This window comes from Alicyclobacillus contaminans DSM 17975 (assembly GCF_000429525.1).
Lineage (GTDB): Bacteria > Bacillota > Bacilli > Alicyclobacillales > Alicyclobacillaceae > Alicyclobacillus_A > Alicyclobacillus_A contaminans.
In genome coordinates this window covers 1-47,969 of sequence record NZ_AUCA01000029.1, presented here as the reverse complement: position 1 = coordinate 47,969, position 47,969 = coordinate 1, and the positions used below count along the sequence as shown (strand labels likewise).

Sequence of the window (47,969 nt, the reverse complement as noted above, 5' to 3'; positions counted from 1 at the left end):
AGAATCCCTGGGCACAAGACATTGTCTGAGTTCGACTTCGCATTTCAGCCCAGTGTTCCAAAACGCGAGATTCTCGAACTGGAGACCCTGAGGTTCGTTGAGAACCATGAGAACGTCGTGCTGCTTGGTCCACCAGGTCTGGGTAAAACGCACATTGCGATGGCGCTCGCCTACAAGGCCGCGGTACAGGGCAAGGATGTTCTGTTCACGACGGCACAGGATTTGATTGACAACCTCTACGCAGCGATGGCGGACGGTACTGTAAAGCAGAAACTACGAGCTCTGGGAAAGCTCGATCTCATCGTCGTCGACGAACTCGGCTACCTACCGATGGACGACACTGCCGGAAACCACCTCTTCCAGCTGGTTTCGAACGCCTACGAGCGCCAGAGCCTGATTGTGACAAGCAACCGGCCGTTTGAGGAGTGGGGAGCGCTCTTCCCGAACCTCTCACTGGCCAGTGCCACGCTGGACCGCCTATTGCACCACGTGTCCGTATTCACATTCAGCGGTGACAGCTACCGCATGAAAGGGGTGAACGCGAGTCTCTAGCACTTGACCACTTCTGACGGATTTAAGTGGCCATTTGTGTCGAAACGAAACTGGCCATTGACAAGATGATTACCAATCTGCGCCCAATGGCCCAGACAATCCGGCACCCTATCCGGTGTACCTATACCGAAAAGGAGATAAGGCAGTCTACCAATTGTCTCCGGATGGAACCGGCGTTTATTTTCCTTCGCAAAACGCGCGCTTTGTGGCTTGGATAGGTGAAAATTCGGGAGATCCGCAGGTGTACGACTTGAAAACCGGAACGTACTACACGCTGCCGGGTATGAATGCTCAGATCCTCGGCAGCCTGCTTGTCTGGAAGGACCAGGGGCGTTTGGTATGGACATCGTTGCCCGTTTGAAGCATTCGTTGAATCGTATGGGGCGAAGTGAGGCTCCTGTAAGCCCTGGGCAATAAAAAAACAACAGCTCCGCGGGTGCTGGTCCACGGAGCTGTTGGGCAGCGGGCCCCCGAGCATATGCTGGGTACCCGGGGGTGGCATGGAATCACGGCTGAGAGAATCAGCCTTCAATCAACAGAGACTCTGGGTCCTCCACGAGCTCCTTCACCTTGACGAGGAACTGCACAGCTTCGGCGCCGTCAACAATGCGATGGTCATAGGACAGTGCGATGTACATCATCGGCCGAATTTCAACCTGGCCGTTGACGGCCACCGGACGTTCCTTGATGCCGTGCATACCGAGGATACCTACCTGCGGCGCGTTCAGAATCGGCGTGGACATCAAGCTGCCAAACACGCCGCCGTTGGTGATGGTGAACGTACCGCCCTGCAGATCCTGCAGGCTGAGCTTGTTCTCGCGCGCTTTCTTCGCGAGGGTGGCGATTTCCCGTTCAATCTCGGCGAAGCTCAGCCGATCCGCGTTGCGAACCACTGGAACCACGAGCCCACCTTCGGTCGCCACAGCGACGCCGATGTCATAGTACTTCTTGATGATGAGGTCTTCACCTTGAATTTCGGCGTTCAACAGCGGGAATGCCTTCAGCGCTCCGACCACTGCCTTCGTGAAGAATGACATGAAGCCAAGGCCCACACCGTGCTTCTCCTTGAACGCGTCCTTGCGGCGCTTGCGGACTTCCAAGATGGCGGTCATGTCCACTTCGTTGAAGGTGGTGAGCATGGCGGCCGTGTGTTGTGCTTCCACCAACCGCTTCGCGATGGTGGCGCGGCGGCGCGACATGCGTACCCGTTCCTCTTCGCGGAAGGACCCCACGGCCGTTGTCGCAGCAGGTGCCGGTGCTGGCTTCGTCGGCGCTGCGGGTGCTGCCGGCGCGGAAGCCGGAGGCGTCACATGGGCCAGGAGATCCCGCAGTTCAATCCGGCCATTCTCGCCGGTGCCGTGGACCTTGCTCAAATCGACCCCGAATTCGAGCGCAGCCCGACGGATGGCCGGCGTTGCGCGGACGGGCCCGGTTTCGGCCGCCTCTGCAGCGGGTGCGGCTGCTGCTGGCGTCGCTGCCGGTGCGGCAGGCGCCGGCGCAGGTGCTGTCGCCACTGAAGCCGCAGCCGACGATGCGGAGGGTGCCGCCGCAGTGCTGGCCGCTGCTGCCGCCGGAGCCGGGGCAGAACCGGCGGCGCCAATCACAGCCAACGTCTCGCCGATGTTGACCGTTTCCCCGGACTGCTTGACGATGGATTGCAGCACACCCGCCTCTTCCGCCATGACTTCCACATTCACCTTGTCGGTTTCCAGTTCCACGAGGGCTTCGCCGGCTTCGACCGGATCGCCCACTTTCTTCAACCACGTGCCGACCGTGGCTTCAACAATCGATTCTCCAAGTTCCGGTACCTTAACTTCACTCACCGTGAAAGCCTCCCTTACTGTAAGACAGCAGATAGTGTCGGTTGCAGTACTTCGTTCAGGATGCGTGCTTGTTCCGCGTTATGATCCGGCGCGTGTCCCTCCGCCGGGCTGGCTTGTTCAGGGCGGCCCACATAGCGCAACTTCACTCGGCTCGGCAGCAGGGCCTGCAACCGCGGTTGCATGTAGAACCACGCGCCCATGTTCTGGGGTTCTTCCTGCAGCCAGACGATTTCTTTCAGGCTTGGGTAGGCAGCGATGACTTCCTGAATCTGTTCCTCAGGGAACGGATACAGTTGTTCAATCCGCGCGACCGCGATGTCGGTGATGTCCACCTTCGCTTTCTCCATCGCGTTGTCCAGGTCCACCGCGACCTTGCCGCTGCACAGAATCAATCGCTTCACGTCTTTTGGCTTCAGGTTCCGCGCATCCTTCAACACGGGTTGGAATCGTCCGTCGCTGAAGGCCTCCGGGCTCGACATCGCCTTCGGATTCCGCAAGAGGCTCTTCGGAGTCATGATGACCAACGGACGAGCGGTCCTGCCGAGGCTTGCGGCCTGCCGACGCAGCAGGTGGTAGTACTGAGCCGCGGAGGTCACGTTGGCAACCACCCAGTTGTTCTGCGCGGACAATTGCAGATAACGCTCCAGTCGGGCACTGGAGTGCTCCGGTCCCTGCCCCTCATAGCCGTGTGGCAGCAGCATCACCAAACCGGAGGACTGGCCCCACTTGGAGATGCCCGCCGAGATGAACTGGTCAATCAATACCTGTGCGGTGTTGGCAAAATCACCGAACTGTGCTTCCCACAGTACGAGCGCGTTGTCGGCATACACCGAATAGCCGTATTCAAAGCCCAGCACCGCGGCTTCCGACAGTGCACTGTTGTGCACCGTGAAGGACGCCTTGGCGTGCGGCAGCGCCTGCAGCGGCACAAATTCGTGGTTGTCGTTCACATCGTGCAGCACCAGGTGTCGGTGGCCAAACGTGCCGCGTTCCGAATCCTGGCCCGTCAGGCGAATCGGCGTACCCTCGGAGAGGATGGTGGCGAACGCCAGCGATTCCGCCAGAGCCCAGTCCACCTTGCCGCCTTCGTCCAGCGCACCTCGGCGTCGTTCCAGAATGCGCTGCAGCTTCGGATACACGTGCAGGTCGGATGGGAACGAGAGCAACGCTTCGTTGATGGATTTCAGCGTGTCGAGCGGGACCTGCGCCGGTTCCACTTCCGTCTCGACCCAGTCGGCAAACGGATTTTCCTCCGTGATCTCGCCGACCTTGGCATACGCGTCTTTCAATTTCTGCAGTACCGCTTCCTCCATCGTCGCGGCTTCCGCGTCGCTCAGCACGCCGGTCGACACCAGCGCGTTGGCGTACAGGGTACGCACCGTTGGATGTTCGGTGATCTTCTGGTAGAGCAACGGTTGCGTCGGAGCTGGGTCGTCTCCTTCGTTGTGGCCCCAGCGCCGGTAACCCACCAGGTCAATCAGGAAGTCCTTGTGGAACTTCTCGCGATACAAGTGCGCCAACCGGATGGCGGTCAGGCAAGCCTCCGGATTATCCGCAGACACGTGCACCACCGGGATTTCAAAGCCCTTGGCCAAGTCGCTGGCGTAGCGGGTGGACCGTCCTTCGTCCTCCTCCGCCGTGAATCCCAGATGGTTGTTGGCAATGATGTGCACCGTGCCCCCCGTCCGATACGCACGCAACCGAGACAGGTTCAGCGTTTCGGCTACCACGCCTTCTCCTGGGAACGCTGCGTCGCCGTGAATCTGGACCGCCAGCGCCTTTTGAACATCCTGCACCGGAGCGCCGCCCTGGCTTCTATCATCTTGTGCAGCGCGAGTATAGCCTTCAATGACTGGGTTTACGAACTCCAGGTGACTCGGGTTGTTCGCGAGCGTGATGCGGACTTCCACCTGCGTCCCCTCGCCAATCACCTTGTTCGCGCCCAGGTGATACTTCACGTCGCCGGTCCATCCGTGATTGATGCCGGTGGACCCTTCGGACGGAACCAGTTCTTTATTGGGCGATCCGTGGAATTCCGCAAAAATCTTCTCATACGGTTTTCGTAATACGTGCGCCAACACGTTCAAACGCCCGCGATGGGCCATGCCAATCATCACGTTGCGGATGCCGGACTCCGCGCACAGTTCAATCAGCTTGTCGAGCATGGGCACCATGGCGTCGACGCCCTCAATGGAGAATCGCTTTTGCCCGACGAACGTGCGGTGCAAAAATTTCTCAAACGATTCAACCTCAGTTAGTCGGTGCAGCAAGTCGCGCTTTTCCGCAGCCGAATAACCGGCATGCAGTTCATTCGACTCGACCATTTCGTCGAGCCATTTGCGCTCCTCGACGTCGGTGACCTGACTGAATTCGTAGGCCAATCCGTCACAGTAGATTTCCTTCAGCCGCCGAACCGCATCCAAGCCCGTGTGCACGTTTGCAGGCGCGTTCGACCAGATGAGCGACGCCGGCAACGCCGCCAAATCCGCCTCCGTCAGGCCGTAGTAGGAAAGCTCCAGAATCGGGGTGTGTTCCGGTTCGCGGAGCGGATCGATATGCGCGGCCAAGTGTCCGTAGTTCCGGATGTTGCGCACCAAGTCGGTGGCGGCCACCAGCTTGCGTGCGAAATCCGTGCTCAGAACGTTGACGGGCCCTTGGATGGAACCGGTTACTCCAGCCTGTTCCGCAACGGTCCAGTCGGCCGGGCTGCCATACTGTTCAAAGAGTGCCCGTGTTTCCGCGTCCACCGAATTCGGATCACTCACGAACTGTTCGTACAGCTCGAGAATGTAACCGCGGTTGGGGCCGTAAAAGTCTTGCCAGAACTGCGTTCCAGTCTGTGCTGTTGCGTTGTCCTCCACAGTACAACCCCTCTTTGATGAATGGATTGATCTTCTTTAGAATCTCCAGCTACAGTAGATCCTAATATCTTGCGGGAAGACACGCCAATGCCCGATTTCGATGAAATGTATCACTTTCTGAGAACGATTCTTGTCGAAAATTCCGCTGTTTCCAGACTTCACAAAACGGCGCGGTGGACTCACCGTCGTCCATCGATGCGTGGTAATATAGGAGGGAAAGTGGACGTGAAAAGAGGTGCGAGAAATGTACGAGAAGCAGGTCGTTGTGAAACTCAAACAGGGGCTGCACGCCCGCCCAGCTGCGGAATTCGTGAAGCTGGCCAATTCCTTCCGCAGCCAGATCACCGTGGAAAAGGGCGACAAGTCCGTGGATGCGAAGAGCATTCTCGGCCTGATGAGTTTGGCTGTGAGCCCGGGTTTGGAAGTGACCATTCGAGCCAACGGATCGGATGAACAGGAAGCCGTGGAAGCGCTGACGGCACTCGTGAGCAAAGAGGAATAAGCATTCCCATAACCATTGAAGAACACGGCAGCGGGTGCCCTCATCAGACCGGGGGACCCGCTTTCATTGTGTGCGTTGGCAAACTGCGGGCAGTTGGTTGTGAACGGACTGCTCAAGATATCGTAAACAGGCGCGTGCCGAAAGGCGGGCGCGAAGGATTACGGGGTGTTGAAGACAGCGATGGTTCGACTGGATGTGCAAAAACGAATTCTGGAAAAGGCGTTGAAAAAGCAGGCTCATCCCTTCGTGGAGGAGGCGGGATCGTTCCATTGGTCCGGCGCAACCCGAGTGGTGAGCCGGCAGACGGAACGAGCATACGAAGTGACGGTGGAAATTTCGGTGACTCCGAATCGGCGAGTGGCCGCAGAGGTGGCCGCGTGTCTCTGCAAGCCGGAGGGCGTGCGTTTTGAGGACTTATTGATTGTTAGTTTGATTGATCCGAAGGCGCAGGGCACCATTCGCTTGAAAGGGTTGCCCAGGCAGGACGAAACGCATGAGTTCATACGTTTTCTGAAGAAGGTGGAGGAGGCCGTAACGGCTTCCTAACCGCGTTCTGCGACATACCCCCTGGCGATTTCGCCCATACTATCTCCGATAGGACGGCGATGCGCATTGAAGGGGGTGTGTCATCATGGCGAAGGAACCGATTCACCGACGGGAGATGGAACGGGCCTACGAACGCGTCAGTCCGTTTGAGCTGAAAAATCGGTTGATTGAATTGGCGAATTCGGGGGAAGAAAAGAGCGCGCGTGCCATGCTGGACGCGGGGCGGGGGAATCCCAACTGGATTGCGGCCACACCCCGCGAATCGTTTTTTGCGCTGGGCTACTTTGCGCTGCAGGAATGTCGGCGGACGTGGAACGAACGGGATCTGGCCGGCAAACCGGCGGCGGAAGGGATTGCCGAGCGTTTTTTTGCGTTTGCGCGCGGGGCGGGGCGCTCATTGCCCGGCATGGACCTGCTGCTGCGCGTGGTGGAATGGGCCATTGAACGCAAAGGATTCCGGCCCGACGCTTGGGTGCACGAGCTGGTTGACGGCATCGTTGGGGACAATTACCCTATGCCCGACCGGATGTTGACGCATGCGGAGCAGGTGGTTCGCGATTACCTGGTGCAGGAATTGTTCGGGAATGCGCCGGCAGTGCCCCTGCAGTTGTTCGCCGTGGAGGGGGCAACGGCTGCGATGTGTTATTTATTTGAAACGCTGCGGGCCAACCATTTGCTGAATCCGGGAGATCAAGTGGCCATGATGGTCCCCATCTTCCCGCCGTATGTGGAAATTCCACAATTGCCGCAATACGATTTTGATGTGGTGTGGATTCACGCGTCGGGGCGGGCCAAGGACGGATCACACACCTGGCAATACCCGCGTGAAGAGTTGGACAAGCTGAAAGATCCCAGGATTCGAGCGCTGTTTTTGGTGAATCCGAGTAATCCACCGTCCGTCGCGCTGGCGCCGGAGGCATTGGAATACCTGGTGCAGACGGTGCGCATTCACCATCCGGATCTGATGATTGTCACGGACGATGTGTACAGCACGTTTACGGAGCATTTTCGGTCCCTGTTGTCCGCGCTGCCGTACAATACGGTCGGTGTGTATTCGTACTCGAAGTATTTTGGTGTGACAGGCTGGCGGCTCGGCGTAATTGCGGCGGCCGAGGACAATGTGTTTGACGAGCACCTGCGACAGTTGCCGGAGGCGGTCAAACAGCATTTGAACCGCCGATACGCTTCCTTGACGATGGATCCCGAACAGCTGCGCTTCATGGACCGGTTGGTCGCGGACAGCCGACAGGTTGCGCTCAATCATACGGCGGGTCTGTCTACGCCGCAGCAGGTGCAGATGACGCTGTTCTCGGCGTTCGCCCTGCTCGACGAACAGAACCGGTACAAGCAACAGACGCGAGACATTTGCATCCGTCGGTTGAAGCGACTGTATGATGGGCTGGGACTGCCGGTGCCCGAAGTGCCGTACAGCGCTCATTACTATACGGAGTTCGATCTCGGTGAATGGGCCCGGCTACATTACGGCGACGCGTTCACGGCGTATTTGAAGGCCAACTATGAGCCAGTGGATGTGTTGTTTCGGCTGGCTGAACAGGCTTCGATTGTACTGTTGAACGGCGGGGGGTTTTACGGCCCAGCGTGGTCGGTGCGCGTCTCACTGGCGAACCTGGATGACGACGCGTACGGTGAAATCGGGAAAGCGCTGCACCGGACGCTGGAGCGCTATGTGGCGGAATGGAGAAATGCCACAGACGGTTGAGTCCGCTGGTGGACCGGAAGTAAAGGAACAGGGGGCCGTGTTGCCCCCCCTGTTGATGATGCGGGTTTGTCTATGCCGCTTGTTGGTTCGACTTGCCCTGTGCCGTACGCTTGATGGCGTACAGGATGAGCAGAATGACCACACTCACCAGGCTCAGGATTAACTGAGAGCGGTCAGACGCGGTGAACGCCATCGAAATGATGACCGCGGCCATCGCAAGGATGCTCAACCAGGTCAGGAACGGATACGCCCACATGCGGACGCGCAAGGAATCCGGCTCCGTTTTCTCCAACTGCCGCCGCATGCGCAGTTCGGAGACGGCAATCAGCAGGTAGATGAACAGGCCGACCGCGCCGGACGAGTTGAGCAAGAACAGGAACACGGTGTTCGGCGACAGGTAGTCCATCGCCACCGACAGATATCCCACCAGCATGCAGAACAGGATGGCGCGCACCGGTACACCGCGCTCGTTCGTGGCGACCAGGGCTTTCGGCGCATCCCCGGAATCGGCCAGGGCGAACAGCATTCGCGAAGCGGTGTAGAGCCCGGAGTTCAGGCACGACAACACGGCCGTGAGTACCACCAAGTTCATGATCCACGCGGCACCAGGAATGCCAATCACGCGCAAAGCGCTTACATACGGACTGACCATTGCGGCTTTGTCATTCCACGGGAGAATCGTGACAATCAAGAAAATAGATCCGATGTAAAACACCAACACGCGCCAGATCACTGAGTTGGTTGCGCGGGCCACCGCCTGACGCGGTTCCGCAGATTCGGATGCGGCAATGGTCACAATCTCAGAACCGAAGAACGAGAAAATCAGCGTGGTTACGCTGGCGAACAGAGCTACGACACCAAATGGCGCAAATCCGCCGTGCTTTGTCAGATTGCTGAAATCCATATGCGCGTGCGGCCACAGGCCCAGCACATAGAGCGCACCGACAATAATAAACAGGATAATCGCCGCTACTTTAATGGATGCGAACCAGTACTCAAATTCCCCATAAGAGCGAACGGAAATCAGGTTTGTCAGGGTCAACAGGAACAGAAGGATGACCGTCAATACCCACAGGGGAACGCCGGGCAATAGCCAGTTTTCCAGCGTTTTGGCTCCAGCCGTTGCTTCGACGGCAACCACAATGACCCAGAAGTACCAGTACAGCCATCCGACAATAAAACCGGCCCAATCTCCCAGCGCGGTTCGCGCATAAGCGGCGAATGAACCGAGGGTCGGTTTCGCCACGGCCATTTCCCCCAGCATTCGCATGACAAGAATCACCAGCAGTCCGGCCAGGGCGTAGGAGATGACGGACGCAGGACCTGCGGTCTGAATCACAGCGCCGCTGCCGACGAAGAGGCCTGCGCCAATGACTCCGCCCAACGAGATCATGGTCATATGACGCATCTTCAGATCCTTTTTGAGCGTCTGTTGGCTCACAACAAGCTCCTCCTTTCGGGGAAGTGGGTAGATTCATGCATAAACAACGAAAATATTATCAAACTGTAACTCCGAGATAAATCATTATACCATAGTCAAACCTTTCTGCATTCACGCACCTCCAATTCGCGGCGAGAGAAAATTTCAATTAGACTATGACCGATATTTTAACCGCAATCGTAAGCGTTTTCAATTCCATATGTTTGCTAAATTTACACATAGAACTGAATCACAAGAATCCAGCATAATGTTTGTTCTGGAGCACGTCTTCGCTGACGCTGCGTTCGAATACGTGGTTAACATGCCCGTTTTCCCCGTTTCCATACGCGGACGCAGCCAGGGTGCGTATGAAACCTATGCAAGATAGATGGAACACAGGCACTGAACGTCCAGCACGCTGCGCCGACAGACCATTTTACGGGTTGGGCGAGAAGCCTGGGTTTCTCGACAAACAGGGGGAGGCGTACACCATGTGGAACTCGGACGTGTACGCGCCGCACAACCCGGAAACGGACGCGCTGTATGTGTCCGTCCCTTTCTCATCCACACCGGGGGCGAGCAACCGTACGGCCTGTTCGTGGACAATCCAGGGCGCACGCGGTTTGATATGCGCGCGGGAGATGGACGTGGCGATGATCCACCCACAGCGATGTGTCACATCCCAATCACGACCGGTCAGCGTATCCACCCGGCATGGCGCACGGATGCTGGGTGGTGGTGTTTGCCAACGCAAACCCGGTTTCGTTATGCTGGAGGGGAAACAGGGACCACGCAGGTTGGAGGGATGCGAACGATGCAGTATCGTCGGCTGGGACAGAGTGGATTGGAAGTGTCCGTACTGGGGCTTGGAACCAACGCGTTCGGCGGCCGCGCGGACAAGGCGGCTTCCATTCAGGTGATTCACGCCGCCCTCGACGCGGGCGTCAACTTCATTGATACTGCCAACATTTATACAAACACGATGTCGGAACAGATCATCGGCGAAGCGCTCGCTGGGCGTCGCCAAGAAGTGGTGCTGGCCACGAAGGCGGGCATGCCTCGCGGCGAAGGTCCGAATGAACGAGGCGGATCAAGGGTGCACCTGATGCGGGAACTCGAGGGCAGCCTGCGGCGTCTGCAGACGGACTACGTGGACCTGTATCAGATTCACGCGTTCGATCCGCACACGCCGCTGGAGGAAACGCTCCGCGCGCTCGACGACATGGTGCGGCAGGGGAAGGTGCGGTATATCGGCGCCTCCAACTACGCGGCCTGGGAGTTGATGAAGGCGCTCGGTGTGTCGGAACGGCTCGGACTCAACCGGTTCGTCTCCATCCAACCGTGCTATTCCCTGGCCGACAGGACCATTGAACGGGAACTGGTGCCGCTGTGTGTGGATCAGGGCATCGGCATCATTCCGTATTTTCCGCTGGCCGGCGGGATTCTCACCGGCAAGTACGCGGGGGGTGGGAAACCGGCCGGATCGCGCGCGGAAAAGGACCCGAATTTCGCCAAGCGGTTGGATGAACAGCGGGTGTTGCTGGGCGCGAAGGTGGCGCGGCTGGCCGAGGAATTGGACACCACGGCGGGCGCGGTGTCGCTGGCGTGGCTGATGGAGCAGCCGGCGGTCTCCACCATCATCGTGGGCGCAACGCGTCCGGAACAGGTGCAGGAGAACGTGAAGAGCGTGGATCTGGTCCTGACCCCGGAGACGCTGCAAACACTGGACGAGTGGAGCCGGGCGTTTGTGTACCGTGAACCGTTTGCGGAATATCGATTGCGCTGACCTCTACCCAACGTGCGCAATCCGTGATATGGTACAGACAACAACTGAACATGGCACAGGCCACTAGGGGAGCTGCACTGCTGAGACAAGGGAAACCTTGGACCCTTAGCACCTGAACTGGGTAATACCAGCGTAGGAAAGTGGCGTGGAGCAGGTGGGGACGGGTGACTGCACCGACCTGCTCCGTTTTCCCCAAGCGGCCTCCCGATGTTGAAAAGGAGGCTGTTTTTTATGTCGTTTACGAGCGCTTTGCGCAGTGAGGCGGCACCGTTGTTCGACGCGGTCTATCAGCATCCGTTCGTACAGGGGCTTGCCTGCGAGAATGTGCCGCCCGCAGCGCTCCTGCACTATGTGCAACAGGATGTCCGCTATCTGCAAACGTACGCGAAGGTGTACGGATTGGCCCTGGCAAAGTCGCGGGATCTGGCGGAAATGCGATTCTTCCATGAACGGCTGGCGGTGGTGTTGTCCGGCGAATCCACGGCGCACGAGAATCTCTGCCGAGCAGCCGGACAGGACTACGCCAGCCTGCCGTCGGCGGAATGGTCACCGTCCGCCCACCATTACGCGCAGCACCTGCTGGCAACGGCGTACGCGGGTAGCCTAGGGGAAATTTTGGCTGCCGTGCTCCCATGCCACTGGATGTACGTCGATGTGGCGGAGCGTCTCTGCGCATCGGTGCGGCCAACGCCCGCGCACCGCTTTTACGACTGGATGCGATTTTACGCCAGTCCAGCGATGCAAGACAGCCTGCGGGATGTTTTGGCACGATTGGACGAATTGGCGGAACAGGCGGGAGAAAGGGAGCGGATTTCCATGCGCCGCGCGTTTCTCACCAGTTGCCAGTTGGAGTATGAATTTTTTGACATGGCCTGGCGCCAGCAGGCGTGGGCGCTGGCGGAGCAAGCATAGACGGAGTTCAACAGAGATGGGGGGATGACGAGATGCAGATGACGGAGAAGGGGCACGTGGTCCGTGCGCTGACCATTGCCGGGAGTGACAGCGGCGGCGGCGCCGGAATCCAGGCGGATTTGAAAACGATGCACCAATTCGGGGTTTTTGGCATGTCTGTGCTCACGGCGTTGACCGCTCAGAACACCACCGGGGTGCAGGCGGTGCACGAGGTGCCTGTGTCCTTTGTGCTCGAACAATTGACGTCGGTGTTTACGGATCTGCGACCGGACGCCGTCAAGACGGGGATGCTGGCGTCCTCGGCCATTATCCGGGCTGTCGCGGATTTCCTGCAAAGTCAGCCGCGGGTGCCATTGGTGGTGGATCCGGTGATGGTCGCAAAGGGCGGCCATCGGTTGTTGGCCGCCGATGCCACGGAGGCCTTGAGGCAAACCCTGCTGCCGTTGGCGGCGGTGGTCACGCCGAACGTGCCGGAGGCAGAGGTCCTGTACGGCGAGCGGTTGGCCGACTGGGCGGCGTGCCATCAAGCCGCTCGCCGAATTGCCGGCTTTGGCTCGCAGGTCGTGGTGGTGAAGGGGGGCCACGCGCCTTCGGATGGAATGTCGGCCACGGGTCGATGGGACCTGTCCGTGGATGTGGTGTACACCGAGGAGCAGTTCACGTATTTCGCCGCGCCCCGCGTGATCAGCGAGAATACCCATGGCACCGGCTGCACCTTTTCGGCGGCGGTGGCCGCCGCATTGGCCAGCGGCGCGGCACCGCTGGCCGCCATTGCGGCGGGCAAGGCGTTTGTGTCGCGGGCCATCGCCGGCAGCGTCGGCTGGGACGTGGGAACGGGGCACGGGCCGACCAATCACTCCGTGCCCGTCCCGGCTTCGTTCAACCCTGTGGCGGGCGGTTTCTACGTGTGGGATGGCGACAATTGGCACGAAGATGCGGCAGCATCTCGGGAATGGAGGAGATTTGCGTGAATTTGGGATATTGGTTGGAACAGGTGCGTGAACAGCGGCCGCTGGTGCACAACATCACGAATATCGTGGTGACCAATATTGCGGCGAATGTCCTGTTGTCGGCGGGGGCGTCGCCGGTGATGGCGGACGCGCCGGAGGAAGTGGCGGACATGGCGCGGATTGCCAGCGCTTTGGCGCTGAACATGGGAACCATTTCGTCCGCCATCCTCGATGTGATGGTGAAAGCAGGGCAGTCTGCCAACGCGCATCAGGTGCCGATTGTGTTCGATCCGGTCGGCATTGGCGCGACACCGTTCCGCTCCGAGGCGGCGCAGCGACTCGGCGATGCGATGCACTTCACGGTGCTGCGCGGCAACGCCGGCGAAGTCGGTGTGTTTCTCGGCTGCGGGGGTGAAGTGCGCGGGGTGGATTCGGCTGGAGCCAGCGCGGCTCTGCCGGCGGCGATGAAGGCGTACGCCAAAGCGCACCGGACGGTGGTGGTGGCCACCGGGGCGGAGGATCTGGTGACGGACGGCGAGACCGTGTGGCGCCTGGCCAACGGCCATCCGCTGCTGGCTTCCATCACGGGCTCCGGATGCATGCTCACGGCGCTGCTCGGCGGGTTTGTCGGCGTGGTTCCGCGGGGCAGCGATGTCTCCACATATGCCGAAGCGGCGATGGCCGCGGTGACCTGTCTGAATGTGGCCGGAGAGCACGCCGCAGTGGATGCCGCGGGGCCGGGCACCTTCCAGGCGCGCCTGTTTGACGCGCTGTACCATTTGACGTCGGACGAGGTCAATCGGCAGGCGAATATCTCCGTCATGGAGGGGATTTGACGATGACGCGGGAGCGGTGGCGGGAACTCCAGACACGCCTGGCGCTGTACGTGGTCACCGACGAAGGCAATGACACGGAGCGCCTGCTTCGCGCGGTCCGGGAAGCGGTCGCGGGCGGTGCCACCGCGGTGCAGCTGCGCCGCAAACAGGAGGATGGCCGCCGGTTTGTGGAACTGGGGCATGCCGTGCGCGCCATCACGCGGGAGGCGGGGGCACTTTATTTCGTGAACGACCGCGTGGACATCGCCCTGGTCACGGACGCGGACGGCGTCCACATAGGGCAGTCGGACATCCCCTGCCTGGACGCGCGGCGCCTGATGGGGGATCGGTGGATCGGCGTTTCGGCCGGATCGCTCAAGGAAGCTCTGCAAGCCGAGCGGGATGGCGCGGATTACCTGGGTGTGGGCGCGGTGTTTCCGACGACATCGAAAGACGACGCGGAAGTTTGCGGCATGGACGTGCTGCGGGATATCGCGCGGGCGGTGCAGATTCCCGTGGTCGCCATCGGCGGCATCCAGGCCGACAACGCCGCCGATGTGGTGCGTGCGGGTGCGCGCGGCGTGGCCGTGGTGTCCGCGGTGATGCTGGCGGAAGACCCTCGTCGTGCAGCCTCCCATTTGTGTGGTGTTGTGCGAGCCGCAGCTCCGATATACTGAAGCCAAACGGTGGCGGAGGGATGCACACATGGAGCAGCGGCGGTTGGGAAGCACGCAGTTGTGGGTTCATCCGTTGGGGCTTGGCTGCATGTCATTTCCGGATGCGCAGACGGCGGCCGAACTGGTGCATCTGGCGCTGGACGCCGGCGTGAACTTCTTTGATACCGCGGATCTGTACGGCCAGGGGACGAATGAAATGTGGCTCGGCGAAGCGCTCAAGGGGCGCCGTCACGAGGTGATCATTGCCACGAAGGTCGGAAACCGATGGGAGCCAGGGAAGCCGGGCTGGTACTGGGGGCCGTCGAAAGCGTACATCCTGCAGGCGGTGGAGGACAGCCTGAGAAGGCTGAAGACCGATTACATTGATTTATACCAACTGCACGGCGGAACGTTGGATGATGAGATGGACGACATCATCGACGCGTTTGAGCAGTTGAAGACCACAGGGTACATTCGCGCGTACGGCATCTCGTCGATTCGGCCAAACGTGATCCGCGAGTACGCGCAGCGGTCGAGCATCGCGACGCTGATGACGCAGTACGGGATTTTGGACAGACGTCCGGAGGAGGACGTGCTGGACCACGTGCTGGCGGCCGGGATTTCCGTGATTGCGCGGGGATCGCTCGGCAGGGGCTGGCTGACCGCTCGCGGCCGGACCGACGATGCAGGATTCCTCGACTATTCGGCGGCGGAATTGCGAACGCTGCGCGCGCGCCTCGCGGAAGTGGCGGGGGGTGTAGATCACCTGGCATCGCTGGCGCTGCGCTACAGCCTGCACCACGCGGCAGTGGCGGTGGCCATCCCCGGTGCGCGCACACGGGAGCAGTGGACGGAAATTCTGCAAGCTCACTGGGATGGTCCTCTGCACCAGGACGAAGTGGCCGCGTTGACGTCACTGTTGAAGCCTCAGCGATATGAACAGCATCAATGAAGCATACAGCGTATCCACAGGCGGAGCCCGCCCTATGGCGGGACCCGCCTGCTTTTCGTGTTGTGGATAAGTTGTCCACAGGGAGATTGGTTGAGTGGAGCGCTTGGGACGATGTTTTTGCGCACAGAAGGCCGAGGAGTTGGGGATGGAATGTGGGTAAGCCACACAGTTATACACAGAGTTACGCACATATCCACAGTTTTGCACAGGAGATGTGGATGAGTTTGTGAATAAGTCTCCAATCGCAGACCTCCCCTGAAGGGGATAATTGAAACGGGGAACAGGCAAGCTAAGTATGCTTTGGAAAGGAGGGAGCGCAATGCAAGGGCAAACACAGTCGTCGGGGGCAACGCAGGCGGCACAGCCGCTGATGCAAACGCCGCCTCACGTGATCACCGCAAAAGATCTGAGTTATCTGAAGGATGCCATGTCGTGGGAATTGATTGCGATGAAGAAATGCGCTCATTACGCACAGGAGTGTTCCGATCCGGACGTGCGTGCATGTTTGGACAGAATCGGCCGGCTGCACCAACGTCATTACAACCTCCTGCTGCAGCAGTGTCAGCCCACAGCTGTCAACCAACAACCGCAGACGGCGGCGATGCAGTGAGAGGAGGGGCCTTCGTGCAAGCACAAAATGGAAACAACGCCCAGGCACGGGTGATTCAGAATCCGAAACCTGCCAACGAACCCAAGGTCAAGGGACCGCAAATGAACGACCGGGATCGACTGAATGATGTGTTGGCGACCGAAAAGTATCTGACCGACAGCTTTAATACGGCGGCGCGCGAAGCCAGCCACGACGCCCTGCACCGTCAGATCATGACCATTCTCAACGAGAGCCACCAGGCGGCGCGAGACGCTTACAATGTCATGTTTCAAAAAGGCTGGTACAAGCTCGAAGCCGAAACGCCGCAAAAGATTCAGCAGGCTCAGCAACAATTTCAGAAATACGCCACGCAGTTTCCGTTTTCCACAAATGCAACGACGATGTGATGAAGCGACGGATTGTCCACAGAACAGAACCTATCTTTGTCCACAGGGCTGCCCGTATCACCGCGGGCGGCCCTCTTTATGGATCTGCGGCGTTCATGGGTGGGATTGACACGCCGTTTACGTTCTTCACAAACAATTTACAATGCACTCACTGGAACTACACACTCGTCCGCTAGGTTTGAAGTGATCATTGGTTGGGAGGAAGTGCTGTGATCGGAAGGATTGGCTAACATCCCGAAGCCCGACTCAGGAAAATTTCAAAGGAGTGGCGTTGGTGAAGCAGCAAGATCTGGAACACCCGGAGTTGGCGCAGGGGAAACGCATGCGGCGATTCCAGAATTTCAGCATTCAGTACAAGCTCATGATTCCGTTCACGTTCATTGTACTCATCTCCATTCTGATCGTGGGCGTCCTCGGCGTCCACACAGCCCAGGGTGTGATTGTGAAGTCCAGCGAGAACAAACTCGCCTCAGACGCCAAGGTGAGTTTGACCCTCATAGACAACCAATTCAACGGGAATTGGCAAATTATTAACGGAAAGTTATGGAAGGGTTCGTTGGTCTTCAACGACAACGCCTCGGTGATGCAGGAAATCAGCGCGGAAACCGGCGATGCGGTGGGACTGTTCCAGAGCGATGTGCGGGTGGCCACATCTTTGCAGAAAGGTGAAAAATTTGCTGTCGGAGACCGGGCACCTGCAGCCGTGGTGAATACGGTGCTCAAACAGGGCAAAGTGTTCACAGGACAGGAGACCATCCTCGGTGCACGGTACGAGACGGCTTACGTACCGATTCGCGACGAGAAGATGCAGATTATCGGCATGTGGTTCATTGGCATTCCTTTGCAGAGCCTGTTGGCGGAGGAAAACTCCCTGCGCACGGAAGCTGTACTGGTGGGATTGGTGGTCCTCGTGCTGACACTCGCCCTGTCCTGGCTGCTGTCTCATCGCATGAAACGCGCCGTCAGCGATCTCGTGGGCCTGGCTCGCAAAGTGGGAGATGGGAACCTCAGTCAACTGGCGGAAGTGAAGACCGGAGATGAACTGGGACAGTTGGCCATGGGCTTCAATCAAATGGTGACTTCGCTGCGGTCGCTGATTTCTGAAGCGGAACGCACCTCCGCCCTGATGGCCTCGGCCGCCGAAAACATGAGCACCATCGCGGAGGAAGGGAGCCGCGGCGCGGAACACGTGAGTCTCACGATTGAACAGGTAGCCGTGGGTGCGCGTGAGCAGGTGGCCACGGTGGAAGGCGGCACGGCGCGAGTGGCCGGGGTGACGGAGCGCATGGCGCACATCGCGGACAGCGCGCGGATGGTCTCGTCCGTGGCCGTTCATGCGGACGAGGTCACCGAGGGCGGGCATCTGTCCATCGGTCAAGCGGTGCAACAAATGCACTCGATTCAAGGGGCGGTGGGACAACTGGAGCGTGTGGTGAGCGGACTGGAGGAGCAGTCCAACCGCATTGGCCGGATTGTCGACGCGATGGAAAGCATTGCGGGACAGACTCAGTTGTTGGCGCTGAACGCAGCGATTGAAGCGGCCCGCGCGGGGGAACACGGACGCGGTTTCACGGTGGTGGCCAGCGAAGTGAAGAAGTTGGCAGACCAGTCTTCCGATTCCGCCAAACAGGTTGCGGAACTCATCCAGTCCATTCAATCGGGCATCCATCAGGTATTGGCGTACACGCGGCAATGCCATTCCGAAGTGGATGACGGAGTACATACAGTCAGCGCGGCGGGAACGTCCTTCGAGCGGATTCGGGAAGTGGTGGCGACCGTGTCCACGCAAATGGGCGCCGTGACGCAGGCCGTCGACGAGATCACGCAGGAAACCAGTCAATTGAGCGCGGCGATGGACGGCGTTCTGAAGGTCACAACCATGACCGCCACCGCCATGGAAACCCTGTCGGCGACCAGTGAGGAGCAATCGAGCGCCATGCAGGAGGTGTCGTCCTCTGCGACATCGCTCAGTCAGATGGCAGACAGGTTACGGGCGTTGGTCGGCCGGTTTGTGCTCGAGAAGCAGTAATCACTTCCGATGAGCGGAAAGCGGGTAGTTCGGGCGAGGGTTTCTTCGCCTGAACTACCCGCTTTGCCATGGTGAGGTGTCCCAGCGTCCCCAAGGGGAACGCTCGGCGTCCTCGAGTTACAGGTGAATGCCGGTGACGGCCAGAATGAACACCAGCGCACCCACAATCAGACAGTAGCGTGCGAATGGACGCAGCGCACGAACCTCTTGTGTGCGGAAGTACCGCATCAGGAACACCGTGGTCAGATACGCGAACACCGCCGCCAGCACGCCGCCGACCAAACCGTACATCAACATGTCCGTCGCGTGCGCGTGCAGCACCTTCGGGATTTCCACCACCGCGGCGCCCAGAATCACCGGCGTGGCCAACAGGAAGCTGAAGCGCGCGGCCTCTTCGTATGTGAGCCCCGTGGCGAGACCGGCGGTCATGGTGATGCCGGATCGGGAAATGCCAGGAATGAGGGCGAACGCCTGCAGCACGCCGATGATGAAACTGCGCCCGTAGGACATCCGCGAAATTTGTCCGGTGCCTGCTTTGCGGCGAAGCCTGTCCGCAATCAGCAATATCACCCCGTTGATCATCAGGAACAGGGAGGCAGAGACCGCGGAAGGAAACAGCTCGCGAAATTTGTTTTCCAGCAGTTTCCCGATGATGGCTGCCGGAATGGTGGCCACCACAATGAGCATCAGGAGTCGGAAATTCTCCTGCCGCTTCACGTGTCCGCGGCGAGATTGGAAGAGGGAGCCGATGAGGGCAATCCAATCCCTGCGGAAGTACCAGAGGAGGGCGAGCGCGGTGCCCAAATGCAGCATGACGACGAACGGCAAGAACTGATCGGAATCCGAGATATTGGTCCAGCCGAGGACGTACGGCAAAATGACGGCATGTCCCACACTGCTGACCGGGAATAGTTCAGTAACGCCTTGCACCATGGCGGTGATGACGACCTGCAACCAAAGCACGCTGAACCATCCTTTCTGTCCTTTGCAGCCGCTGTGATGTATGTACAGCCCACGTTAAGGGTGTACCGTGAATCGGGCGGTAAGTCAAGACAAATTCTGTGTGAGCGGCAGCGTCACAGTCCGCACTTTTCGCGCAATTAAATACCTATTGACAGATTGGAATACTCTTTTATAATTCGACGTAACCACGTCGAGCGTGTCCAAGAACGTCGGGGTTACGGGTTGACGCGTCTTGTCACAGCGCCGCATCAGCCAGTTGTTGTGCGGAGAGCCGTGGAAGTAAAGACACAGCAAGGGGGAAAAGTAAGATGCGCACATTCGGGAAATCGACAGGACTGGGAATGGTCTTGGGCCTATCCCTGCTCTTGGCCGGCTGCAGTCTGCAGCAATCCGTCAATGGCACCCAGGACGCCACGGCCCAGCAAAACGCGGTGGCCGCAGGTGCCGCAGCGAACGCCACAACATCCACCGACAGCCAATCCACGCCATCGTCTTCCGTAGTGCTGGAAAAGAAACCGACGAAAATCGCCGTGGTCTCTGAGTACACCGACGACGAATGGTCCGCACAGTTTTTGTCCGGCATTCGAGCGACGGCGTCCGCGTTCGGGGCGACACTCATCACCACAGACGCGCAGCACAATCGTGAACAAATGGTGTCCCAATTGGACGCTGTGATTCAACAGAAGCCGAACGTCATCATTGTCAACCACGGCGATGCGGATGCGCTGAAACCCGAAGTGGAAAAGGCCATTGCCCAAGGCATCAAGGTCATCACCTCGGATGTGACCATTAACGTGCCAGGTCTGACATCGCAACTCGGACAGGACGATTATGATTTGGCGCTGTTGTCCATTGAAAAAATGGCGGAAGACATCAATGGTCAGGGCAACATTGTGGTCATTTGGGTGGGTGGATACGCGCCGATGGACAAGCGTATGAAAATTCTCAAGGTCATGGAGTCTGAATATCCCGACATCCACGTGGTGGCTCAGTTCGGCGACGCCACCAATACCACCATCTCGGACACCATGAGTCGCATGGAAGCCGTATTGCGCGCGCATCCGAATGATATCAAGGCAGTCTGGGCGTCTTGGGACCAGTTCGCTCTGGGGGCGGAACAAGCGATTCAGGCGTTGCATCGGACGGTTCCGGTTTATTCCATTGACCTGAGCACGCAGGATGTGGCCAAGATGCGCCAGAGCGGCAGTACGTGGATGGCTTCCGCCGGTACGGATGTGTATCAGTATGGCGTTGTCGCCACCCGTTTCGCTGTTGCTGCCGCCTATGACCAACCGGTGCCCCGTTACTATCTGTTACCAGGGGCTTTAATGACAAAGGACAACGCGCCAACCAACGAATCCATTCATGCGTGGTTTGAGAAGGCGTATCCCGACCAGAACAACATCGGCTTGACGCCGGCTTTGCAGAGCCTGTTAAAACATTGAGGCAACAGGAGAGATGTCGCGGTGAAAGGGGGCGGACAGATGGAATCACCGATTCTGGCGATGCATGGAATCAGTAAGACTTTTCCGGGTGTACACGCGCTGAAAAATGTGGATTTGGAATTTCGAAAGGGGGAGGTTCATGCGTTGGTTGGCGCCAATGGCGCCGGCAAAAGCACGGTGGTTAAGATTCTCTCAGGCAGCATTGCGAAGGATGCGGGCCAAATGGAGTTTGAAGGCAAGGCCGTTGAGATCACCTCCCCAGAGGATGCCGAAGCCTTGGGCATCGCCACGGTCTACCAAGAAGTGGACACGGTGCTCGTACCCACTCTGAGCGTGGCGGAGAACCTGTTCCTACGGGCGACGGGGCCACGGTGGATTCGTTGGTCCAAGTTATATGACACGGCCAAGCAGTGGATGGCGGTGGTGGGCTGGCATGGCAATGTACGCACGCCAGTACATATGCTGTCGCTGGCAGAAAAACAACTGATCGTCATCGCCAGGGCTTTGGGTAGGCAGGCGAAGGTGTTGATATTGGACGAGCCCACGGCCTCCCTGGGCACGGCCGAAGCTGAGGCGCTGCATACCATGCTGCGCCATTTGCGGGACGCAGGCTTGACCGTCCTCTACATATCGCACCGGCTGAACGAAGTGTTCGCATTGGCAGACCGGCTGACAGTGATGCGTGACGGGCAGCGGGTGTTCACGCTGGATGTAGCCGGCACACCGCCTGCGGAATTGCACCAGCGCGTGGTCCAAGGCATGCTGTCCGAATCGCTGGCTGCGTATTATCCCAAAACGCCAGTGCCGCCGGGGGAAGTCCTGTTGGAAGTCGAGAACTTGCGAGCACCGGGGGTGCACGGGGTCAGTTTCGCCGTGCGTGCCGGTGAGATTCTCGGCATCACGGGTCTGGTTGGTGCCGGCAAGACGGAACTGGCGCATGCCTTGTACGGTGTGACGCAGCCGCTGGCGGGGACCATCCGACTCGGTGGTGTAGCGCGTCAAATCTGTCATCCCCATCAAGCTGTGCAGCTTGGCATGTACATGATACCGGAGGAGAGAAGACAGCAGGGCGTATTTGTCGATGAATCTTGCACCGTGAACCTGTCCATTACGGATGACAGCCGTTGGGTGCGCAAAGCCCGGGTCAAGGCGTTGGCGCGGGATTTGGCTGAACAGGTGCGGTTGGTGACGAGCAGCCTGGACAAACCGGTGCGCTGGCTGAGCGGTGGGAATCAGCAAAAGGTATCGCTTGGAAAGTGGATTGGGCTAAAAGGACAGGTGTTCATCTTCGACGAGCCGACCAAAGGGATTGACGTCGGCGCCAAGACGGAGATTTACCGGCTGATGACCGCGCTGGCGAAACGCGGGGCGGCCATTCTGCTCATTTCCTCTGAAATCGAGGAGGTCTTGGGCATGAGCGACCGGCTCTTGGTGCTGTACCAAGGAACGGTGGCAGCGGAGTACAACGCGGATGTCAGTGAGCATGAAGTGTTGAAAATGGCAACGGGGGGAGGATATCTCCGTGTCGGTGAACATTGAAGCGGAATGGGGCGGACAACGACAGTTGACCTGGGGCAAGTTTCTCGAACGCTACGGTACTCTGATCTTCATTCTACTGGTCATTGTGTTTTTTGCGGTGACCTGCCCGGGCTTTCTGACCGCGGCCAATTTCTCGGACATTATCCGCTCCATCACGATTACGACATTCATTGCGCTGGGCGTCACGTTCTCCCTGGCGGTCAACGGGTTTGATTTGTCCATCGGCAGCGTCGCCAGCTTTTCTGGGGCTCTGGCTGCCGGGCTGATGGTTTGGAATCGCCAGCTCACGTTGGTGGCCGTGCTGGTGCCGTTGGTGGCAGGCCTGGCGGTGGGCATTTTGAATGCCCTGCTCATTGTGTACTTGCGCCTGCCGGATATTCTGGCTACGTTGGCCACCCTGTTTGTGGTCCAGGGCTTGCAGTTGACCTACAGTCAAGGCACCAACATTTATTCGAACATGCCGATGGCCAACGGAACGACGGCCCCCGGGGTCATCCTGAAATCATTCATGGCACTGTCGCAAGGATCTCTGTGGCATATTCCGATTCCGCTGTTCCTTTTGGTGCTCGGCGCGGGGCTGGCGCACTGGTTTCTGACGTATACGCGCGCAGGCAGGAACATGTACGCCATCGGAGGCAACGAGTTGGCCGCGTATTTGACCGGCATTCGGGTCAAACGCTACAAAGCATTGGCTTATATCCTGTCCGGCGGATTTGCTGCCTTTGGCGGCGTGCTGCTGACCGCGCGGCTAGGCGCGGGCGAGACGCTGGCCGGTTCTCCGTATTTGTTGGACGCAGTCACAGCCACCTACATTGGCCTGTCGGTGTTCGGCATCGGTAAACCAAACGCCATCGGGACCTTGGTCGGTGCCTTCTTCCTCGGAGTGATTCTCAATGGCGCGACGATGCTGAATATTTCTTACACCGCGCAGGACATTTTCAAAGGCATTGTCTTGGTTGTGGCGTTGATTTTCAGTTATACGCAAAAGACTCGCAGATTGGCCTAGCAGTTTCAGGCTATGCAGCCGTGGCTGCTAAGGGAGGTCCTACAGGGGATGGTCAAGGAGGATGGCGGTCATGACGACGTGGAACACGTACACTGCACTGACCGAAGCGGATGCGGTGACTTATTGCAGGCAGCTTGGGCTATTTGCTGCAGAGGACACCTTACAGGCAACGGAAATCGGAGATGGAAATCTGAACCTGGTATTTCGCGTGGAGAGTCGCCAATCAGGCCGCAGTGTCATTATTAAACAGGCGCTGCCCTATGCGCGCGTTGTCGGAAGCGCCATGCCGTTGACGCTGGAGCGGTCGCGCATTGAAGCGGAGGCGTTGAAGATACAGGGGCAACTGTGTCAGGAATGGGTCCCAGCGGTCTATCACTACGACCCCGTACTGGCGGCAACCGTGATGGAAGACCTGAAGGGGTTTGAGGTCCTGCGCAAGGGCTTGATGCGCGCGACCATCTATCCCCGATTTGCGCGTGGCATCGCGCATTTTCTGGCAATGACGCTGTTTTGGACGTCCGATTTCGGACTCGCGCCGTCCAAGAAAAAGGAAATGGTGGGGAAGTTCCTGAATCCAGAGCTGTGCAAAATCACGGAGGACTTGGTGTTCACCGAACCGTATTACGACCACTCCAACAACCACTATGATGCGGAGATTGAACAGACGGTCCAGCGTCTGCGCGCGGATCGCGTGCTGTTGGGGGAGGTGTTTCAGCTCAAGTACAAGTTCATGACCGAGGCGCAGGCACTCGTGCACGGCGATCTGCATACCGGCAGCATCATGGTGCGGGCTGACGCAACCAAGGTGATTGACCCGGAGTTTGCTTTCTACGGACCCATGGGATTTGATATTGGTGCGGTGGTGGCGAATTTGCTGCTCAGCTACTGTGCGCATCAGCGGCGGGCGCAGGATGCGGCCTTTTTGCAGTGGATCCGCACGGCGATTCGGGAGCTGTGGACCACTTTTACACAGACGTTCCGGCGCCTGTATGAGGAAGCGGGCAGCGGGGCATTCCCGCACTTTCCTTATTTACTGGATACGTTCTTGCAACAACTGCTGCAGGACGCCACGGGTTTTGCCGGATGTAAAATGATTCGGCGCGTCATTGGCCTGGCCCATGTGGCCGACCTTGATTCCCTTCCGGCGGAAGAGAAACACCAGGCGGAAGTGCTGGCGCTGCAGGTGGGGCAACGGCTGATTCGAGCGCGGTCCATGGTTGAGCGCGTGGACGATGTGCTGGCGCTGTTGGATACGTGCACCTTGACTGTGGAATAGGGTGCAAAAAAAACACTGTCCCGCGCAGGGGGCAGTGTTTTTCATTCACAGCGCGTGTAGCGCGCTGTCCAAATCTTCGAGCAAATCCTCCACAGCTTCAACACCGACCGACAGTCGGAGCAGGCCGTCGGAGATGCCGAGGTGGTCCCGTTGCGACTGCGGCATGGCGGCGTGGGACATGCGCGCGGGATAGGAGAGAATGGTCTCGGCGGCACCGAGACTAACGGCGAACAGCGGCAGTCGAAGGCGTTTCGAGAATTCTCGCACCTCGTTCGCTCCGCCGATGTCGAACGAGAGTACGGCGCCGGGGCCGCGCGCCTGACGCCGGTGGATGTCCGCGCCGGGATGGTCAGGCAGTCCCGGATAGAACACGCGCTGCACCTTCGGGTGCTGCTGGAGATACGCGGCGATGCGCGCCGCGCTCTCCTGGCTCTGGCGCATGCGCAGGGGCAGCGTCTTCAATCCGCGCAGCAGGAGCCAACTGTCGTGGGGACCGAGCACGGCGCCAAAACCATTTTGAATGAGGTAGATTTCCGACGCCAGCGCATCGTCCTGGCAGGTGGCCACACCGGCGATGACATCCGAGTGGCCGCCGATGAACTTCGTCGCCGAATGCACCACCACATCTGCCCCGAATTGATGCGGGTTTTGCAGATAGGGAGACATGAACGTGTTGTCCACAATCGTCATCAGCCCATGCGCCTTCGCGATTTGGATGGCGCCAGAAAGGTCCGTGATGCGTAGATTGGGGTTGGATGGCGTCTCCAGATACAGCGCGCGCGAGTTTGGACGAATGGCGTGGGCGATTTGGTCCAGGTCGGTGGCGTCGACGAACGTGGTTTCGATGGAAAGGCGGCGAAATACCTGGGTGAGCGCGCGGTAACTGCCTCCGTACACGTCCTCGCACGCAATGACGTGGCTGCCGGCGGGCAGCGTGAGCAGCGCACCGGTGATGGCCGCCATTCCTGAACTGAATGCAAAACCGTGACGCGCACCTTCCAACTCGGCCACCGCCCGCTCCAAGGCAGCACGGGTCGGGTTGCCCGACCTCGCGTAGTCGAAATCAGGGGGCTGATCCAAATCCGACCAATGAAAGGTGGACGTCTGGTAGATGGGCACCGATGCCGCACCGGTGTGCGGGCAAAATTCCACGCCCGTATGCAGAGCCAGGGTGTCAGGCCTCATGACTCATCACTCCTTGCACGGCAACTTGAAGGGCTTGATTCAGGTCGGTTATCAGGTCATCCACGTTCTCCAGTCCCACCGAGAGTCGCAGCAGTGTGTCCGTCACGCCGAGCCGCTGACGGATGGATTCCGGGATGTCCGCATGCGTTTGGCGCGCCGGGTAGGTCATCAAGGACTCCACGCCGCCGAGGCTCTCGGCAAACGTGATCACCTGAAGATTGGCAAGCAGGGGCGCGACCCACGCTGCGTCGGGTACTTCAAAGGAAATCATGCCGCCGAATCCGCCCGCCTGCAGGGCGTGCACTTCCCGCCCCGGGTGATCCGCCTGTCCCGGATAGTACACGCGCGACACCAACGGGTGTTGGTTCAGCCAATCCGCCAACTTGCGGGCGTTGAATTCGTGTCGATCCATGCGCACGTGGAGCGTCTTCAGTCCGCGCAGCAACAACCAAGCATCCTGAGGGCCGAGCACCGAGCCCACGGAATTTTGGATGAAATACAGTTTCTCCGCCAGGTCTTCGGACCGAACGACCAGCGTACCCGCGAGGACATCGTTGTGTCCACCCAGATACTTGGTGGCAGATTCCACCACAATGTCCGCGCCCAGTTCCAGCGGACGCTGGAAGTACGGCGTCATGAACGTGTTGTCGACAATGAGCCAGGCGCCGTGCCGGTGAGCCAAATCGGCCACGGTTCGGATGTCGGTGATCTTCAGCGTGGGATTGCTCGGGGTTTCCACAAACACGGCGCGGGTGTTGGCCTGCAGATGCTCCGCCACCATGCGCACGTCGGAGGTGTTCACGTATGTGGCATCAATGCCGAGCGGACGAAGCAACTGCTCAAACAGTCGGTAGGTTCCTCCGTACAGATCATCGGACAGAAGGACGTGATCTCCCGGTTGGAACAAGCGCGCCAGCGCGTCGATGGCGGCCATGCCCGACGCAAACGCGAAGCCGCGCGCGCCGCCGTGCAGTGAGGCGATGGTTTCTTCCAGAACAAGGCGGGTGGGGTTGAGCGTGCGGGTGTAATCGAACCCGGTGGACGCGCCGAGTGCGGGATGCGCATACGTGGTGGCGTGGTGAATGGGGGTGGAGACGGCCCCCGTCAACGGATCTCTGCGGTTGCCAGCCTGTGAACATCGGGTGTCGATATGCATGGTTCTAAGCCCTCCTGTGGAACTGGGTGGGACCTTTCCAGAGCAACCATTTGGAGAAGTGAAAACCCACTCCCGAGGGAGTGGGTTCGTCAAGCGGACGCAGACAAAGGCACTCCTCTCATCTCTCAGGCCGCTTGCGCTGCCTGCAGGAATTAGCACCTCTCCGGGTAACCGGTGGTTGCTGGGCTTCATTGGGCCAGTCCCTCCGCCGCTCTGGATAAGAGTTTCACCGATTTAATTGGATGTTGATGAAACTATATCATTGCCCGTATTTTTCGTCAATGAAACGCTGTCAATGGAGTGCACGGAGGTCGGATTTTTCCTCGCGCGATTTGCGCGTTCAATGATGCGTCAAATGACCCGGTACGTGCGATACTGCGGTGTTTTTACACAAATTCCGATTGACAAACCAGACAATTCAACAGTACGATGTCAGTCAGATAATTTGTGATAGTAAACATCCGAAGATGAGGTGGTTGCATTGACGACCGGCGTTTTGGATACAGAGACGATTGCGCGTTTGGCGGACACGTTGGAGACCGCGAGCCCTGAAAAAATTCTGGAGACCGCCGTTCGCGAGGTTCCCAATATCGCGTTTGCCTGCAGCTTCGGTGCGGAAGATATGGTTCTGCTCGACATGCTGATGAACATTGCGCCTGCGACCACCGTGTTTTACCTGGACACCGACGTTCTGTTTCAGGAGACCTACGACCTGATTGACCGGGCGAAAGAAAAGTACGGGATTCCCAATCTGTTGCGGGTGCGTCCGAAACTGACCCTCGAAGAGCAGGCAAAGTTGTACGGAGAAGCGCTGTGGTCTCGCGATCCGAACCAATGCTGCAACCTGCGCAAAGTGGAGCCGTTGACCGAAACGCTGGCGAAATTCGACGGTTGGATCACCGGTATCCGCCGCGATCAGGCGCCGACCCGGGCGAACGCAAAAGTGTTCGAATGGGACGCCAAGTTCCATTTGGTGAAGGTCAATCCGCTCGTTCGCTGGACGCAGGATGACGTGTGGACCTATATTCGCGCGCAGAATGTTCCGTATAATCCTCTGCACGACCAAAACTACCCGAGCATCGGATGTCTGCACTGCACCAAACCGGTGGAACCGGGGGCCGATCCGCGCAGTGGCCGTTGGGCCGGTTTCGCCAAGACCGAATGCGGCCTGCACAAATAACCACGCCGACAACCCACTGCGCCTGAGGTGACAATCCCCCCGAAAGTGGGGCGCACGGTGTTGTGGATGGGGGATGACTGTTGGATATCAAAATTGCACTGGTCGGTTTCGTTGTCGGCGGGCTGATTGGACTCACTGGCATGGGCGGCGGGTCAGTGATGACTCCCCTCATGGTTCTCCTTTTGCACATGCATCCCACGGTCGCTGTGGGGACAGATTTGATGTATTCCTCCATCACCAAGGTGGTGGGGTCCATTCAGCACATTTATCAGAAAACCGTGGACTTTGTGGCGTTTCGCTGGCTGGCGCTCGGCAGTGTGCCGGGAGCTCTGCTCGGCGCGGGTGTGATTGGGCTCCTCATTCACTACTATCCCGCACAGGAAGTGAATACCGTCGTCGGCCGAATGCTGGGGGTTGTCTACATTTTGGCGCTCGCCGCGATGGTTTGGCGGTGGTTCGCACGAGAGCGAGGGGTGGCCGCCGCACAGGAGCACGACCCAGCGGCCCGTCCACAGCGCCATTGGCGGTTGGCGGGGTTTGGATTGGTGGCGGGGGCGGTGGTCGGAATGACGTCCGTCGGCAGCGGCAGCCTCTATGTGGCGCTGCTCGGCTTGCTGTACCCAATTTCTGCCGCGAAGTTGGTGGGGACGGATATCCTGCAGGGTATGTTGGTCACGGGCGTGGGCGGCCTGGCCCACCTGATGTTCGGAAACGTCGATTTGGGCATGGTCCTCATGCTGCTGTGCGGATCCATCCCCGGTATTTTGGTTGGCAGCAGAATGACGTTGAAAATGCCCGAATGGGCTGTGCAAACCGCCATCGTCATGATGCTCGGTTGGTCGAGTTGGAATTTGCTCGCCAAGTGAGCGACTTGTTATAAACACATAACGGTTCACACATCCGTACAGGCGAGTACCTGTGCAAGAAGGCCACGGAAGGGGATTTTCGACATGGGTTTGATTGCGCCACATGGTGGACAACTGGTTCAACGGCAGCTGACGGGGCAGGCTCGGACGGAAGCCCTCCGTGAAGCGGCCGGTTTGCGAAAAATCATCATCAGCAACTGGACGCGCTCGGATCTGGAGTTGATTGGCGTTGGCGTGTTTTCTCCGCTCACGGGCTTTGCCAACGAGGAGGACTGGAAACGGATTGTTGAGGAAATGCGGTTGGCGAACGGGTTGGTCTGGAGTATTCCGGTGACCCTTCCGGTGCCGGAGGACGTCGCCAAGTCGGTGAAAGTGGGCGAGACCGTGGCGCTGGTCGGCGAGGACGGTGTGACGTACGGAACCCTGCAGGTGGAGGATGTGTACGCTGCCGACAAGCGGTTTGAAGCGGCTGGCGTGTACGGAACAACGGATGAGGCGCATCCGGGCGTTGCGCGGCTGCTCAAGCAGCCCGGGTACCACCTGGGAGGGCCCATCACCTTGTTGAATCGCAAGCAGCCGGAGGAATTTGCTGAGTTTTATCTCGATCCGGTTCAGACCCGAGCCGCCTTCGAAGCGCGGGGCTGGCGGACTGTGGTGGGATTTCAGACGCGGAATCCCGTCCACCGGGCGCACGAGTACATCCAGAAGACCGCCCTCGAAACGGTCGACGCCCTGTTCCTCAACCCGCTGGTGGGTGAGACGAAGGCGGATGACATTCCGGCGGACGTCCGGATGCGGAGTTATCAGGTATTGCTCGATTTGTACTATCCCAAAGACCGAGTGTTCTTCGCGGTATACCCGGCGGCGATGCGGTACGCGGGACCGCGTGAGGCGATTTTCCACGCGCTGGTGCGGAAGAATTTCGGCTGCACCCACTTCATCGTAGGGCGCGATCACGCGGGCGTTGGCAACTATTACGGCACGTATGACGCGCAGCACATTTTCCGCAACTTCTCACCGGAAGAGCTGGGCATTCAACCGATGTTTTTCGAGAACAGTTTTTACTGCGAGAAGTGCGACGGGATGGCTTCGGAAAAGACCTGTCCGCATGACGCGCAGTACAGATACATTTTGAGCGGGACGAAGGTTCGCCAGATTTTGCGATCCGGTGAACGCCCCTCTCCGAAGTTCACGCGGCCGGAGGTGGCGGACGTCCTGATTGAAGGACTCGCGGAGGTGAAGATGGGTGTCTGAGCAGGATGTTCAGAAGTTGTCCAAGGTGGAGCAAATTAAAGCCGACAGTCGTCACCTTCGCGGAACGATTGCCGAGGCGCTGCAGGATGGGACCACGCACTTTTCGGAAGAGAACGTTCAGGTGCTCAAGTTCCACGGGGTGTACCAGCAGGACGACCGCGATTTGCGCAAGATCCTGAAGAAAGAAGGGAAGGAGCGCGCGTACACGATGATGGTGCGCGCGCGCATCCCGGGCGGCGTGTTGAATGCGGATCAATATCTGCAGTTCGATCGGCTGGGAGACATGTACGGCGGCGGCAGCCTGCGCATCACCACGCGCCAGACGTTCCAACTTCACTACATTCTGAAGAGCAATTTGAAAGAGACCATCCGCGGCATCAACGAAGTTCTGCTGACAACGCTCGGCGGTTGCGGCGACCAGGTGCGGAACACGGTTTGCTGCGCCGCACCGCATCACGGGGCCTTTTACGACCAGGTGCGCGAGGATTTGCTCTCCGTGGTCAACGCAGTGTCGGCGAAAACGAACGCGTATCACGAAATCTGGCTGGATGGACAAAAGGTCGATTTGGGGAACGATGCGGAGGAAGAGCCGCTGTATGGCCGGACCTACCTGCCGCGCAAGTTCAAGATAGCGTTCACGTACGAAGGAGACAATTGCTGCGACGTGTACTCCCATGATATCGGTGTGGTGGCGCATCGCGACGGTGACGCGGTGGCCGGTTACACGCTGATTGTCGGGGGAGGCATGGGGCGGACCGCGAGCGACAAGAACACGCATCCGGCGCTCGGCCAGCCGCTGGCGTTTGTCACGCGGGCGCAGCTGCTCGATGTCTGCACAGCGATTGTGAAAGTGCAGCGCGACTACGGAAATCGCGTGGACAGAAAATTCGCGCGCATGAAATATCTGATTGAGAAACGCGGACTGGACTGGTTCCGCAGACAGGTGGAAGCCTACTACGGCGGTGAACTGCAGCCTCCGCGCGAATTGAAGTGGGAATCGTCCGCGGACCATCTGGGTAGTCACCGAGATGAGTCCGGCAAGGCGTACATCGGCATTTTCGTGGAGAACGGGCGGCTGCGCGATACGGCCGCAGTGCCGTTGAAGTCGCTGCTTCGCGACATTGTGGCAAAGTACCGCCCGGTGATTCGACTCACCACACAGCAGAATATGATTCTGTCGGAACTGACGGAATCACAGGTCCGGGAAATCGAAGAAATTTTGCGCGGCGCGGGTGTACCGCTGGCGGAGGAACTTCCGCCGTCGCGGCTCGAGTCCATGGCCTGTGTGGCGCTGCCAACCTGTGGGTTGGCCATCGCGGAATCGGAACGGGTGTTTCCGAAGGTAATTCGCGAATTCGAAGCGATGCTGCAGGAACTGGGGCTCGGCGACACGCCTGTGAGCCTGCGCATGACCGGCTGCCCGAACGGATGCGCCCGCCCGTACATCGCGGAAATCGGCTTTGTGGGCCGAGTCATTGGCAAATACGACGTGTTTCTCGGAGCGAGCCCCGACGGCAGCCGTATGAACACGCTGTTCAAGGAAATGGTTCCGCTGGCGGAGCTCGCATCGACCTTGCGCCCTCTGTTGCAGGCCTATGCGGCGGAACGGCAGCCCGGTGAACGGTTTGGGGATTACTGCCACCGCGTGGGGTTTGATCGGCTGCACGCGCTGGAGACCCTTTCCGTCAGCTGATGACCGCAACGACAGGGGCGTCGGAGGAATGTTTGCTTAGGAGGGGAATTCCATGCCCATCGGTTGCGTGTACCTGGTCGGCGCAGGGCCGGGCGATCCCGGGCTGTTGACGGTCAAAGGCAAGCGGTGTTTGGAACAGGCGGACGCCATCGTGTTCGACCGCCTCGTTTCACCGCGCTTGCTCGGGTATGCGCGGCCGGACGCCGAGTGGTTTGATGTCGGCAAGGCGGCGGCTGCGCACACGCTGCCGCAGGAGGAGATCAACGCTCTGCTCGTCCGACTCGCCCGCGCGGGAAAGACGGTGGTTCGGCTGAAAGGCGGAGACCCGTTCGTCTTCGGACGAGGGGGTGAGGAGGCGGCCGCACTGTCGTCGAGCGGCATTCCCTGGCAGGTGGTGCCGGGCGTCACTTCGGCGATTGCCGCACCCGCGTATGCGGGCATTCCTGTGACGCACCGCTCGGTATCGCCCTCTTTCACGGTGGTGACGGGGCATCGTCCAGCAGGTGAAGAGGGGCCGGACTGGGGCGCGCTGGCGACTCTGGACGGCACCCTGTTGATTTTGATGGGCGTCCGGCAGCTTCCGCGAATTGTGGATGAGTTGCTGCAGCACGGAAAACCGGCAGAAACCCCGGTGGCGCTGGTTCGATGGGGCACGCGTGCAGAGCAGGAAACCCTGGACGGCACATTGGCGAACATTGTCGACAAGGTGCGCGCGAAGCAGTTTCAGGCGCCGGCCTGTATCGTCGTCGGCCCTGTGGTGGCAGAGCGGAGAACGCTGCAGTGGGCGGAAGCCCAACCGCTGTTTGGGCGCCGTTTGGTGGCGGCGGCGGAAACTCGGCGGGCCGCCGACGACCTGGCTGTGCAACTGGAAATGCTGGGCGCGGAAACGGTCGCACTGGCGGTGGAGGATGTGATGACGCTGGAGTCCGCCGCGCTGGCGAACGCCGTTTTGGAAAGCGCGAATGCGCCGGCCGTGTGGGAATTCCACACGGCGCTCGGGGTGGCGTGCTTCTTCAGGACATGGCGCGCGGCGGGACTGGATGTGCGAAAGTTGGCCAACGTGCGGTTCTCCGCCAAAACTGAAGCTGCAGACGCAGCCCTGCGGCAGGAGGGGATTGTGCCGGATTGGGCGCCTGGGGATGGTGAACTCGCTGGGATTGTGAACTCCACGCTTCAGGACCGTTCTGTTCCTGTGTTCTCCGACCATCCGGACGCTGCGGAAGAGACCGCGGCTTCACGAGATGTTCGGATTCGATGCCTGCCCTGGACCATGGTCGCCGGGCGTTCGTTGGATGCGCGGACCCAGGAGTGGCTCGCGGGAGGATTCGACGCTTTGGAGTCCGCCACCCCGTTTGCACAAAGGATTATTCATAACTGGCTTGCCGACAGCAACTGCAGTCGCGCGCCGCTCGTCGCAGGTGGCGTGGGGGGATGACTGTGCGCACGTCTGTACTCTTTCTCGGGCACGGCACCCGCAATCCCGCAGGCCAGGCGGAATTTCTGCAACTCAAGGATCTTGCCATGGCGCATGCGCGGCACATCCTTGAAGCCAAATCCGAGGCTCTGCCGGTGTCTGTGCACCACGCCTACCTGGAGTTGGCCCGGCCGGATGTGGTTGAGGGGGTTCGCGCGTGTCGAGCGGACGGAGCCAGCCGATTGCTGCTGGTTCCGATTTTTTTGTTTGCCGCTGGGCACCTGAAGCGCGACATTCCCCATGAATTAGCGTCCGCGCAGGGGCTGTTGGACGGCGTGGCCGTGCGTATGACACCACCGCTGGGCCATCAGGACGCGTTACTCGACGTCGCGTACGAACGGCTCGAGCAGACAGGATTCACTCGGCACGCGTCCGGCACGGTGGTGTTTGTCGGCCGGGGCAGCCGCGATGAACAGGCGCAGGCGATGTTTGAGACGATAGCTCGTCGCGCGCAGGAGCGATACGGCATTCGTCGACTGGAAACTGCCTATCTCGCTGGGACCGGGGTTATGCTGGAGACGGTGCTCGCGCGCGTGGTGGCGGACGGTGAGCGGTCCATCTGGGTATGGCCGTATCTGTGGTTCCAAGGGTATTTGACGCGGACCCTGCCCGAGCGAGTGGAGCGTGGCTTGGCACAGGCGGGGGTGGCGGAGACGTCCGTGCAGACCCGTATTTCGCGTCCCCTCGGCGTCCATCCAGGCGTGGTGGAGTTGGTCGGGGAGATGGTGGCAGAGCAGTTGGCCGAGTGGCGATGAGTCGTGGCCCCTGCACGCCGCGGCGAAGCATGGGTGGCGTGTGGGGCTTGCTATGCAATGTACGAGGGCGCACGGAGCGCATGAACCCACAGGTTTCCGGCCGGGCCCCGCTCAGAGGCGCGCGGCCGGAACTGTTTCTCGCTCCTTATCCACCTGTTGAAGTTCGATGGCGCGCAGGAGATTGAGAAACAACTGTGCGGTGGTGACAGGACCAACGCCGCCCGGGGTGGGGGACAGCGCCGCCACACAGCCCGCCACTTCCGGCGCCACATCCCCGACAATGCGGCCGCCTTCAATTTCGTTAATCCCGGCGTCCACCACCACCAACTGCGGATGCACCATGTCCGGCGTCAACAGGTTTGGCTTGCCGACGGCGACAAATGCGAAGTCCGCCTGCTTCACGTGGTGGGCGATGTCCGCTGTACCGGCATGACAGGCGGTCACCGTCGCATTCTCTCGGAGGAGCAGGTGCAACAGCGGCATGCCTACGGTTTGACCGCAGCCGATGAGCGCGACGTGCTTTCCGGACACACTGTACCCATAATGCGCAACCAGCCGGAGACAGGCTTGCGGAGTTGCCGGGTAAATGCCCGGCTGGCCAGTCAGGTTGGCCTGGCGATTGAACGGGGTCAACCCGTCCACATCTTTCAGCGGCGAAATGCTGTCAATGATCTCGCGCGTGGGCAGGTAGGGCGGTAGCGGCAATTCCAACATGATGCCGTGAACCGCCGCATTCTCATTCAACCTACGAATCGTTTGCAATATCTCTCGGCTGTGAACCCGGCTGGGAAAGCGAATCAGTTCGAAGCAGATGCCCAACTTTTCAGCCAGACGCTGCTTTATGTGCGCGTAGTAGAGAGACGCGGGGTCGCCTTCCACCAACAGCGTGACAACTTTGGGCGTAACACCGTTCGCTTTATGTCTCGCGACTTCCGCGCGGATGTGTTTGTGCAGCGGCTCCGTCACGGGCCGTCCCTTGAGGCAGATGGTCATGGGGTCAGGCTCCCTTCTGAATTGGAATCTCCGGGCGTTCTTCATCCTGAAATGTTCCAAAATCACGACAAGGCCGCCCAGGCGTCACATCCATGCGCCCAGGCGGCCGGCTTTCAAACTGTCGCACTCCCCCGTGGTTTACCTCCACTGTGTCCGCCAGTCATGCGACAGGGTTTACCGATTCAGTATGTCTCCCTTTTGATGATAACAATCCGATTCAGCACAAATCAAGTGCGGCTGAATCTCCGCGCGGAAAATGGGCTCAGGTCCACCAACGGCGTTTCCTGGCACAGCCACATAGCCAACGCTTCGCCGACGGCCGATGCGAACTTGAATCCGTGGCCGGAAAAACCGGTGGCCAGAAACACGTGTGGATGCGTGGGATGGCGGTCTATCACGAAATGTTCGTCCGGTGTCATGGTGTACATGCAGACCTTGCCCTCCCGCAGCGGACCCGCGGCGCCGGGGAGGAACCGCCGCAGAAAGGTCTGCAGCTCTTCGTCTTCCGCGCCGCCGGCGTGGAACGTGCGGTCCACGGTGGCGGGCGTGCAGGGCGTACCACCATCGTGCCGCCCCACCTTCACCCCCTCGCCGAAATCGGGGAAGCCGTAGAACCAACCCGCGTCCGTTTCAAAACTGAACCCGGGAAAAGACGGTGCGGTGTAGCGCGACGCGTGTTCATCGTCAGCCGGGTGGTACCACGCGAACACCTTGCGGGTGGGCTGCAAGGGCACGGCCCAGTCTGGGATAAAGCGCTGCAATAACGCAGCCGATCCGGCTCCGGCAGAGATGAGCAGCTGCTTCGCGGACAACGCCGCACCGCTCCACACCATGCTGACGCCGTCATGGTGGAGGTGCAACGCATCCAGATGGCCTTCAAAGCGGGCGTCGGCCCCGGCGGCCAAAGCCAGTCGTTTGCCCGCCAGCAGCGCCCGTTCGTTGAAGAGCACGCCGCCGAGCGGATCGAAATGAGCCAGCATGTCCGAGGACAGGGCGAGTCCTGGCCACCGCCGCATCGCTTCCTCCGCGTCGAGCGTAGCGCCGGGAAGGTCGTGCGTGCGGACGCTATTCTCAATCTCACGGAGCGCAGAGCTGTGGCGGGGCATCACATTCAACACGCCGATGGGAGCGAACAGCGTGGCGGTTTCAGGTTGACTGGAGATGTGCGCGGGGGATTCGGACAGCCAATGGCGGTGCTCCGCTTCGAGTTCCAACCACAACTGGCGGGCGCGAAGGGCCAGTGGGACATAGGCGGTTCCTTCGCCGTAGGCGACCCGCAGCAGGCGGGTGCCGCCGTGGTGGCTGCCGAAGCTGTGAGGGGGTTCGCAGGTGTCCAGCAGCAGGACGGACTGTCCGCGCCTGGCCAGGTACAATCCAGCCATCAGCCCCATGGAGCCGGCGCCGAGGATGATGACGTCGTACGATGAATTGGGCAAAGGAACCTCCTCCTCGTTGCTGAGCCCTTCGGGCCAGCCATCATTCTATTTTTCTTCCTATATTGTGCGCCAATTTGACAGGATTGTGAACGGCATTGTGACCAGATCGTGAATTTGTGTCGAAACGCGCTGGCATGAGCCGAAAAGGGGGCGTATGCTGTGGTTTGCAAGGTTCGTTGTGACGTTTGTCACACCGACGAATGAGGGATCGGTGAACCCGAACAGCCTGAGAGAGATTGCGATTCCTGCTAGGAAAGGAGAGAGGGCAGTGCAACGAGGATTTCCTCCGCATTTCGGCAAACTCGCTACGATGGTTGCCGCGATGGCGGTTCTTCTGACTGGTTGCAGTCCGGAATACGTGGTGTTCAATCCGGTTGGACCGGTTGCGAAGACGGAACTTCATCTCATCATTCTGTCGACCATTTTGGTTGCCATTGTTGTCATTCCTGTTCTCATTTTGCTTGCGGTCATTGTGTATCGATATCGGGATAAGCCGGGCAACAACGCGCCGTACTCCCCGCAGTGGGTGGACAGCAAGAAGTTGGAAATCGTCTGGTGGGGAATTCCCATCATCATCATTGCCATCCTCGGGGCGTTCACGGCAAAGACGACGTTTTCGTTGACCAAGCCCCCTGAGAACAACGTGAAACCCATCACCATTCAGGTGGTCTCTCTCAACTGGAAGTGGCTGTTCGAGTATCCGGATCAAAAAATCGCGACGGTGAACTACGTCAACATTCCGACCGGCGTGCCGGTGCAGTTTGAGTTGACGTCGGACGCGCCGATGAACTCGTTCTGGATTCCGCAGTTGGGTGGTCAGGAATACACCATGCCGGGCATGGCGATGCGGCTGTGGCTGCAGGCCGACAAGCCGGGAACGTACAGCGGATATGGCGCGAACTTCAGCGGAGAGGGCTTCGCGCACATGAATTTCAAAGTCAACTCGATGTCCGAGGCGGACTTCACCAACTGGGTGAACCAGGTCAAGTCCTCATCGCCGGCGCTGACCATGGCGGGGTACAACCAGTTGAAGCAGGACAGCCTGGCGAAGCAACAGTCGTACTCTTCGTATCCGCCCGGTCTGTTCAATGACGTGGTCATGCAGAACGGCGGGCAATACATGTACAAACAACAGATGCCGGGAGCGTCGGACAGCACGGGGAACAGCTCCGGTTCGATGGACATGTCCAACATGGACATGGGCAACTCCGATTCTGGGCAATGACGAGAGGGGGAAGACGCTGTGAATCCAATTCCGCATTGGGGAATTTTTATCACGGAACCCATGATTCTGGGCTCTGACGTGATGATTGTCCTGGTCTCCGTCGCCATCGTCTTTGCGCTCACGAAGTTCCGGAAGTGGGGCTGGCTGTGGCGTGAGTGGCTGACGACCGTGGACCATAAGAAGATTGGCATTATGTATTTGATTGCGGCGCTGCTCATGCTGTTCCGCGGCGGTGTCGACGCGGAGTTGATGCGCACGCAACTGGCGCTGCCGAACATGACGTTTCTGGACGCGGAACACTACGATGAGATCTTTACGACGCATGGCACCATCATGATTCTGTTCATGGCCATGCCGTTCATCTTCGCGATGTTCAACATCGCTGTGCCGCTGCAAATCGGCGCGCGCGACGTCGCATATCCGTATCTGAACGCGATTAGCTTTTGGATGTTCTTCCTGGGCGCTCTGTTGTTGAACATCTCGTTCGTGATTGGCGGTTCGCCGGATGCTGGGTGGACCAGCTATCCGCCGCTGTCGGAGCTTGGCTTCAGCAATGGGCCGGGCGAAAACTACTATCTGTTGGCGCTGTCCATCTCCGGTATCGGGAGTATCGCGACCGGCATCAACTTCTTGGTGACCATCCTGAAGATGCGCGCGCCGGGAATGACGCTGTGGCGGATGCCGCTGTTCACCTGGTCGGTATTGGCCGCCTGCATTCTGATTTTGTTCGCTTTCCCGGCATTGACCGTGGCGTTGGCGCTGCTGCTGCTGGACCGTGCGCTCGGTGCGCATTTCTTCACGATTCTGCACGGCGGCGATCCTATGATGTTCATTAACCTGTTCTGGATTTGGGGTCACCCCGAGGTGTACATCGTGATTCTGCCCGCGTTCGGCATCTTCTCCGAAGTGATTTCGACGTTCTCGAAGAAGGCGACGTTTGGGTACGGATCGATGGTGTTTGCGCTGATGGCCATCAGCATCGTCGGTTTCCTGACCTGGGTTCATCACTTCTTCACGATGGGCTCCGGCGCGGATGTCAACACGTTCTTCGCCATCGCCACGATGGTGATTGCCATTCCGACGGGGGTCAAGGTGTTCAACTGGCTGTTCACCATGTACCGCGGCCGGATTCGCATGAGTCTGCCGATGATGTGGGCCATTGCGTTCATTCCGTGCTTCGCCATCGGCGGCGCCACGGGCGTGATGCTGGCGGTGGCTCCGGCGGACTACCAGTATCACAACAGCTATTTCTTGATTGCGCACTTCCACCAGGTGTTGATTGGCGGCACCGTGTTCGGCATGCTGGCCGGAATGTACTACTGGTGGCCGAAGATGTTTGGCTTCCTGCTCAACGAGCGGTTGGGTCGGTGGGCGTTCTGGTTCTTCAACATCGGCTTTTACGTCTGTTTCCTGCCTCAGTACGCGCTCGGCTTCATGGGGATGACGCGCCGCATCTACACCTATCCGTCCGGCCTTGGTTGGACGGTGCCAAACTTCATTTCGACCATCGGCGCGTATCTGATGGGCATTGGCTTCGTGTTCATGGTTTGGCAGATCATCTACAGCATCAAGTACGGCGAACGGGATTTGACCGGCGATCCGTGGGATGGCCGCACGCTGGAGTGGTCGCTGCCGTCGCCTGCGCCGCACTATAACTTCGCCACCATTCCGACCATCCAAGGGCGCGACGCATGGTGGCTGGCAAAACAGGGCGAGCTGAGCAAGGCGGACTTCCTGCCGGCGAAGGACGAGCTCAAGCCCATTCATATGCCGAAGAATTCCGGACGTCCGTTCATCCTGTCGCTGTGGTTCTTTGTACTCGGCCTGGGACTGACGTTTGGCGTGGTGCCGATGGACGTCATCGCGGGTATCGGCATTGCGTACTGCCTGTTCCGGAGGTCCTTTGAGTACGACACCGACTATTACATTCCGGTCGATGAAGTGATTCATACCGAATCGGCACTGGGGAGGTTGCAAGGATGACGACAACAGCACACGCTCCTGCAGAAAACCACCACGGCGCCGGCCACATCCACGTGGACTATCCGGATCGGCCAGTGGAGTACCAGACCGAAGACGGTGCCCTGAAGATTCTCGGTTTCTGGGTGTTTCTTGCGACGGACTTGATTCTGTTCTCCTGTCTGTTCGCCACGTTCATCGTGCTCCGTTCGCACGTGGACGGCGGACCGACGGGAAAAGAGCTGTTTGACATCCCAAGTTTCGTGGCTGAGACGTTCATTCTGTTGACGAGTAGTTTCACCGGTGGCTTGGCGACTTTTGAGATGCACCGCGACAAACGGAACCGGGTTGTGGGCTGGCTGATTGTCACGGTGCTGCTGGGTCTCTCCTTCGTGGGATTGGAAGTCAAAGAGTTTGTGCACATGGCAATGGACGGCGCGACGCTGCAGCGCAGCGCATTCCTGTCGGCGTTCTTCACGCTGGTCGGGACGCACGGCTGCCACGTGTCGCTCGGTATTCTGTGGATGACAGGGATTATCATCCAGTTGGTGCGGTTCGGTATCAATCCCATCACGGCGCGCAAGGTGTTCATCGTGAATATGTACTGGCACTTCCTTGACGTCGTGTGGGTGTTCCTGTTCACGGTCGTCTATCTGATGGGGGTGATGTGATGTCCGGTCAACATCCGTCCACGGCGCACGCGACGCCTTCGTTTCCGTGGCAATATGTGATTGGGTTTATCTTGTCGCTGGTGTTGACGGTCATTCCTCTGTGGCTGGTTCTGGATCACGTGTGGAAACCGACGCCGCTCGTCATCGGCATTCTGCTGTGCGCGGTGCTGCAGATCTTCGTCCAGTTGTTCATGTTCATGCACTTCACGCACGGAGACGGCAACGGTCCGGCGTACCAGACTGTGATTCTGTCGATTGGGTTTTTCTTCGCCATCATTTTCATCGGCGCGTCCATTTGGATTATGTCCTTCGGCTATCAGGTTCAGTAGGCGGAGTACTGAGCGTCGGTTGGTGAACGGCTGAGCGGAAATGCATCAGCCGTTCATCGCCAAATGTGAAGCAGCGCACATAGACGTCCCGGCTTTTTGAGCATACTGGGAAGGAGGTGTGGCGGATGGCGATAGCAAGAGCAGAATCGTTGGCGGTCAAGACAGCGGGGCAGGCGTCCGTGTGGACGGTGGTCAAAGCGTATGTGGAGTTGACCAAGCCGCGCATCAGTGCATTCGTGGTGTTGACCGCGTTTTGCGCGGCCATCGTTGCCGCGCGCGGCTGGCCCGGCTGGCACGTGATCATCGCGTTGGTGGTGGGACTGGGATTGTCCTCGGGCGGATCGGCCGCCATCAACATGTGGTATGACCGCGATATTGACCGGATTATGAAACGGACGGCCCAGAGGCCCATTCCGGCGGGCATCGTTCCGGCTCGGTCCGCGCTGATTTTCGGGCTGTGTCTCGGCGTGCTGTCCGTGGTGGTGTGCACCGTGTGGCTGAACCCGATGACCGCGGTGCTGTCGGCGGCGGGATTCGTGTACTACGCGGTGGTGTACACCATGTGGCTGAAGCGCAGCACCCCGCAAAATATCGTGATTGGCGGAGGAGCTGGCGCGGTGCCGCCATTGATGGGGTGGTCCGCGGTGACCGGACATGTGAGCATCGCCGCGTGGCTGATGTTTGGCCTCATCTTTCTCTGGACGCCACCCCATTTTTGGTCGCTGGCGCTCCTGAAGAACGAGGACTATCGGCGGGCGAACGTACCGATGATGCCGGTGGTGCGCGGGGTCCGCGCCACGAAAGTACAGTCGCTCGGATACGCACTGGCGCTGTGGTTGACCGGCTTGGCTCTGTACTTCAGCGCACCGTTCCACTGGATTTACCTGGTATGCTCCATTGTCGTCGGTGGGGGATTCCTCTGGGTGACATGGAAGATGTATCGCGAGCCGGACTGCGATACCGTCTGGGTGAGGCGCACGTTCTTCGCTTCACTGATGTATCTGCCGTTGATGTTTGCCGGAATGGTGGTGGGCACCCTTGTATAAAGCCATGCGGAATACATTGTCGGCCCAGTCGCCTGCCAAGGAGACGGCTGGCCACCGACGGAGCGCTGTCTATTGGTTGGCCGTGGTCACGCTCGTGTTGGAGTTTTTCGTGAACACCATGGGGTTCATCGATACGCGCACCAACTCGTCGGAGGGTATGGGGCGGGCGTGGCCGTTCAGCTCCAATGGTCTCCTGCCGGCTCATTGGCAACAGGCGGCCGCGATTGAATTCACGCACCGGGCGGTCGTGTTTGTGTTCATGGTGCTCCTGGTGACGGTGTCGGTGTGGGCGTGGCGCCGGTACCGGGCCTATGTGGAGGTCAAGGTGTTCATTTCGGTGGCCGTACTGTTCGTGTTGGCGGAAGCCGCGCTCGGTGCCATGGCCGTGTTGTTCGTGAATCCGCCCGCGGTGACGGCGACGCACATGGGGATTGCTCTGGTGTCCTTCGGTGCGGTCCTGTGTTTGACACAGACGATTGGACAGATTGATCAGAGCGGAGGCCCGGAAGCACGTCCGGCCCTGCGCGGTGAATTGCCGGACAAGGCGTTTGCCAGATGGGCGTGGTTCACGCTGCCGTATCTCCTGTTCGCCATCTATTTCGGCGCGTACGTGGCCAGCACGGGAGCCGGTGGTCGGTTTCAGGGTTGGCCGCTGCCCACTGAGACGTATCAACACGCCGGTGTTGCGTTTATCATCGATGTGACGCACCGGTCACTGGCGCTCGGATTGCTGCTGTTCATGGTGCTGCTGACGGTGAAATCATACCGGATGCGGGATGCGTATCCGCGACTGTTCCGTCAGTGCCGCACGTCTCTGATTCTGGTGGTTCTGCAGGCATTCAGCGGTTGGCTGTTGATTTACACAGAGTTGAGCCTGACCGCGTTTCTCATCCACGTTACCATTGTCACGTTCATGTTTGCGAGCATGTGCTCGGTCTGTGTTCGTTCGCTGCCCGAGCCGAAGCGACGCTTCGGCTCGGAAGACCCTGCCGGTGCCAAGGCACGCCGGGTCGCACACGTGTGATGTGATCAACAGCGCCGGAGGATGCCTCTCTGGCGCTGTTTGTTGTGGGCAAACGTCAAACGGGTCATGGAATTTCCTCCGGGATGAGACGGAGTTCAAGTGGATTCTCCGCGATGACCACAAGTGCCTTCCCCAGGGGAATGCGGTACAATAAATAGAGCGTGCAAGGGTCTGGGATTGTGGCACGCAGAATCTCTGAGTGCCGCTGCGTTAGGGGAAGGATGTGGACGTTTTTGACGGAGAACCGCATTGCCGAGCTTGTGCTGCGCCCAGTGACTTCACTCATGATTCGCGCTGACAATGTCGCCATTGTCAGTCCGTTTCATACGTTGGATCATGCGCTGCTCGTGTTGACGAACTCCGGCTACTCCGCCATACCGGTGTTGGATAGGGCGTCGGTTGTCCAGGGCACCATTCACACCAACTTGATCATGAACGCTGTGGCTGGTCTCAACGGGTACGAAATGGATTCGCTGCACGACCAGACTGTGGAATCCGTCATGAGTCGCGAAGTTCCCAGGATTCACAGTGGGGAATCGATGCTCAAGGCGGTGGAATTGATGATAAACCAGCCGTTTCTGTGCGTCGAGGACGACGCGGGCAAATTTGTCGGCCTGCTGACTCGGAAAGCAGTCTTGGGGACATTGTACCGCGGATTCCGCGAGCAGGGACTGCGCCCTTGACCGCCGGAAACCGCGCGGTGACGCACACCGAATGGATTCCGCTTTGAGGTGCAAAACAAGCACATGTCCCGTGAATACCGTGCCAATGGACAGAAGCATGGGCACGGTATTTTTACTGTCTTATTTCATAAGATAGTGCTGTGAAAGTGGCATGTCATTGCCCGCATGTATATTTACAGGGATACCTCAAGAAATATTTAACATTGACGCACAACGCATCTCTCGGAAATACTATCGAAGTATAAGTGAATAATTAGGATAGAGGCGCAGCCTTTAAGAGTACTATCACAGAGTGAAAGCGGCGATGAAGTGATAGGAAAGGAAATGCTGCCGAAGCGTATCGTGGGCGCTTTCACACGGTACAGCTGGGGTTGCACAGAATATGTGCAGCACTGCCACAAGGATTTGTGGAGAGCTATCATTCTTTGCTACGACACTCGTTTTACAAACGTGGGTCTTGCCAGCCTTGAGTGAAATGCTCAAGGCTTTTTTGCTCTCATCCTAAGGTTCTCACTTATCGTCGACATGAAACCGATGAGGAGGCACTCGTAGAAGATGGGACGACATACTTCGGAAACGGACAACAGAAGCAGTGAATCATTGCACCGAGGCTTGAGATCTAGACATCTGTCCATGATTGCCATTGGTGGTGCCATCGGAACAGGGCTATTCGTGGCGAGCGGGTCCTCCATCAGTACAGCCGGCCCCGGCGGTGCATTACTCGCTTACTTCGTCGTGGGCGTCATGGTGTATTTCGTGATGACCAGCCTTGGTGAAATGGCGAGCTTTCTGCCGGTATCAGGCTCATTCGAGACGTATGCTTCGAGATTTGTTGACCCTGCTTTAGGGTTCGCCTTGGGTTGGAACTATTGGTACAACTGGGCCATCACCATTCCTGCTGAGCTGTCGGCCGGATCTCTGGTGATGAAGTATTGGTTTCCCAACAGCTCTTCCATTCTGTGGAGTGCAATTTTCTTAGCTTTGTTGTTTTTATTGAACGTGATATCTGTAAAGGGCTATGGAGAGGGCGAGTACTGGGTTGCCGGTATTAAAGTGGTGACCATTTTGGCGTTTCTCGCCGTTGGTGTATTGATGATTATTGGCATTTTCAATGGTCACCCCGTCGGTTTTCATACATTCACACTTGGAGGAACGCCTTTTCACGGTGGTGTCCTTGCCATCTTCAGTACCGTCTTGGTCGCTGGTTTCGCGTTCCAAGGCACTGAATTGGTCGGACTTGCCGCAGGTGAGAGCGAAAACCCTGCAAGAAATGTCCCCAAAGCCATCAACCAAGTATTTTGGCGCATACTGATCTTCTATGTCCTTACCATTTTCATCATTGGAATGTTGATTCCGTATACCGACCCGAATTTATTGAAGGCCAGCGTCGACAATGTTGCCATCAGTCCGTTTACTCTTGTATTCCAGCGAGCTGGACTCGCACTGGCTGCGTCCGTCATGAATGCTGTCATTCTTACTGCTGTACTATCCGCCGGTAATTCAGCGCTCTATGCTTCGACTCGCATGTTGTGGGCATTGGCAACAACCGGGAAAGCGCCGAGACTATTTCGAAAGGTCAATGGCCGTGGTATTCCAATGAATGCTCTATACGTAAATATTCTTATTGGGTTCGCTGCATTTCTATCGTCCTTGTATGGTAATGGGGTCGTGTATACCTGGATGTTAAACGCCTCTGGACTTAGTGGCTTCTTGGTCTGGTTGGGAATCGCCATCAGCCATTATCGTTTTAGAAAGGCGTATGTGGCACAAGGTAGAGACTTAGAACAATTGGCTTATCGAGCAAAATGGTATCCGTTTGGTCCCATTTTCGCTTTGGTGTTGTGTACTACTGTCATCATTGGACAGGATTATAGTGGCTTCACCGGAGGAGCCATTCATTGGGCAGGGGTCGTGGCGACCTACATCAGCATTCCATTGTTCATCGCGCTGTGGTTAGGCTACAAGTTCGTCAAAAAGACAAAGATTGTTCCTTTACAGGAATGTGATTTTGATAGTCATCTGTAAGTCTCTTACTAAACAAGACCCAAGACAATGGGACTGTGTAGTGGAGAATCCATCGCCATACCAACCGACTTTTAGGGGACTATCCGTTCGCAGGGCGTCCCCTAAAAGTTTTTGCAGTATGAATGTTGTCAACGCCGGATTTAATTTGACCCGTTTCGCCGGGTTACTTTTGACCCACCCAGCGGCGTTGAATCAGGATGTCGTGACTGTCTCTCGTGGGGAGCTGTATACGCCTGCTCGGACCTTTTCTCGCAGCCTGTAGCTCTGCCCACGGATGTTTACAATGTGCCCGTGGTGGAGTAGCCGGTCGAGGACTGCGGAGGCGAGAACAGGGTCTCCAAACAGTTCTCCCCACTCGGCAAAGCTCTTGTTGCTAGTCAAAATAATGCTTCCATGTTCATAGCGAGTACTCACCAGTTGGAAGAATAGATTTGCTTCTTCTCGGCCAAATGGCCAGTAGCCTACCTCGTCAATCAGGAGGAGCTTCGGGCGCAGGTATTTGCGCATCCGAATATCGAGTTTGTTCTCCGCATGTGCCTTCCGTAGGTCTTCCAGAAGTTCTGTCACGGTCACGAAGTAGGCGGAATATCCTTCCTTCAATGCCCGCATGGCCAGCGCTACTGCCAGATGACTTTTTCCCACACCTGGAGGACCCAAAAACACAATGTTGAATGCTTCCCGGATAAAACCGAGCGTGGCAAATTCGTCAATGACCCGTTTGTCTACACTCGGCTGGAATGAAAAATCAAATTCCTCCAGTGTCTTTTGGTAGGGAAGACGGGCTCTTTGTACCTGTGTCTGTATATAGCGCTGCCGTCGGTGCGAAATTTCCTCTTGCAACAGATCCGCAAGAAATGCCACGTAAGTGGATTCATGCTGTGAGGCCATCTGTAAACGGGATTCCAGGATCTCGGCCGCCGTGTGCAGCTTCAACTCCGCCAATTGTGACCGTACTTTCTCCAGTTCTAGCATACGCCCACCTCCGCCAGCTGCTCGTACACCAAGAGTGAGCGTTTTTCCACGTCAGATTCTGCAACACGTACCGCAATAGCCTTCGGAGACACTCGACCCTGGGCGGCGGACAATCCCTCGTACTGACCTTGCAGTCGTACAAGTCCACCCCAACGGTCGGATTTGTCGTGGGTAGCGATGCATACACCTTCGGACCAGATTTCGATTTTCGCCCCTACTTGACGAACCAGAACAACACGTCCGCTGTATCGCCAAGGAACTCCATAGCGCACGCCATCCCAACTCACGAACCCGTCCATCGAGACTTTGCGCTCCTCACGGAGAAACTTCTGTAGCCGGTCAGGCGCCGGAAGAGGTTTCAATTCCTCATCCTTCATACGATCGCACGGTCGCTCTCCGGTTGTCCCGTGAATGCGGCGGTCTTGTTCTTCGCACCATGCCAGCGCTTGACGATTGAGATCCGCCATGCCTGTAAACCGCCGACCAGGCCAGAAGTTGTCCTTGACAAAGGCTACGCCACGCTCGACCTTGCCCTTTGTTTGGGGCATACGAACCTTGCAGAGCTTAGGTGTCAGGCCCACGGTCAGTACAAAATCTTCGAACAGCGGATGCCATTTGGGTGTTCCATCATCGTTTCGACCGATGACGACCGTCTTCATGTGGTCCGTCAAACCGAACTTGGGAACGCCATCGAAGTGCTCAAGAGCATGGATGAAGCAGCGCAGAAAACTATAGATATCGCAGCGCCGGGTGAATTCGACGTACATGGCACGGGAGTACCCAAGGACCATGACAAACACCGCAACTTTGCGCCTGTGGCCATTCTCATCCATCTCCTCGCAGAATCCCCAGTCAATTTGGGCCTGTTGGCCGGGTTTTGTTTCATACCGGATCTTTGCCTGCGGCTGGCGTGGCGGCCGATGTGGCCGGACAAACTCTTTAATTTGCGTGACGCCTCTTAAGCCCCGTAATCAGATTGGACAGAACCCTGGATCTGTAGGACACTAGATACAGGAGGTTGTTCAATGGTTAGGCGGAAGTTTTCGGCACAGTTTAAACAGCAGGTTGTTCAGGAGTGTCTTGAGACTGGGACAAGCGCCGTCGTTGCAAGGAAGTACGATATACGGCCGAATGTGGTGAATCGTTGGGTGCGGGAGTATAAGCAGAATGGCCATGTCTCTGCGTCGAAGCCCAAGGCTCCTGCGACTCATGTAACGGCCGAGGAGTATCAACAGCTATTAGCCGAGAAAAAGGAATTGGAAGCTAAGAATGAGCAGTTGGCGAGAACCCTCGG

At 58.5% G+C, this 47,969-nt stretch carries 43 protein-coding genes and 4 riboswitches; of the genes, 33 read left to right on the top strand and 10 right to left on the bottom strand.

All coding sequences use genetic code 11. From position 1 onward, the window contains the following. Positions 1-552 (top strand): IS21-like element helper ATPase IstB (gene istB / locus G463_RS20135; protein WP_035487068.1); only part of this gene is annotated, 552 nt, incomplete at its 5' end. A gap of 521 nt (positions 553-1,073) precedes the next feature. On the opposite strand, the gene odhB is transcribed toward istB (G463_RS20135), so the two are convergent. Both odhB and G463_RS0111560 read right to left on the bottom strand, forming a co-directional pair. Further along, a complete protein-coding gene (odhB, locus tag G463_RS0111565; protein ID WP_026975291.1) occupies positions 1,074-2,375 on the bottom strand; it encodes a 2-oxoglutarate dehydrogenase complex dihydrolipoyllysine-residue succinyltransferase in 1,302 nt (433 codons plus the stop codon). A gap of 14 nt (positions 2,376-2,389) precedes the next feature. After that, complete coding sequence (locus tag G463_RS0111560) at positions 2,390-5,236, bottom strand: 2-oxoglutarate dehydrogenase E1 component (RefSeq protein ID WP_026975290.1); 2,847 nt, start codon at positions 5,234-5,236, stop codon at positions 2,390-2,392. A gap of 244 nt (positions 5,237-5,480) precedes the next feature. On the opposite strand from G463_RS0111560, the gene G463_RS0111555 reads away from it, so the two are divergent. From G463_RS0111555 to aspD, 3 genes are all read left to right on the top strand, one after another. Further along, the gene (locus tag G463_RS0111555; protein WP_026975289.1) at positions 5,481-5,738 is read left to right on the top strand and encodes an HPr family phosphocarrier protein; all 258 of its coding nucleotides are present in this window, start codon (positions 5,481-5,483) and stop codon (positions 5,736-5,738) included. A gap of 165 nt (positions 5,739-5,903) precedes the next feature. Further along, the gene (locus G463_RS0111550) at positions 5,904-6,284 is read left to right on the top strand and encodes a hypothetical protein (protein WP_026975288.1); all 381 of its coding nucleotides are present in this window, start codon (positions 5,904-5,906) and stop codon (positions 6,282-6,284) included. Between the two features lie 85 nt (positions 6,285-6,369). Then, positions 6,370-8,004: an aspartate 4-decarboxylase gene (gene aspD, locus G463_RS0111545; protein WP_026975287.1), complete on the top strand. Its 1,635-nt coding sequence runs from the start codon at positions 6,370-6,372 to the stop codon at positions 8,002-8,004. 70 nt (positions 8,005-8,074) lie between these two features. Here aspD and G463_RS0111540 read toward each other — a convergent pair whose 3' ends face one another. Next, positions 8,075-9,445: an amino acid permease gene (locus G463_RS0111540; protein WP_026975286.1), complete on the bottom strand. Its 1,371-nt coding sequence runs from the start codon at positions 9,443-9,445 to the stop codon at positions 8,075-8,077. A gap of 347 nt (positions 9,446-9,792) precedes the next feature. Here G463_RS0111540 and G463_RS23610 point away from each other — a divergent pair, with 347 nt between their 5' ends. From G463_RS23610 to G463_RS0111495, 10 genes are all read left to right on the top strand, one after another. Next, positions 9,793-10,344, top strand: coding sequence for a hypothetical protein (locus G463_RS23610; RefSeq protein ID WP_342663824.1), 552 nt, complete (start codon positions 9,793-9,795; stop codon positions 10,342-10,344). After that, positions 10,239-11,210, top strand: coding sequence for an aldo/keto reductase (locus G463_RS0111535; protein ID WP_026975285.1), 972 nt, complete (start codon positions 10,239-10,241; stop codon positions 11,208-11,210). Before G463_RS23610 ends, G463_RS0111535 begins: the two co-directional genes overlap by 106 nt. A 55-nt stretch (positions 11,211-11,265) precedes the next feature. Continuing rightward, positions 11,266-11,366, top strand: a riboswitch (TPP riboswitch). A gap of 75 nt (positions 11,367-11,441) precedes the next feature. Then, entirely contained in the window at positions 11,442-12,122 is a 681-nt protein-coding gene (tenA, locus tag G463_RS0111530) for a thiaminase II (protein WP_026975284.1), read from the top strand. Positions 12,123-12,154: 32 nt separating this feature from the next. Beyond that, a complete protein-coding gene (gene thiD / locus G463_RS0111525; protein ID WP_026975283.1) occupies positions 12,155-13,093 on the top strand; it encodes a bifunctional hydroxymethylpyrimidine kinase/phosphomethylpyrimidine kinase in 939 nt (312 codons plus the stop codon). Next, a complete protein-coding gene (gene thiM, locus G463_RS0111520; protein WP_026975282.1) occupies positions 13,090-13,908 on the top strand; it encodes a hydroxyethylthiazole kinase in 819 nt (272 codons plus the stop codon). The genes thiD and thiM overlap by 4 nt, the downstream gene beginning before the upstream one ends. A gap of 2 nt (positions 13,909-13,910) precedes the next feature. Then, a complete protein-coding gene (gene thiE / locus G463_RS0111515) occupies positions 13,911-14,564 on the top strand; it encodes a thiamine phosphate synthase (protein WP_026975281.1) in 654 nt (217 codons plus the stop codon). 28 nt (positions 14,565-14,592) lie between these two features. Further along, positions 14,593-15,495, top strand: a complete 903-nt coding sequence (locus tag G463_RS0111510; RefSeq protein WP_026975280.1) for an aldo/keto reductase — start codon at positions 14,593-14,595, stop codon at positions 15,493-15,495. 319 nt (positions 15,496-15,814) lie between these two features. Then, positions 15,815-16,105, top strand: coding sequence for a hypothetical protein (locus tag G463_RS20130; RefSeq protein WP_035487045.1), 291 nt, complete (start codon positions 15,815-15,817; stop codon positions 16,103-16,105). Between the two features lie 14 nt (positions 16,106-16,119). Further along, positions 16,120-16,491 carry a spore coat protein gene (locus tag G463_RS0111500; RefSeq protein WP_425387069.1) on the top strand — a complete coding sequence of 124 codons (372 nt, stop codon included), beginning with the start codon at positions 16,120-16,122 and terminating at the stop codon, positions 16,489-16,491. 274 nt (positions 16,492-16,765) lie between these two features. After that, positions 16,766-18,520 carry a methyl-accepting chemotaxis protein gene (locus tag G463_RS0111495; protein WP_035487040.1) on the top strand — a complete coding sequence of 585 codons (1,755 nt, stop codon included), beginning with the start codon at positions 16,766-16,768 and terminating at the stop codon, positions 18,518-18,520. A 117-nt stretch (positions 18,521-18,637) separates the two neighbouring features. Here G463_RS0111495 and G463_RS0111490 read toward each other — a convergent pair whose 3' ends face one another. Continuing rightward, on the bottom strand, positions 18,638-19,483 hold the full coding sequence (locus tag G463_RS0111490; protein ID WP_026975277.1) for an undecaprenyl-diphosphate phosphatase: 846 nt from the start codon (positions 19,481-19,483) through the stop codon (positions 18,638-18,640). A gap of 308 nt (positions 19,484-19,791) precedes the next feature. Between G463_RS0111490 and G463_RS0111485 the strand changes: the two genes are divergently transcribed. From G463_RS0111485 to mtnK, 4 genes are all read left to right on the top strand, one after another. Next, positions 19,792-20,928, top strand: coding sequence for a sugar ABC transporter substrate-binding protein (locus tag G463_RS0111485; RefSeq protein ID WP_026975276.1), 1,137 nt, complete (start codon positions 19,792-19,794; stop codon positions 20,926-20,928). A gap of 39 nt (positions 20,929-20,967) precedes the next feature. Then, positions 20,968-22,467 carry a sugar ABC transporter ATP-binding protein gene (locus tag G463_RS0111480; RefSeq protein ID WP_035487038.1) on the top strand — a complete coding sequence of 500 codons (1,500 nt, stop codon included), beginning with the start codon at positions 20,968-20,970 and terminating at the stop codon, positions 22,465-22,467. Continuing rightward, positions 22,457-23,473 (top strand): ABC transporter permease, encoded by a 1,017-nt coding sequence (locus G463_RS0111475; protein ID WP_425387070.1) that lies wholly within the window; start codon positions 22,457-22,459, stop codon positions 23,471-23,473. The genes G463_RS0111480 and G463_RS0111475 overlap by 11 nt, the downstream gene beginning before the upstream one ends. Positions 23,474-23,543: 70 nt before the next feature. Continuing rightward, positions 23,544-24,749: an S-methyl-5-thioribose kinase gene (gene mtnK / locus G463_RS0111470; protein WP_026975273.1), complete on the top strand. Its 1,206-nt coding sequence runs from the start codon at positions 23,544-23,546 to the stop codon at positions 24,747-24,749. A gap of 45 nt (positions 24,750-24,794) precedes the next feature. Here mtnK and G463_RS0111465 read toward each other — a convergent pair whose 3' ends face one another. Then, positions 24,795-25,934 carry a trans-sulfuration enzyme family protein gene (locus G463_RS0111465; RefSeq protein WP_051322230.1) on the bottom strand — a complete coding sequence of 380 codons (1,140 nt, stop codon included), beginning with the start codon at positions 25,932-25,934 and terminating at the stop codon, positions 24,795-24,797. Next, on the bottom strand, positions 25,924-27,090 hold the full coding sequence (locus G463_RS0111460) for a trans-sulfuration enzyme family protein (protein WP_026975271.1): 1,167 nt from the start codon (positions 27,088-27,090) through the stop codon (positions 25,924-25,926). The genes G463_RS0111465 and G463_RS0111460 overlap by 11 nt, the downstream gene beginning before the upstream one ends. A gap of 115 nt (positions 27,091-27,205) precedes the next feature. Further along, positions 27,206-27,314, bottom strand: a riboswitch (SAM riboswitch). A 257-nt stretch (positions 27,315-27,571) separates the two neighbouring features. On the opposite strand from G463_RS0111460, the gene G463_RS0111455 reads away from it, so the two are divergent. The 6 genes from G463_RS0111455 (at position 27,572) to G463_RS20120 (ending at position 34,312) form a co-directional block, all read left to right on the top strand. Further along, entirely contained in the window at positions 27,572-28,270 is a 699-nt protein-coding gene (locus tag G463_RS0111455) for a phosphoadenylyl-sulfate reductase (RefSeq protein WP_051322229.1), read from the top strand. An 80-nt stretch (positions 28,271-28,350) separates the two neighbouring features. Continuing rightward, positions 28,351-29,136 carry a sulfite exporter TauE/SafE family protein gene (locus G463_RS0111450; RefSeq protein ID WP_026975269.1) on the top strand — a complete coding sequence of 262 codons (786 nt, stop codon included), beginning with the start codon at positions 28,351-28,353 and terminating at the stop codon, positions 29,134-29,136. 84 nt (positions 29,137-29,220) lie between these two features. Continuing rightward, positions 29,221-30,390, top strand: coding sequence for a sulfate adenylyltransferase (gene sat / locus G463_RS0111445; protein WP_026975268.1), 1,170 nt, complete (start codon positions 29,221-29,223; stop codon positions 30,388-30,390). Further along, positions 30,383-32,083, top strand: a complete 1,701-nt coding sequence (locus tag G463_RS0111440) for an NADPH-dependent assimilatory sulfite reductase hemoprotein subunit (RefSeq protein ID WP_026975267.1) — start codon at positions 30,383-30,385, stop codon at positions 32,081-32,083. Before sat ends, G463_RS0111440 begins: the two co-directional genes overlap by 8 nt. 52 nt (positions 32,084-32,135) lie before the next feature. Further along, a complete protein-coding gene (gene cobA, locus G463_RS20125; protein ID WP_051322228.1) occupies positions 32,136-33,518 on the top strand; it encodes a uroporphyrinogen-III C-methyltransferase in 1,383 nt (460 codons plus the stop codon). Beyond that, complete coding sequence (locus G463_RS20120; protein ID WP_051322227.1) at positions 33,515-34,312, top strand: sirohydrochlorin chelatase; 798 nt, start codon at positions 33,515-33,517, stop codon at positions 34,310-34,312. The genes cobA and G463_RS20120 overlap by 4 nt, the downstream gene beginning before the upstream one ends. Positions 34,313-34,423: 111 nt before the next feature. Here G463_RS20120 and G463_RS0111425 read toward each other — a convergent pair whose 3' ends face one another. Both G463_RS0111425 and solA read right to left on the bottom strand, forming a co-directional pair. Continuing rightward, positions 34,424-35,305, bottom strand: a complete 882-nt coding sequence (locus G463_RS0111425; RefSeq protein ID WP_026975266.1) for a bifunctional 5,10-methylenetetrahydrofolate dehydrogenase/5,10-methenyltetrahydrofolate cyclohydrolase — start codon at positions 35,303-35,305, stop codon at positions 34,424-34,426. An 89-nt stretch (positions 35,306-35,394) separates the two neighbouring features. Next, a riboswitch (ZMP/ZTP riboswitch) is annotated at positions 35,395-35,479 on the bottom strand. A gap of 53 nt (positions 35,480-35,532) precedes the next feature. Next, positions 35,533-36,741, bottom strand: a complete 1,209-nt coding sequence (gene solA, locus G463_RS0111420) for an N-methyl-L-tryptophan oxidase (RefSeq protein WP_026975265.1) — start codon at positions 36,739-36,741, stop codon at positions 35,533-35,535. A gap of 310 nt (positions 36,742-37,051) precedes the next feature. Between solA and qoxA the strand changes: the two genes are divergently transcribed. The 8 genes from qoxA (at position 37,052) to G463_RS20110 (ending at position 45,703) form a co-directional block, all read left to right on the top strand. Continuing rightward, positions 37,052-37,966, top strand: a complete 915-nt coding sequence (gene qoxA / locus G463_RS0111415; protein WP_051322234.1) for a cytochrome aa3 quinol oxidase subunit II — start codon at positions 37,052-37,054, stop codon at positions 37,964-37,966. 60 nt (positions 37,967-38,026) lie between these two features. Continuing rightward, positions 38,027-39,949 (top strand): cbb3-type cytochrome c oxidase subunit I, encoded by a 1,923-nt coding sequence (locus G463_RS0111410; RefSeq protein ID WP_051322233.1) that lies wholly within the window; start codon positions 38,027-38,029, stop codon positions 39,947-39,949. Beyond that, positions 39,946-40,596, top strand: a complete 651-nt coding sequence (gene cyoC, locus G463_RS0111405; RefSeq protein WP_026975262.1) for a cytochrome o ubiquinol oxidase subunit III — start codon at positions 39,946-39,948, stop codon at positions 40,594-40,596. Before G463_RS0111410 ends, cyoC begins: the two co-directional genes overlap by 4 nt. After that, complete coding sequence (locus G463_RS0111400) at positions 40,596-40,925, top strand: cytochrome o ubiquinol oxidase subunit IV (protein ID WP_051322226.1); 330 nt, start codon at positions 40,596-40,598, stop codon at positions 40,923-40,925. The genes cyoC and G463_RS0111400 overlap by 1 nt, the downstream gene beginning before the upstream one ends. A 125-nt stretch (positions 40,926-41,050) precedes the next feature. After that, entirely contained in the window at positions 41,051-41,971 is a 921-nt protein-coding gene (cyoE, locus tag G463_RS0111395; RefSeq protein ID WP_026975260.1) for a heme o synthase, read from the top strand. Beyond that, positions 41,964-42,995: a COX15/CtaA family protein gene (locus G463_RS21805; RefSeq protein ID WP_026975259.1), complete on the top strand. Its 1,032-nt coding sequence runs from the start codon at positions 41,964-41,966 to the stop codon at positions 42,993-42,995. The genes cyoE and G463_RS21805 overlap by 8 nt, the downstream gene beginning before the upstream one ends. A gap of 233 nt (positions 42,996-43,228) precedes the next feature. Further along, positions 43,229-43,678, top strand: a complete 450-nt coding sequence (gene cbpB / locus G463_RS0111385) for a cyclic-di-AMP-binding protein CbpB (protein ID WP_051322225.1) — start codon at positions 43,229-43,231, stop codon at positions 43,676-43,678. Positions 43,679-43,929: 251 nt separating this feature from the next. After that, positions 43,930-44,104: riboswitch (Lysine riboswitch) on the top strand. 207 nt (positions 44,105-44,311) lie between these two features. Beyond that, positions 44,312-45,703 carry an amino acid permease gene (locus G463_RS20110; RefSeq protein ID WP_084171588.1) on the top strand — a complete coding sequence of 464 codons (1,392 nt, stop codon included), beginning with the start codon at positions 44,312-44,314 and terminating at the stop codon, positions 45,701-45,703. A 192-nt stretch (positions 45,704-45,895) separates the two neighbouring features. Here the strand turns inward: G463_RS20110 and istB (G463_RS0111375) are convergent, their stop codons facing one another. Both istB (G463_RS0111375) and istA read right to left on the bottom strand, forming a co-directional pair. Further along, on the bottom strand, positions 45,896-46,675 hold the full coding sequence (gene istB / locus G463_RS0111375; protein WP_026975257.1) for an IS21-like element helper ATPase IstB: 780 nt from the start codon (positions 46,673-46,675) through the stop codon (positions 45,896-45,898). Beyond that, entirely contained in the window at positions 46,669-47,619 is a 951-nt protein-coding gene (gene istA / locus G463_RS20105; protein WP_084171584.1) for an IS21 family transposase, read from the bottom strand. The genes istB (G463_RS0111375) and istA overlap by 7 nt, the downstream gene beginning before the upstream one ends. Before the next feature lie 81 nt (positions 47,620-47,700). Here istA and G463_RS0111365 point away from each other — a divergent pair. Next, on the top strand, positions 47,701-47,969 hold a 269-nt coding region (locus tag G463_RS0111365), incomplete at its 3' end, for a transposase (RefSeq protein WP_026975256.1).

What these genes read in the sequence shown, in the direction of transcription:
- G463_RS0111555 (WP_026975289.1), top strand. Translation starts at nt 5,481, where the DNA reads ATGTACGAGAAGCAGGTCGTTGTGAAACTCAAACAGGGGCTGCACGCC.
- aspD (WP_026975287.1), top strand. Translation starts at nt 6,370, where the DNA reads ATGGCGAAGGAACCGATTCACCGACGGGAGATGGAACGGGCCTACGAA.
- G463_RS23610 (WP_342663824.1), top strand. Translation starts at nt 9,793, where the DNA reads ATGAAACCTATGCAAGATAGATGGAACACAGGCACTGAACGTCCAGCA.
- G463_RS0111535 (WP_026975285.1), top strand. Translation starts at nt 10,239, where the DNA reads ATGCAGTATCGTCGGCTGGGACAGAGTGGATTGGAAGTGTCCGTACTG.
- tenA (WP_026975284.1), top strand. Translation starts at nt 11,442, where the DNA reads ATGTCGTTTACGAGCGCTTTGCGCAGTGAGGCGGCACCGTTGTTCGAC.
- thiD (WP_026975283.1), top strand. Translation starts at nt 12,155, where the DNA reads ATGCAGATGACGGAGAAGGGGCACGTGGTCCGTGCGCTGACCATTGCC.
- thiE (WP_026975281.1), top strand. Translation starts at nt 13,911, where the DNA reads ATGACGCGGGAGCGGTGGCGGGAACTCCAGACACGCCTGGCGCTGTAC.
- G463_RS0111510 (WP_026975280.1), top strand. Translation starts at nt 14,593, where the DNA reads ATGGAGCAGCGGCGGTTGGGAAGCACGCAGTTGTGGGTTCATCCGTTG.
- G463_RS20130 (WP_035487045.1), top strand. Translation starts at nt 15,815, where the DNA reads ATGCAAGGGCAAACACAGTCGTCGGGGGCAACGCAGGCGGCACAGCCG.
- G463_RS0111485 (WP_026975276.1), top strand. Translation starts at nt 19,792, where the DNA reads ATGCGCACATTCGGGAAATCGACAGGACTGGGAATGGTCTTGGGCCTA.
- G463_RS0111480 (WP_035487038.1), top strand. Translation starts at nt 20,968, where the DNA reads ATGGAATCACCGATTCTGGCGATGCATGGAATCAGTAAGACTTTTCCG.
- mtnK (WP_026975273.1), top strand. Translation starts at nt 23,544, where the DNA reads ATGACGACGTGGAACACGTACACTGCACTGACCGAAGCGGATGCGGTG.
- G463_RS0111465 (WP_051322230.1), bottom strand. Translation starts at nt 25,934, where the DNA reads ATGAGGCCTGACACCCTGGCTCTGCATACGGGCGTGGAATTTTGCCCG.
- G463_RS0111460 (WP_026975271.1), bottom strand. Translation starts at nt 27,090, where the DNA reads ATGCATATCGACACCCGATGTTCACAGGCTGGCAACCGCAGAGATCCG.
- sat (WP_026975268.1), top strand. Translation starts at nt 29,221, where the DNA reads ATGGGTTTGATTGCGCCACATGGTGGACAACTGGTTCAACGGCAGCTG.
- cobA (WP_051322228.1), top strand. Translation starts at nt 32,136, where the DNA reads ATGCCCATCGGTTGCGTGTACCTGGTCGGCGCAGGGCCGGGCGATCCC.
- G463_RS20120 (WP_051322227.1), top strand. Translation starts at nt 33,515, where the DNA reads ATGACTGTGCGCACGTCTGTACTCTTTCTCGGGCACGGCACCCGCAAT.
- G463_RS0111425 (WP_026975266.1), bottom strand. Translation starts at nt 35,305, where the DNA reads ATGACCATCTGCCTCAAGGGACGGCCCGTGACGGAGCCGCTGCACAAA.
- qoxA (WP_051322234.1), top strand. Translation starts at nt 37,052, where the DNA reads ATGGTTGCCGCGATGGCGGTTCTTCTGACTGGTTGCAGTCCGGAATAC.
- G463_RS0111410 (WP_051322233.1), top strand. Translation starts at nt 38,027, where the DNA reads ATGATTCTGGGCTCTGACGTGATGATTGTCCTGGTCTCCGTCGCCATC.
- cyoC (WP_026975262.1), top strand. Translation starts at nt 39,946, where the DNA reads ATGACGACAACAGCACACGCTCCTGCAGAAAACCACCACGGCGCCGGC.
- G463_RS0111400 (WP_051322226.1), top strand. Translation starts at nt 40,596, where the DNA reads ATGTCCGGTCAACATCCGTCCACGGCGCACGCGACGCCTTCGTTTCCG.
- cyoE (WP_026975260.1), top strand. Translation starts at nt 41,051, where the DNA reads ATGGCGATAGCAAGAGCAGAATCGTTGGCGGTCAAGACAGCGGGGCAG.
- G463_RS20110 (WP_084171588.1), top strand. Translation starts at nt 44,312, where the DNA reads ATGATTGCCATTGGTGGTGCCATCGGAACAGGGCTATTCGTGGCGAGC.
- istB (WP_026975257.1), bottom strand. Translation starts at nt 46,675, where the DNA reads ATGCTAGAACTGGAGAAAGTACGGTCACAATTGGCGGAGTTGAAGCTG.